The organism is Mycobacterium sp. (assembly GCF_049647605.1).
Classification (GTDB): domain Bacteria; phylum Actinomycetota; class Actinomycetes; order Mycobacteriales; family Mycobacteriaceae; genus Mycobacterium.
Map to the genome: position 1 here is coordinate 1 of NZ_JBARXZ010000039.1, position 41307 is coordinate 41307.

Below are 41307 nucleotides of genomic sequence, written 5' to 3' on the forward strand. Positions count from 1 at the left end.
AACGCCCACAACGCCGATCCCAAGCCCTACGTCTGGACGGCCACAGCCGAATCCATCCTCGCCAAAGTTCAACGCGCACGCACAAAACTCCAACAAGTAGTCAGCTAAAAATCAGACGGACCACTAGTGAAATCTCGCGGAACACCTTGCCGGAATCCCGGACCAGGCGCGGCAACAACAGATCCTGCTCGGAACGCGACAACGTGCTCAAGGGGACCGAGCGCAGGGTCGACTCCGACGGCAAGAAGGGGCGTCCCCGCAGGATCGAGGGCAGCAGCGGCGCCAGATGGTGCAACACCGACACCTGCGGAATCAACGGACCGGGCGGGATCGATGCCAACAACACCAGGGCGGCGGGCGAACGGGCGGCCGCCACCTTCTGTCCCAGCAGCCCGCCGAAGCTGTGCCCGATCACGATCGCCGGCTCGCCCAGGGCGTCGTAGGCCGACAGCGCGACGGCGTGACAATCTTCGATGCTGGTGCGCGCCAGCACGGTGTCGTCGGAGGGGTCACGGCCGGGCAAGGCAGGGGCGTGGCAGGTGTAGCCAGCAGCGGTGAAGTAGTCGAGCCACGGGCCGAACAGCGACGGGCGGCCGAAGAAGCTGTGCAGAAACAGGATCGGCGGGCTACCCATGAAAACCAGTATGCCCGCGACGAGCGAACCGGCTATCGGGAATCGGCCAGCGCCTGATGTGCGGCGTTGTATCCGGGGATGAAGGTGATGCCTGGGCCGCCATGGCATCCGGCGCCGCCGAGATACAGCCCTTCGATGGGCAGTGGATGGTCCACATAGCCACGGGTACCCGGCCGGTTGATACCGATCTGATCGGAGTGCAGCAGTCCATGGCAGTAGTCCCCGCCGGGGGCGCCGAACATGGTGCCCATGTGCTTGGGCGTGAAGGTGGTGTGTCGGCTGATCAGGCTCTCGAAGTTGGGCGCGATGCGGGTGATCTTGTCGATCACCGCCTGCCCCATGGCGGCCTTGGCGTCTCCGTAGTTGCCGGACAGCGGAAACCACAGCGCAAACGCCGACGCCGCGTGTTTGCCCTCGGGTGCCAGCGCCGGATCGTGGACCGAGGGAATCTGCAGGGCGATCGCCGGATCGGCGGGCACCACTCCGCGGCGGCTGGCCTCCCATTGCTCCTGCAGTTCCTCGGGAGTGCTGAACAGCCCGATCGCCGACTGCATGGCGGGGTCGTTGAGCAGTTCGTACGGTTCGACGAACTCCGGGATGCCGTCCAGGGCGAAGTGCATCTGCAGATAGCTGCCGCGGTGATCGATCCGGGCGAACCGGTCGCGCACCTCGCCGGGCAGCGCCCCGGCGTCGACGAGTCCGTTGACGGTCAGGTCGGGGGCCAGGCTGGAGATGACGATCGGTGCCGTCAGCGTCGACCCGTCCTCCAGTCGAACCCCGCGAGTCCGGCCGTCGGCGACCAGGATCTGGTCGACCCGGCTGCGCAACCGCACCTGTCCGCCTGCCGATTCCAATAATTCCCGCAGGTGGGTGGTGAGCGCGCCGATACCGCCACGCAGCTTTTTCATCAGCGTGGCGTTGGCGTCGGGAATTGCAAGTCCGTAGGCCAGTGCGGCGGCGCTGCCTGGGGTCTGCGGCCCCCGGTAGGTGGTGTTGACGGCCAGGAAGGCCAGCATGCCGCGGAGTGCGCCGTGCTTCTCCTTGTCCGGCAGGTAGCGGTCCAGGATGTCGGAGACGGAGGCGAACAGCAGATCGTTGATGCCGGCACGTTCAAAGTCGTTGGTGGCGCAGGCGTACATCTGGTCGAAGGTCTTGGGTGGCGCTCCGGCGTCGAAGCGGCCGAGCGCTCGGGTGGGAGCCAGGCTCCAGGCCATCAGGCCGGCCATGCCGTTGACGGCCTCGGCGCCGTGTACCTCGTTGAGGTGCGTCATCAGCTGCATCGGGTCGGTGTAGTAGATGACGGGCGGGTCGCCGATACCGCGCAGCGATACCGACATGACGTCGAGGTCGACGGTGGGCAGGGTGTCGAGTCCGAGTTCCTGGCTGACGGTCAGCGAGGTGGGGAATTGCAGGGAGCCGGCTATCTCGAACTGGTAGCCGCCGTCGTCTTCTCGGAACAGTTCGACCGTCGAGGCCATGCCGCCGGCATAGAGCTTGGCGTCCAGGCAGACCGTGTGCAGTCCGGCCTGCGTCAGGATGGCCGCTGCTGTCAGGCCGTTGTGTCCGGCGCCGACGACGATCGCGTCGAAGGTGTCGTCCGAATGGGACCTCGAATCGGGCATGGCAGCCCTCCTTCACTCGCAAGTTTTGTCAATTATGACGAAACTAGGTCGTGGACGATGCCGGTTTCGAGAGAAGACAGCGCGGTTTGGCACAGCCGGGAGAGTTCGGGGAGGGACCGGTCCTCACCGACCATCCAGAGCTCCATGGCGCTGAACACCGCCGCGGCGATGCACCTTGCGGCCACCGTGAGATGCAGCCGACGATCCCCGGAGGGCTCGGCGCCGTCGGGCTGGATGCGCGTCAGATGTGCCTCTACGGCAATCGCAAAATCTGCTTCTACCTGCCTGATGTTGCGAACGATGCGCTCGGTGTCCAGTTCGTCGGCGCGCAAGCCGGCGATCTTGGTGACCGCGTCGGCGTCGTACGGGAAGGCGTCGATGGCGGCGGTAACCGCTGCCAGCACCGGTTCCCCGGCCGGGCGTGCCGCCAGCGCCGCCCGGAACCACTGCAGTCCCGCGTCGAAGTCGGAGAACAGCAAATCGTGTTTGGAGGTGAAATGCCGATAGAACGTGCGCAGTGAGACGCCGGCGTCAGCCGCGATCTGTTCGGCCGATGTCGCCTCCACTCCCTGGGCGAGGAACCGCACCAGCGCAGCCTGTCGCAAAGCCTCGCGGGTGCGCTCGCTACGCACTGTTTGTGCAGGTCGGACCATTGGTCTCACGCTACCGGAGGTGGCTTCGATGGCACATTTGCCGGAACTCGGCAAAATTATGGGTCGCGTAAGTGGCCCTTTATCAGCTAGCGTCCACTATTGCGAGCTGGGTGTCCCCTGTAGGGTCCCCAGCAGGGGAGTGTCATGTGTGAACACGAAAACGTCTGAAGTTGAAGTCGCGGCGACCGCTGAGTCGTGAGCGCAAGGTCGTAAACACAGAGTCGTAAGCACAGATTGGCTGGAAAACAACTGATGAAATTCTTCTCGAAGATGCGTGGCAACTGGGCTCGTCGCCTCACCGTCGCGGCGGTGGCCTCGGCAGCCCTTCCCGGACTGCTCGGTGTCACCGGGCAGACCGCCACTGCGGGAGCCTTCTCCCGTCCCGGTCTTCCGGTGGAGTACCTGATGGTGCCCTCGCCGTCGATGGGCAGGGACATCAAGGTGCAGTTCCAGAGCGGCGGGCCGAACTCACCGGCCGTGTATCTGCTCGACGGTCTGCGCGCCCAGGAGGACTTCAACGGCTGGGACATCAACACCCAGGCTTTCGAGTGGTACCTCGATTCGGGTCTGTCGATCGTGATGCCGGTCGGCGGACAGTCGAGCTTCTACGCCGATTGGTACGCCCCGGCCCGCAACAAGGGGCCCACGCAGACGTACAAGTGGGAGACCTTCCTGACCTCGGAGCTGCCGAGCTGGCTGGCCGCCAACCGTGAGGTGCGTGCCACCAACAACGCTGCGATCGGTCTGTCGATGGCCGGCTCGGCCTCGCTGATCCTGGCGACGTACCACCCGAACCAGTTCACCTATGCCAGCTCGATGTCGGGCTTCCTGAACCCCTCCGAAGGCTGGTGGCCGTTCCTGATCAACATCTCCATGGGTGACGCCGGTGGCTTCAGTGCCGACGACATGTGGGGCCGGACCGAAGACCCGAACAGTGGCTGGAAGCGCAACGACCCGATGTTGCAGATCCCCACGCTCGTCGCCAACAACACCCGCATCTGGATCTACTGCGGTAACGGCCAGCCCAACGAGCTCGGCGGCGGCGACCTGCCCGCCACCTTCCTGGAGGGCCTGACCATCCGCACCAACGAGACCTTCCGCGACAACTACATCGCGGCCGGCGGCAACAACGGTGTCTTCAACTTCCCGAACAACGGCACGCACAACTGGGCGTACTGGGGCCGGGAGCTGCAGGCCATGAAGCCGGACCTGCAGGCACATCTGCTCGGCTGATTCACCCGAACTGATCGTGGAATCCCCCGACATCCAGAACATGGATGTCGGGGGATTTTGCATGTGCGGAGTCGGTACGCCGGTTACGTTCACTCAGACGCCAGGTGCGATCAACCGAGGTGTCACGATGCCGTCGGTTGCTCATCGGAAGGTACGTCCATGACATCTGCCTCGACCCCACGACGTTTGTTCAGAGCATGCGGTGCGCTCGGTGTCTCGACAGCGGTGGTGGTCGCGATGGCGGCGTGCTCACCGCCGGAGAAAGACAGCGGCGGTGAGCAGCGCACCGAATCCGGCGTCGACGCCGCAGCTGCCACGTCGGCGGCGGATTTCGGCGGAATGGAGGGCCTGATCGAGGCCGCCAAGGCCGAGGGCGAACTCAATGTCATTGCGCTGCCGCCGGATTGGGCCAACTATGGCGCCCTCATCAGCGCCTTCGGCGACAAATACGGCATCAAGGTCAACTCGGCGCAGCCCGACGCGTCCAGCCAGGACGAGATCAACGCCGCCAACCAGCAGAAGGGCCGCAGCACTGCGCCCGACGTGTTCGACCTCGGGCAGTCCGTGGCGCTGGCCAACACCGCGATGTTCGCGCCGTATCAGGTCGAGACCTTCGATTCGATCCCGGCGGAGCTCAAGGACAGCGACGGTCGGTGGGTCAACGATTACGGCGGCTACATGTCGATCGGTTTCGACTCCGCCAAGGTGCCCCCGATCGCAAGCGTCGACGACCTACTCAAGCCCGAGTACCAGGGCAAGGTGGCACTCAACGGTGACCCGACGCAGGCCGGAGCGGCGTTCTCGGGTGTGGTGATGGTGGCGATCTCGCAGGGCGGCTCCGCCGACGACGTCGCCCCCGGCGTGGAGTTCTTCCGCAAGCTCAACGAGGCGGGCAACTTCCTGCCCGTCGACCCGACCCCGGCCACCATCGAATCCGGGCAGACGCCGGTGGTGATCGACTGGAATTACCTCAATGCCAACGAGACCAAGAAGCTGCCGAGCTGGCAGACCGTGGTGCCCGACGATGCCGCCGTCGCCGGCTACTACTACCAGGCCATCAACAAGGACGCCCCGCACCCGGCGGCCGCACGGCTGTGGCAGGAGTTCCTCTACAGCGACGAAGGCCAGAACCTCTACGCCGAGGGTGGGGTGCGCCCGGTGCGCGCCGACGCCATGATCCAAGCCGGGACCATCGACGCCGAGGCCGCGCGGCAGCTGCCTGCCATCGATGGCCCGACCACCATCCTGACCCAGGAACAGACGGCCACGGCCTCGAAGTACCTGGCCGAGAACTGGGCCGCCGCGGTCGGCTGACATGTCGTCGCCTCACCGGCAGGTTCTGCGGCAGTTGGGTCACGGGCTGCCGCTGCTGCCGTTCTTCGCGTTTGTCGGGGTCTTTCTGATCGTCCCGACGGCGACGGTCATCGTCAGTGCTTTCATCGACGACGACGGCTTCACGACCGATCGGGTGGTTGCGCTGTTCTCGCCGACAGCGTTGTCCGCGTTGTGGCGCAGCCTGCTGTTGTCGGGCAGCACCGCGGTGATCGGAGCGGTGTTGGGGGCGCTGCTGGCGTGGCTGATCGTGGCCCGCCCGGCAACGTCGGCGTTCCGGAGGGCGGCGCTGTCGCTGTGCAGTGTGCTGGCCCAGTTCGGCGGGGTGGCATTGGCGTTTGCGTTCCTGGCGACCATCGGGCTCAACGGAGTGCTGACGGTGTGGCTGGTGGATCTCTTCGGCTGGAACCTCGCCGGTGGCGGTTGGTTGTACGGCCTGAGTGGACTCATCCTCGTCTACACCTACTTTCAGATTCCGCTGATGGTCATCGTGTTCCTTCCCGCGCTCGAGGGGTTGCGAGAGCAGTGGCGTGAGGCCGCAATCAGTTTGGGGGCCTCGACCTGGCAGTACTGGCGCGAGGTTGCGGTGCCGCTATTGGCGCCGGCGTTCTTGGGTGCGGTGCTGCTGTTGTTCGCCAACGCTTTTGCCGCCTATGCCACCGCCGCGGCGCTGGTCAGCCAGGGCAGCCCGATCCTGCCCCTGTTGATCCGGGCGTCACTGACCAGTGAGGTGGTGCTGGGGCAGTCCGGGTTCGCCTACGCCTTGGCGCTGGAGATGATCGTTGTGGTGGCCATCGTGATGACGGCTTACAACTTGCTGGTGCGACGTACCTCGCGGTGGTTGCGATGAATACCGGCAAGGCTTTTCGCGGTGGGCTCTGGGTGTTGTTCGGCTTGTTCTTTCTGTTCCCGCTGTACGCCATGGCGGACTTCTCCACCCGAAATCTCATGCAGGGTGGGCGAACACTGCAGGCGTGGCAGAACCTGATCTCCGACGACGCTCTTTTCGATTCGATCATCACCTCGCTGCTGTTGGCGGTGTTCACCGTGGCGGTGATGTTGGCGCTGCTGTTGCCGACGATGATCTGGGTGCGGCTGCGGGCGCCGTGGGCCAAGTGGCTGGTCGAGTTTCTGTGCCTGCTGCCGTTGACGATTCCGGCATTGGTGATCGTGGTGGGCCTGCGCAACGTCTACCTGTGGGTCACCTACTTCTTGGGAGAATCGGCGTTGACGTTGACGTTTGTCTACGTCGTTGTGGTGCTGCCGTTTGCCTACCGTGCGCTCGACGGGGCGCTGTCGTCGATCGATCTGCAGACTCTCTCCGAAGCGGCCCGCTCACTGGGGGCCGGCTGGTTCTCCACGATCACCCGGGTGATCGTGCCGAATGTGTGGTCGGGGGTGTTGTCGGCGTCGTTCATCTCGATCGCAGTGGTCCTCGGTGAATACACCATCGCATCGTTGACCGGCTACAACACCTTGCAGGTGCAGATCGTGGCGATCGGCAAGAGCGACGGCCCCACCTCGGTGGCGGCCTCGCTGGCGGTGTTGTTGTTCGGTTTTGTGCTGCTACTCGCGCTGTCCTTCGTCGGGAGACGTAAGCGCCGCGCGCCGTCAGGAGGAACATGAGATCGGGTCGAGAGCAAGGCGTGGCGGTCGACTTGTTCGACCTGACCCGCACGTACGGATCGGTGCAGGCGCTCGACGGGCTGACCCTGCATCTGGAGCCCGGTGAGATGGTGGCGCTGCTGGGGCCGTCGGGCTGCGGGAAGACCACCGCGCTGCGGATTCTGGCCGGCCTCGATGAGCCGACGACGGGAACGGTCGCCGTTGGTGGCCACGACATCACCAAGGCGCCGGCCAACAAACGTGACATGGGCATGGTGTTTCAGGCGTACAGCTTGTTCCCACACCTGACGGTCGTCGACAACATCGCTTTTGGCCTCAAGCTGCGTGGAAAAGCCAAGCAGCACAGAGTTTCTCGTGCCATGGAAATGCTGGAGCTGGTCGGGCTGACCGATCATGCCCATAAATTTGCCAACCAGCTCTCGGGCGGCCAGCAGCAGCGGGTGGCGTTGGCGCGGGCGCTGGCCATCGAACCCAGGGTGCTGCTGCTCGACGAGCCGCTGTCGGCGCTGGATGCCAAGGTCCGGGTGCAGCTGCGTGAGGAGATCCGGCGGGTCCAGCTCGAGGTCGGGACCACCACCTTGTTTGTCACCCATGATCAAGAGGAGGCCCTGGCGGTCGCGGACCGGGTCGGGGTGATGAGCCACGGCAAGCTCGAGCAGATCGCCGCGCCGGCACAGCTGTACACCAACCCGGCCACCCCGTTCGTCGCTGAATTCGTGGGCCTCAACAACAAGGTGACCGCACAGGTGGACGGCGGCACTGCCAGGGTGTTGGGCACGAGCATGCCCGCGCTGGCCGGTTCCGTCGGCGCCGGCAGAGGGATGGCGATGGTGCGGCCCGAATCGGTGACCGTGCGACCGGATTCCGAGGGTACGTCGGCGGTGACGGCGGTGGCTTTCCTGGGGCCGGTGTCACGGGTCAGCACCACGCTGGCCGACGGCGCGCTTGTTGTCGCCCAAATGCCCAGCTCGGCGGCCCAGCAGTTCAGTCCGGGTGACCGGGTGACGGTGGGCGTGGATGCGGTGCCGGTGCTGGTGGTGGCTGATTGAGCGAGGCCCTCTCTCGTCGACCGGGCTAGCCGAGTTTGAGCCCGGCCCTCTCCCCGGCTCGTCCCTCCCCGGCTCGTCGACCGGGCTAGCCGAGTCCCGAGCACTCGTAGAACTCGTGGATGTGCCGGGTGACGGCCAGGGTGGCCTCGTCGACCTCGGAGCGTTCGATGGCGTCGACCACCTGGTGGTGTTCCCGGCGCAGCTTGTCGATCAGTGTCGGCCAGTCCCGGATCTGGGGGACGGCGGCCAGTACGTAGCTTTCGATCGAGCCGCGCAGCGACGCCATCATCTGGGCCACCACCGCATTGCCGGACAGGGCGGCGATCGCGACGTGCAGATCCGCGTCCAGCCGGAGGAACTCGTGGACGTCGATATCCGGATCGTCCATCTGGGCGAGCAGTTGTCGTACGTCGTCCAGCGGCGCGTCGGGGATGGCTGCTGCGCGCGACACCGACCAGGATTCGAGCAGCACCCGGGTTTCGACCACCTGGGCGACGGGGAAGGCGCGGGTTGCCACGTGCAGGCGCAGTGCCGCGTCCAGCGGTGCCGCCGGCTCGGCGATCAGGATGGCGCCGGCGTCCTGGCCGGAGCCGACGGACCGGCGTACCACTCCCATGGCGGCCAGCACCTGTAGGGCTTCGCGGACCGAACCACGGGACACGTTGAGCTGCTCGGCCAATCCACGTTCGCCGGGCAGCCTCATACCGACCAGGAGTTCCCCGGTCTCGAGCTGCTGCTCGATGAACCGCAGGACGATCTCGGTGGCACGCACGTGGCGAACTGTACCGGCGCCGATTGAGCTTGCGCGGGTTCGGGTAATTGTTGCAACGATGTCTTCTGTGGATCTGCTCTTCGATGACTGGCTGCCGAAACAACGCTGGTATGCCGGCCGTAATCGCACCTTGATCTCGGCGCGGCCGGGGGCGGTGACATCGCTGCGGGATGACCTGGACCTGGTGCTGCTCGACGCGGTGTACGCCGACGGACCCGGTGAGCGCTACCAGGTGCTGGTGGTGTGGGATTCCGAGGTGCTGGCCGGTGTCGATGCCGTCACGATCGGAGTTGCCGGGGGCCGTACCGGGTACGACGGGCTGCACGACCCGGCGGCGGCGTCCTGGCTGCTGTCGCTGATCGATTCGTCGGCCCGATGCGGCGATGTCACCTTCGTGCGGGAACCGCAGGCGCAGTTGCCCGTCGAGGCCACCGCGAAGGTGTCCTCGGCCGAGCAGAGCAACACCAGCGTCATCTTCGGTGATCAGGCGATGTTCAAGGCGTTTCGGCGCGTCAGCCCCGGGATCAATCCTGATATCGAGATCAACCGGGTATTGGGCCGGGTGGGCAACCCGAATGTGGCTCGGCTGCTCGGGGCCTACGAGACGGTGTGGGATGGCCGGCCGTGCCCGCTGGGCATGGTCACCGATTTTGCGGCCGGCGCCGTCGAGGGCTGGGATATGGCGACGTCGAGTTCGCACGCGTTGTACGGCGGTGAGGCCGGGGCCGACCTGACCGACGAAACCTACCTGCTGGGTGCGGCGGTGGCCTCGGTGCATCGGGCATTGTCGGATGAACTCGGTTGCGCTACAGCTGAATTCCCGGTCGACATCGCGTTGGGCCGGTTGGCGGCCGCGGTAGCGCAAGTGCCGGATCTGGCGCCGTACACCGGGGCCGTTGAGAGCCGGTTCCGCGAGCTGGCCGGGGTGCCGATGACGGTGCAACGGATGCATGGAGATCTGCATCTGGGCCAGGTGCTGCGGACGCCGCAGGGCTGGCTACTGATCGACTTCGAAGGTGAGCCCGGTGCCCCGCTGGAGGAGCGGCGCCGGCCGGACTCACCGATCCGCGACGTCGCCGGCATGCTGCGGTCGTACGAATACGCGGCATATCAGCCGTTGGTGGGAACGGGGTTCGCCGAGGATGCGCTCGCGATGGCACAGGCCTGGATCGAGGGCAACCGCACCGCGTTCTGCCGCGGTTACGCGACCGGGACCGGCACCGATCCGGAAGAGCAGTCGGCCCTGCTGGCCGCCTATGAATTGGACAAGGCGGTGTACGAGGCGGCTTACGAGGCCCGCTACCGGCCGGACTGGCTGCCGATCCCACTGCGGTCGATCGCGACGCTGACATCTGGGTGATCTGAGGCCGCGCGCGCTTATGATCGCGCTATGCATGCTTCGGTGACTGTCCACATGAATGCCCCGGCCGATGAGGTGTGGAATCTTGTCTCCGATGTCCGCAATACCGGCCGGTTCTCGCCGGAGGTGTTCGAATCCGAATGGCTGGATGGCGCGTCCGGCCCGACCGTGGGGGCCAAGTTCCGCGGTCATGTCCGCCGCAACGAGATCGGGCCGGTGTACTGGACCACCTGTCGGGTGACTGCGTGTGAACCGGGCCGGGAGTTCGGGTTCGAAGTGCTCGTCGGTGACAGGTCGGTCAACAATTGGCATTACGCGTTTGCCCCGGCTCCCGGTGGGGGCACCGATGTCACGGAGTCGTTTCGGATGACGGAGTCGATACTGGCGACGGTGTTCGGCGTTCTCGGCGGCCAACTGCGGACCCGGCGCAACAAACGCGATATGACGACCACTCTCAACCGGATCAAGGCCGAAGTGGAGAAATCTTCCTAGAGAACGGTTTCCGTGCAGTAGGTGCGCTTGGGTGAGGGATACGGCCACACGTACTGATTGCCCAGATTGGGGCAGGCCTGCTGGTCGTGGACGTCGAGTCGTTGGTTGACCTGCACCAGTACTCCGCGCCCGGGATCTATCGCGGTGTTCTTGCAATCGGCGAGTTGCAGGGCGCCGACGGGCATCAGCATCAGATAGCAGTGTTCGGCAACAAGATTGGGCACCAGACACAGGGTTGCCGTCATCTCGTCGGCGACATCGACGGCGAAGCGCTGGTATTCCAGGCTCGGGCAGGCGCCGGCGGCCGTGGTGGTGGCGCCGATGGTGTAGCTCGGATCTTCGATGCAGGACGCGCGTTTCGCCCGCACCTCGTTGGGCTTCGATGAGGGCACCACCACGCAGTCGCCGACGGCGAAGTTGCGGGCGTGCTGGTCGTCGAATGCGACGCGGGCCCGGTGCAGTGCGCTGACCCCGACAACGGAGGCCGCGACGACCATGACGGTCACACCGAGTGCAACGAGGCTGCGCTCCTGGCGTCGCAGGCGGGGCGTCATGCGTTGAAGGTACTCAGACCGCGCCGCAATTGTCTCCCGATCCCACTACACGCGAGCGCGCGTGTTTGGTCGGTGACACGCCGACATTTGTGGACAAAAGTGCGCGCTCGCTGGTGTTACTGGTGTGGCGAAAGTGGGGTAGACGTGCACTCTAGACGTGCAGTAGTGACCAATGTCACACTTTCGGGCGAGGGGGTAGCCATGGCCACAACTGTTCTTCCGGGGATCGCACACCGCCGAAACGGGGTGGCACCGCCCGCGATGCCGCTGGCCGACATCGACCTCGGCTCGCTGAAGTTCTGGGCGCTCGATGATGACGTCCGCGATGGCGCGTTTGCCACCCTGCGCCGCGAATCCCCCATCACGTTCTTCGAGGTGCCCAAAATCGAGGGGTTTCCCGCCGGCCCCGGCCACTGGGCGCTGGCGTCGTACGACGACGTCCACCACGCGAGCCGGCACCCGGAGATCTTCAGCTCCGTTCCCACCAGCACGTCGCTCATCGACACCGCGGTGGAACTCGCCGAGTTCCTGGGCTCGATGATCAACCTCGACGACCCCCGGCATCAGCGGCTGCGGTCCATCGTCAACCGCGCTTTCACTCCCAAGGTGGTGGGCCGGATCGAACAGAGCGTGCACGACCGGGCGCGCGCGTTGGTCGGTGACATGATTCGCGACCATCCGGACGGACAGGCCGATTTTGTCACTGCGGTGGCCGGGCCGCTGCCGCTGCAGATCATCTGCGACATGATGGGCATCCCGGCACAAGACGAGCCGCAGATCTTTCACTGGACCTCGGTGCTGCTCGGCGTCGGCGATCCGGAAGTGGCCCACGACTTCGACGAAATCGTCTGTGTGGCGTCCGATCTCGCCGCGTACGGAGTCGCCTTGGCCGAGGACCGGCGGGCGCATCCGGCCGATGATCTGGCAACCAATCTGGTACAGGCGGAAGTCGACGGAGAACGGCTCACCTCAGCGGAGATCGCATCGTTTTTCATCCTGCTGTCGGCGGCCGGCAACGAGACCACCCGCAACGCCATCAGCCACGGCATGGTGGCGCTGTCGCGGTATCCCGAACAACGCCAGGCCTGGTGGGACGACTTCGACGGTGTCGCCGCCACCGCGGTGGAGGAGATCGTCCGGTGGGCCTCGCCGATCATCTTCATGCGACGCAACCTGACCCAGGATGTCGAGATGCGGGGCGTCTCGATGAAAGCCGGCGACAAGGTGTCCCTGTGGTACGCCTCGGCGAACCGGGACGAACACAAGTTCGTCGACCCTTGGATGTTCGACGTGCGGCGGGACCCGAACCCGCAGGTCGGGTTCGGCGGTGGCGGCGCCCACTTCTGCCTGGGCGCCAATCTGGCGCGCCGCGAGATCCGGGTCGCCTTCGAGGAACTGCACCGGATGGTCCCCGATATCGTTGCTGTTCAAGAGCCGGCGATTCTGCAGTCGGCGTTTGTGCACGGCATCAAACGGCTGCCGGTGGCGTGGAGCCCACCGGCCTGACAGGTGGCCAGACGCCCGGTTTTGTACGTTAGGGGGCGGTGTGTCGGGTATCGGCACTCGCGCTGAAAGGAACCAGTGGCGTTTCACATCCACCGTGCCGAGCGGACCGATCTGCTCGCCGATGGGCTCGGGGTACTGCTGTCCACACCGCTGCCCGACCCTTTTGCCGAGGATCTTGTGCTGGTCCCGGCGCGCGGTGTCGAGCGCTGGCTGAGCCAGCGGCTGTCGCACGTGCTGGGCCGCAGCACCGGCCAGGACGGGGTCTGCGCGGGTGTGGTGTTCAGGTCGCCGCGGACGTTGATAGCCGAGATCACCGGCACCGCCGACCAAGACCCGTGGGCACCCGACGTGCTGGTGTGGCCGTTGCTCGATGTGATCGACACCCAACTCGACGAACCCTGGTGCGCGACCCTGGCCGCCCACCTGGGGCACTTCGCCTCCGGCGAGGAAGCGACCCTGCGCAAGGGACGCCGCTACGCCACCGCCCGCCGGCTGGCCGGGTTGTTCGCCTCCTACGCCGCGCAACGGCCCCGAATGCTGGCGGACTGGGCCGACGGCGCCGATACCGACGGTGCCGGAGCCGTCCTGGACCCGGACTTGAGCTGGCAGCCGCAGCTGTGGCGGGCCGTGACACAGCGGGTGTCGGCCATCAGCCCTGCACTACGCCACGAACAGGCCCTGACCCGGCTGCGTACCGCCCCGGCCGAACTGCCCGAGCGGCTGTCACTGTTCGGCCATACCCGGCTCTCGGCCACCGACATCGACCTCCTCGAAGCCCTGTCGACCCATCACGATCTGCATCTGTGGCTACCCCACGCCAGCGATGCGCTGTGGCGAGACTTCACCGGCACCCGGGGGGCGATCCCACGGGCCGACGACAACTCTCACCTGAACGCGGCGCATCCGATCCTGACGACGCTGGGCCGCGACGTGCGCGAGCTGCGCCGCAGTCTGCCCGCCGCCACCCACGATGACCACATCGGTGGTGCCCGGCCGCGGCCGGACACCCTGCTGGGATGGTTGCAGTCCGACATCGCGGCCAATGCGGTCAGTGCCGACGGCCGGTCCCTGTCCGACGAGGATCGGTCGGTGCAGGTGCACAGCTGTCACAGCCCGGGCCGTCAGATCGACGTGCTGCGTGACGTCCTGCTCGGTCTGCTGGCCGACGACCCGTCGCTGGAGCCACGCGACATCCTGGTGATGTGCCCGGACATCGAGAACTACGCGCCGCTGATCGTCGCCGGGTTCGGCCTCGGCGAGGTGGTCGGTGACCGCCACCCGGCGCACCGGCTCCGGGTGAAGCTGGCCGACCGGGCACTGGTGCAGACCAACCCGCTGCTGGGGGTGGCGGCCCAGGTGCTGGCCCTGGCCGACGGGCGCGCCACCGCAAGCGCGGTGCTCAACCTCGCCGAAGCTGCGCCGGTACGCGCCCGATTCAGGTTCACCGACGATGACCTCGAATCGATCACCGCGTGGGTGCGTGATGCCGGGATCCGTTGGGGGATAGACAAGGAGCACCGCAAGCGGTTCGGGTTGGACAACTACGTCCAGAACACCTGGCGGTTCGGGATCGATCGGGTGCTGGCCGGGGTGGCGATGTCCGACGACGCGCAGGCCTGGCTGGACACCACCCTCCCCCTCGACGATGTGGGCAGCAACAAGGTGGAGTTGGCGGGCCGACTGGCGGAGTTCGTCGACCGGCTGGCCGCGGTGATCGACGCCTTGGCGGGTACCGGGCCGCTGCGTGACTGGATCGGCACTCTGCGTGACGGGGTGGGCCTGTTGACCCGCGCCGACGGCAGCGACGGCTGGCAGACCGGTCAGCTCGACCGTGAGTTCACCGAGATCATCGCCAACGCCGGCCGCTTCGAATCGACACCGTTGCAGCTCAGCGATATTCGGGCGCTACTGGATCGCCAGTTGGCCGGCCGGCCGACTCGGGCGAATTTCCGCACCGGCACCTTGACGGTCTGCACCATGGTTCCGATGCGCTCGATTCCGCACCGGGTGGTGTGCCTGGTCGGACTCGATGACGGCGTGTTCCCGAGGATCGACCTCGCCGACGGGGACGATGTGCTGGCGCGCCGCCCGATGACCGGCGAGCGCGACGTCCGGTCCGAGGATCGCCAGTTGTTTCTGGACGCGGTGATGTCGGCGACGGAGAAACTGGTGATCACCTACACCGGCGCCGACGAACACAGTGGGCATCGCCGTCCGCCGGCGGTGCCGCTGGCCGAGGTTCTCGACGTCCTCGACCAAACCACCGGGGCCGGCGTCCGGCACCGGGTTGTGGTGGAACATCCGTTGCAGCCCTTTGATATTCGTAATGTCACTCCGGGCGGGCTGGGTGTTCCGACACCCTTCACCTTCGATCCGACGGTGCTGACTGCCGCCCGGGCCGCCGCCGGGGAGCAGGTCGACACACCGCCGTTCCCCCAAGGCCCGCTGCTGGCTGCGCCGGACGGCGATGTGGCCCTGGGTGATCTCATCGCCTTCGTGAAGAACCCGGTGCGCGGGTTCTTCCGCACGCTGGAGATGGCACTGCCGCGTGAGGAGGAGGTGCTCTCCGACGCGATGCCGATCGAACTGGACGGCCTGCAGAAGTGGCAGGTGGGTGAGCAGATGCTGTCGGATCTGCGGCGCGGCAAGGATCGCAATTGGGTGCTCAACGCCGAATGGCGGCGCGGCACCCTCCCGCCGGGTCAGCTCGGCTGGCGGCTGGCCAAAGAGATTCGTGATCAGGCCGACGTACTCGCCCAGGCTGAGGCGCCGTACCGGGCGGTCACGCCGGTGGCGGTGGATGTTGATGTCGCACTCGGCGGTAACCGGCGGCTGGCCGGCACGGTGACCCCGGTGCATGGTGCCTCCGTGGTGACCACGACGTTCTCCCGTCTCGATGGGCGGCATCTGCTGGAGCCCTGGGTGCGGATCCTGGCGTTGGCCGTCGCGCAGCCCGCTGTCGATTGGTCCGCGGTCTGCATCGGCCGCAGTGGCGAGGGGGTGCTGACCCGCGTCCTCGGGCTCCCGCCGGATCCCGCCGAGGTTCTGAAAGATCTTGTGGCACTGTATGACGCCGGCTGTCGTGAGCCGCTGCCGCTGCCGATCAAGACGTCGTATGCGTGGGCGGAGAACCGGTCCCGTGGTCGTGATCCCTGGCAGGCGGCGGGCCGGACGTGGCGCAGCAAGTACGGTGGCGATCAGGATGAGGCGGCCAATGTGCGGGTATGGGGTGGCCCGCCCGCGCCGTTCGAATCATTGCTGACTCCGCCCCGCCCGGGTGAGGAGATGCCGGGTGAGGACACCCGGCTGGGCGCGTTCGCGGCCCGTCTCTGGCTACCGTTGTTGCAGGCCGAACGGAGGCGGGGCCGATGATCGGGCGTTTCGATCTGCTCGGAGAGTTGCCGTCTCCGGGTTCGACGACCGTGCTCGAGGCCAGCGCGGGCACCGGCAAGACATTTGTGCTTGCCGGACTGGTCACCCGCTACCTCGCAGAGGGGCACGCCACCCTCGATGACATGCTTCTCATCACGTTCAGTCGCGCCGCGACCGCCGAACTGCGCGAACGTGTCCGCGACCAGATCGTGGCGGCAGTAGGGGCGTTCGAGACGTGCGGGGAGGCGCCGACACCAGACAACGAGCTGATCGCTCACCTGCTGCGAGGCGCCGAGCCCGAACGGCAGCAGCGGCATATCAGACTGCGGGATGCGTTGGCGCAGTTCGATTCCGCTACCATCGCCACCACCCACGAGTTCTGCGCGCTGGTGTTGAAATCGCTGGGCGTCGCCGGTGACAGCGACGCCGGGGTGAGGTTGGTCGAGGATCTCGGAGACCTGGTCGGAGAGATTGTCGACGATGTCTACCTACGCCGGTTCGGCGGACAGGCAGCGGTGCCGGCGTTCGACCGGGCCGACGCACTGCGGCTGGCCACCGAGGTGGTGGACAAAGCGGGCACCGAATTACGGCCCACCACACCGAAGTCCGGATCGATCGCCGAGGTTCGGCTGGAATTTGCCCGGGAAGTGTTGGAAGAGCTGGAAATCCGGAAGCGTCGGCTGGGCATCCTGCACTTCGACGATCTGCTGTCGCGGCTGGCCGAGGCGCTGGAACCCGAGGATTCACCGGCGCGCGAGCGGATGCGGCGCCGCTGGCGGATCGTGATGATCGACGAATTCCAGGACACCGATCCGGTGCAATGGCAGGTGGTCGACCGGGCGTTCCGCGGGTATGCCACCTTGATCCTGATCGGTGATCCCAAGCAGGCCATCTATGCGTTCCGCGGTGGCGATATCGACGCCTACCTCGATGCGTCGCGCACCGCGGGAACAAAATTCACGTTGGCGACCAACTGGCGCAGCGACAGTCATCTGGTCGCCGGTGTGCAGACGGTGCTTTCCGGTGCGGAATTGGGCAGCCCGGAGATCGTCGTCCACGAGGTGGACGCGGCGAATCAGGGCAGCAGGTTGTCGGGAACGCCCAGTAGTGCGCCGTTCCGGCTGCGGGTGGTGAGTCGAGCCACGCTGGGATACTCACGTAACAAGGACATCCCGATCGACGAGGCGCGCAAGCATATTGTGGCCGACATGGCAGCCGATATTGCGGCGACGCTGGTCTCCGGCGCCACGTTCGACGGCCGGCCCCTGTGTGCCGGGGATATCGCGGTGATCGTGGAAAGCCACGCCGATGCCCGCCGCTGTCACGGTGCCCTCACCGAGATCGGGGTGCCCGCCGTGTACACCGGAGACTCCAACATCTTCTCCTCGGAAGCCGCCGGAGAATGGCTCACGCTGCTCACCGCGTTCGATCAGACCCACCGCAGCGGGTTGGTCCGCGCCGCCGCGGTCACGTCGTTCTTCGGTTGCGCGATCGAAGACCTGGCCCGTGGTGACGACGCGTTGACCGATGAGGTCGCCGATGTGTTGCGCCAGTGGGCAGATCATGCCCGGGAGCGCAGTGTGGCGGCGGTGTTCGAGGCCGCCAATGTCGCCGGGATGAGCAAGCGGGTACTCGCCCGCCGCGGCGGGCAACGCCTGATGACCGATCTGGCACATGTCTGTGAGCTGCTGCTCGATGTGGCCCACGAGCAGCGTCTCGGGGTTCCGGCGCTGCGCGATTGGCTGCGGGAGCGCTGCGTCGAAGCACAGTCCGGGGCCCGCGGCGCCGAACGGAACCGGCGTCTCGACAGCGACGCCGCCGGCGTACAGATCATGACTGTGTGGGCCAGCAAGGGGCTGCAGTTCCCGATCGTGTACCTGCCGTTCCACTTCAACCGTTATGTCGGCACTCCGGATGTGGTGGCCTACCACGACGAGCGGGGCCGGAGGTGTCTGCACATCGGCGGTCAGACCGCCGAGGATTTCTATGACGCGGCCGATGCCGCACGTGCCGAGGAGACGCAGGAACGGCTGCGGTTGGCCTATGTTGCCCTCACCCGGGCACAGTCGCAGGTCGTGGCGTGGTGGGCACCCACCCGCGATGAGGTCAATGCCGGGTTGTCCCGGCTGTTACGTGGGCGCCGACGCGGGGATGCCGACGTGCCGGATGCGTGTCGGCGGGGAATCTCCGATGACGACGCCCGGCAGTGTTTTGCCGAATGGTCTGCCGAAGGCGGTCCCGCCGTGGAGGATTCGGTGGTGGTGACGGCGCCTGCGATTCCGTCCACCGAGTTGCCCACCGGTCTGGCGGTACGGCACTTCCATCGTGGCATCGACACCGGCTGGCGGCGCACCTCGTATTCGGCGTTGATCCGGGCGGGCGCCGGTCCTGAGGTGCCCGGCGTCGGCAGTGAACCCGAGAACGGCCCGAAAGACGATGAGGTAGAGGATATCCCGGTGACGCCCGGAGCTGCCGGTGCCGGAGCCGACGTCATCTCACCCATGGATACCCTGCCCGGTGGCACCGCGTTCGGCTCCCTGGTGCACGCGGTGCTCGAGACCGCCGACCCGGCCGCTGCCGACCTCGCAGGTGAGTTCGTCGCCGAGGTCGGTGAACACAGTGCGTGGTGGCCGGTCGAGGCTGCGCCGGAAGATATTGCGGTGGCTCTGGTCGCCGTCCACGGCACCCCGCTGGGGCCGTTGGCGCCGGGTGCCACTCTGCGGGACGTGGCCATGACCGACCGGCTGTGTGAGTTGGACTTCGAGATCCCCTTGGCCGGTGGCGATTTTGGTGATGCGGCAGTGGAATCGACGCTGTCGGATGTCGGAGAGCTGTTGCGGCGGCATCTGCCCACCGATGACCCGCTGGTGACGTACTCCTCGAGGCTGCGGGAGTCCGGGCTGGGCGCGCAGACGCTGCGGGGCTATCTGACCGGATCGATCGATGCCGTGTTGCGGATCCGGGACGCCGACGGGCCCCGGTACCTGGTGGTCGACTACAAGACGAACCGGTTGGGTGAGCCCGGGCGGGTTCTGACCGCCGCCGACTATGCACCGAAGCAGTTGGCGCAGGCCATGCTGCATTCCGACTATCCGCTGCAGGCGTTGTTGTACTGCGTTGTGCTGCACAGGTTTTTGCGGTGGCGCCAGCCCGGCTACCGGCCCCAACAGCACCTCGGCGGGGTGCAGTATCTGTTTCTGCGCGGGATGTGCGGACCGCAGACCCCGCTGTTCGACGGACATCCGGCCGGGGTGTTCAGTTGGCAGCCCCCGGCCGACCTGGTGGTGGCGATATCGGATCTGCTGGACAGGGGACCGTCGTGACCATGCCGGAATTCGAGGATCCCTACGATTGGCGGCGTGTCCGAGACGCCGGCGGACTGTTGCGGGAGTTCAACGATGCCGGTGTGCTGGAGGCGGCCGACGTTCACGTCGCGAGCCGATTGGCCAAGCTGGCAGGCGAATCCGACGACACCGTGGTGCTGGCCGTTGCGCTGGTGGTGCGGGGACTGCGGGCGGGATCGGTGTGCGTCGATCTCACCACAGTGGCCGACGAGATCGGCACGGAGTTGCCCTGGCCTGAGCTTCGGGCGTGGTTGGCGGCGGTTCGAGCCAGCCCGCTGCTGGGGTCGCCGCCGGTGTTGCGGCTCTACAACGAGCAACTGCTGTACCTCGATCGTTACCACCGCGAGGAAGAACAGGTATGCGCTGATCTGCTGGCCACCCGTGAGCATCAGGTGCCGCTGGACGCTGCGGCGGTGACCGTCGGGCTGGATCGGGTGTTCCCGGAGCCGAAGTTCGTCGAGCAGCGAGCCGCCGCCCAGATTGCGTTGTCGCAGTGGACAACCGTCCTGACCGGAGGGCCCGGTACCGGCAAGACCACCACCATTGCGGGGCTGCTCGCGCTGCTGGCCGAGCAAGCCGAGTTGGCCGGCCGGACCCGCCCACGGATCGCGCTTGCCGCACCGACCGGGAAAGCCTCGGCGCGACTGCAGCACGCGGTGGCGACCGAGGTCGATCATCTCGGACCGCTGGATCGGGCTCGGTTGTCCGGTCTGCAGGCGGTCACCCTGCACCGGCTGTTGGGGGCGCGCCCGGACACGTCGGCGAGATTCAAACATCACCGCGGAAATCGGTTGCCCTTCGATGTGATCGTGGTCGACGAGACGTCCATGGTGCCGTTGACGATGATGGCGCGGCTGCTGGAATCGGTGCGTCCCGCAACCCGGCTCATCCTGGTCGGTGATCCGGACCAGCTGGCGTCGGTGGAGGCCGGAGCGGTGTTGGCGGATCTGGTCGACGGGCTCGGCGCCCGCAGCGATCTCGAGGTTGCCGGGCTACACACCTCGCACCGGTTCGGCGAGTCCATCGGATTGCTGGCCGAGGCGATTAGGCGCGGCGACGGCGACGCGGTACTGGAGGTGCTGCGAGCCGGTGGTGAGCACATCGAGTACATCGATGATGCCGACCCGACGCCACGGCTGCGGGATGTGCTGGTGCGCCACGCGGTGCGCATCAGGGACGCCGCGGCTCGCGGTGATGCGGCGGCTGCGCTGGCCGCGCTGGAGGATCATCGGCTGCTGTGCGCACATCGGGACGGCCCGCACGGCGTCCGGCAGTGGAATCGGCAGATCGAGCGCTGGCTCAGTGAGGCCACCGGTGAAACACTCTGGGCCAGCTGGTATGTCGGCCGCCCGGTGCTGGTGACGGCCAATGATTACGGGTTGAAGCTGTACAACGGGGACACCGGGGTGGCGGTCGCCGACGGCGACGGGCTACGTGCGGCGATCTCCGGGGCGACGGGGGTGCTCGATTTTGCCACCAGCCGGCTCGCGGAGGTCGAGACCATGCATGCCATGACGATCCACAAGAGTCAGGGCAGCCAGGCCGAAGAGGTGACTGTGCTGCTGCCGTCGGAGGATTCGCGGCTGCTGAGCCGGGAGTTGTTCTATACGGCGGTGACTCGGGCGAAGCACAAGATCCGGGTGGTCGGTACCGAGGCCGCGGTGCGTGCTGCGCTGGATCGACGGGTAGTGCGGGCGACGGGGCTGCGGCTGCGGTTGGCCAACTGAGTTCCCTCGCCGAGAACGACGAAATGGCGAGGACTGCTCGTTCTTTTGCGCCCAAACGTGAGAATGGGCGTACATGCCGCAGCGGCCCCTGTCGATGACAGGGGCCGCTTCGGTGGTGTGCTGGCTATCAGGCGGGGGGCTGAACTCCGTTGAGCACCCGCTGCATGTCCGGGATCATGGCCTGCAGCTGCTGTCCCCAGTATCCCCAGCTGTGCGTGCCGTTGGGCGGGAAGTTGAAGACGCCGTTGCGGCCGCCGGCGGCGATGTAGTTGTCGCGGAAGGTCAGGTTGGTGCGCAGGGTGAAGCCTTCCAGGAACTGCGCGGACATCAGGTTGACGCCGCCACCGGAGGAGTCGAGTTCCGACGGGGTTCCGGTACCGCAGTAGATCCAGATGCGGGTGTTGTTGGCGACGAGCCGGTTGATGTTGAGCATCGGGTCATTGCGCTTCCACGCCGGGTCCGACGACGGGCCCCACATGCTGTTGGCGTTGAAGCCGCCGGCATCGTTCATGGCCAGACCGATCAGCGTCGGCCACCAGCCCTCGGACGGGTTGAGGAAGCCGGACAGCGACGCCGCGTAGGTGAACTGCTGCGGGTGCCAGATGGCCAGGTTCAGCGATGCCGAGCCGGCCATGGAGAGGCCGACGGCGGCGTTGCCGAACGGGGAGATGCCGCGGTTGGCGGCCAGCCAGGTGGGCAGCTCCTGGGTCAGGAACGTCTCCCACTTGTAGGTGTAGTTCTGGCCGTTGCCCTGCGACGGCTGGTACCAGTCGGAGTAGAAGCTCGACTGTCCGCCGACCGGCATGATCGCCGACAGGCCGGAGCCCTCGAACCATTCGAAGGCAGGGGTGTTGATGTCCCAGCCGTTGAAATCGTCCTGGGCGCGCAGGCCGTCGAGCAGGTACACGGCCTTGGGGCCGCCGGGCTGGAACTGGACTTTGATCTCGCGGTTCATCGACGGCGACGGAACCATGAGGTACTCGACGGGCAGACCTGGCCGGGAGAAGGCGCCGGCGGTCGCCGATCCTCCGCCGAGCCCGATCAGACCGGGTAGGGCGGCGGCCGCGACGGCGGCGACCGTCATCCGGCGCAGCGATGTCTTCGCTACCCCGTGCAACTTCTCAACGAACTTCACGACTGCGCTCCTCCATGACTCAGTGACTTACATCGGTGTTACTCGTGTGATCAAAGTGAACCATGTGGTTTCGGGTGGAAACGCCCGTGAAACCCCGGCAGGCAGTCGCGGTTGGACAACGATTACGCCTCGGCCAGAAGCGGATTCGACACCGGGTCGTTACCTGCGCCGGGCGTGTCCGGTGGCTCGCCGGGTTCAGGTGCGTGCGAGGGCGGCCCGGGCGTTTTGATGCCCGACGAGTTCGTGACCGAGCACGGTGGCGGCCGGTGCCAGCGTGACAACCAGCAGGCAGACCGCCATATCGACACCTGCAGATGCCATTGCGACAGCGACGCCCAGCAGCGCTGCGGTCACGGTCAGCAGCAGCATGTGGAACCTGTCGAATGCGCCTACCAGCAACACATACAGCGCGCAGATCAAGCTGAGATAAACCCCTACCGGGATGGCGACCGACAACACGGTGTACATCGAGTTCAGCTTCGAATGGTGCTCGATGTAGTAGGCGGCGGTGTGTAGTCCGGCGCCGGTGGCCACGATCGACCCGAAGACGAGGATGTGGAGGTAGCCCCAGGGGAACGACCGAGAGGGCCGCTTGTGCAGCAACTCGGCGGTGGGCACCACGAAATACACCCACCACATCCCGAATGTCAGCCCGATCCCGGCGATCGTCACGAACACCGCGTCTGCCGTCCATCCCTGTTCGTGCACCACGGCCGACAGTGAGGCGACCGTACCGATCACGCCCTCGCCCAGGGTGATGATCACCAGCAAGCCGTAACGCTCGGCAATGTGATGCGGATGCCACGGGGTGCCGCCCATCCGCTTCTCGGCGAGCCACGGTCCGGTCATCTCGACCAGCGTCATCGCGGCGACCAGCATGAACGTCACCGGAACGGAGGTGTCGACGACGATCACGGCGATCCAACCCACCTGCGCGACGGTGATCGTCCACACGTAGGTCAGGCAGGTCCGGCGGCGGCTGGGGTCCTGGCGGGCCGCGCGCAGCCACTGCAGGATCATCGCCACCCGCATCACGACATAGCCGGCCACCATCACCCGGTTGTCGACGTGTCTGCCCTCGTAGATCGAGGCGAACACCGGCGGGATGCCCAGGGCCAGGATCACCACACCGGTCATCTGCAAGAAGGTGGTCAGCCGGTAGACCCAGTCGTCGGTGTCGTAGGCGGAGGCGAACCAGCTGAAGTTGATCCAGGCCCAGCTGACGGCAAACGTGGAGAAGGCAAAGCCGGCCAGTCCGGTGCCGACGTGGTTCTCGGCCAGCATGTGCGCCAGTTCGGAGGCCGACACGCCGAATGCGATGACAAAGGTCAGGTCGAACAACAGCTCCAGCGGCGTCGCGACGCGGTGGGCCTCATGCGGGTCGCGGCCCGCCATCACCTGGATCCGATGAGCCGGGCCGAACCGTCGTCGTGGCGGCTGCTGTGCGGTCACGACGACATGGTGACAGGCGACGCTGTCAGTTCCGGCGGATCAGGCCCCGTCCACCCCGATGAGGTTCGCCAGGTCGGCGCGGCTCATCCGGCGCTGCGCGCGTAACAGTACGCTGACTTCCCGACAAGCCACGACAGAGAGGTGCCTTGGTGGATGAGCTGTGCCGATAAGAGCTTGGTGACGTATCTGGCCGCATTCGGTGACCGTCCCGCCGTCGTCACCGCCACCGAGGAACTGAGCTACCGAGCGCTGGCCCACCGCGTCGACGAGGCTGCTGCGGCCTTCGGTGACCGCCGCCGGCTGGTGCTGTTGCCAACCCACAACGAGCTGGGCACTCTGATCCCGTATCTGGGAGCGTTGGCCGGTAATCATGTTGTCCTGCCGGTTCCGCCGGACCGTGATGTGGACAGTCTCCAGTCGATCTACGGCCCGGACTCGGTCGTCGAGCGCGACGGCAGCGTCGTCGAACTCGGGCCCCCGGTGGGGGAGTTGTTGCACGACGATCTGGCGCTGCTGCTGAGCACATCGGGTAGCACTGGTTCGCCGAAGCTGGTGCGGCTCTCCCGCGACAATCTGGTATCCAATGCCGAGTCCATCGCGCAGTATCTGTCGATCACCGAAGAAGACTGTGCCGCAACCACATTGCCGATGTCCTACTGCTATGGCCTCTCGGTGATCCACAGCCACCTCGCCCGCGGCGCCTCCTTGATGCTGACCGACCGGTCCGTGGTCGACGACAACTTCTGGGACCTGTTCCGGGCTTGTCGCGCAACGTCGTTCGCAGGGGTGCCGTACACGTTCGAACTACTCGACCGCGTCGGATTCGCGGACCTGGACCTACCGCACCTGCGCTACGTCACGCAGGCCGGCGGCCGGCTGCCGCCCGAGCGGGTCCGGCACTTCGCCGAACTCGGCGAACGGCAGGGCTGGGAACTGGTGGTGATGTACGGCGCGACCGAGGCCACCGCCCGGATGGCTTATCTGCCGGCGCATCTGGCGACCAGTCGACCCACCTCGATCGGGCAACCGATCCCGGGCGGCAGCTTCGACATCGAACCCGTCGACGGGTGGGAGCGCGGTACCGGCGAACTGGTGTACCGCGGCCGCAACGTGATGCTGGGCTACGCGCACCAACGTGACGACCTGGCACTCGGGCGGACGGTGCACGAGCTGCGAACCGGCGATATCGCCAGGCGCGGGCCCGACGGGCTCTACGAGGTGATCGGCCGCAGTCATCGATTCGTCAAACTGTTCGGGCTGCGGGTGGATCTGGGCCGTGTCGAGACATTGCTCAAAGAGCGGGGTGTCGCCGCCCTGTGTACCGACATCAGTGGGCACGACGGTGGCGGACAAGATGGTGGCGGCCAACTTGTTGTCGCCGTCAGCGAGACCGAGAGCGCCGCCCGAATACGGGGGGTCGCGGCCGTCGCCGCCGGTGTGCCTGCGGATGCGGTCACCGTCGTCGGATTCCCACAGCTGCCGGTGATGTCGTCGGGGAAGCCGGACTACGCGGCGGTGCGTGCAGCCGCGGTGCAGCAGCAGCCGCGCTCCGACACCGACCTGCGGCGGCTGTTCGCCGATGTCGTGGGGGTCGACATCAGTGTGGTCACCGCCCAGAGCACGTTCCTGGGGCTGGGCGGCACCTCGATGAACTACGTCGCGTTGTCGGTGCGGCTGGAGCGGCTGCTCGGCGGGCTGCCGCCGAACTGGCAGCAATTGCCGATTGCGGCGCTCGAGCGGTACACACCGTCGAGCTCACGGGCCTGGCTGCCGGCCTCGTTGGAAACCAGTGTGCTGCTGCGAGCCGTGGCCATCGTTTTGATCGTCGGGTCCCACGCCGGTCTGTTCGAGTTGTGGGGTGGCGCGCACATCCTGCTCGGGATCGCCGGCTACAACTTCGGGCGGTTCTGCCTGACGGCCGTGCCACGGGCGGAACGGATTCGGCATCTGCGCGCCACCATCGGGTGGATAGCGGTGCCGTCGATTGTGTGGATCGCGATCGCATTGCTCATCACCGACGACTATCACCTGTCGAACCTGTTGCTGGCCAACAAGATCCTGGGACCACACGACAGTATGACCGCAGGCCGGTTGTGGTTCATCGAAGTACTCGTCTACACCCTGATCGCGCTGACCCTGCTGTGTGCGGTACCGCTGATCGACCGGCTGGAACGCCGCGGCCCCTTCGGGTTCGCGATGATCTTCCTGGCTGTCGGCGTAGCGCTGCGCTACGACGTCCTGGGCCTGGATCTCGGTACCCAGGCAGGGTTCACCTATCTGGCGTTCTGGTTCTTCGCCGTGGGCTGGGCGGCGGCCAAAGCGCAGCAGAACTGGCAGCGCGCACTGGTGACGGTGATCCTGGGCATCTGCCTGGTCGACTACTTCGGAGAGCTCCTGCGGGTGGTGATGGTGTTCACCGGGCTGGCACTGGTGATCTGGCTTCCGTCGCTGCGGTGCCCGGTGTGGCTGCCGCCGCTGGCCGGTGCGCTCGCTGAAGCGTCGTTGTACACGTATTTGACGCATTTTCAGGTGTATCCGCTTTTTGGTGAGTACAAGTTGATCGGAGTGGTGGCCGCGCTGCTGGTCGGGTTGTTGGTGACCCGGTTGATCAACGTGCTGCGACGACGGTGGTCGCGACGGGCAGTGAAACGGGTGGACACCGACGCCGAACTCCATTGACGGTGCTGCCGGGTTCGGTTGAACTGGACCGGCAGTCCCGTCCCGAGGAGCCCGCATGGTCGAACCCATCGACGAGTACTTCACCGCTGCCGTCACCGCCATGCGGTGCGCCGCGGACACCGGAGGCGGTGACGAGTCGGCACCGGTGGTCCCCGGTTCGGCGCTGACCGTCGGGGAGGCGCTGCGGATCTTCGACGCTCAACTCGGCAGCCGGCACCTCGATCTGGCCGCCCGGGCGTTACGCGCTGACGGCCAGGGGTACTACACCATCGGCTCCTCGGGCCATGAGAGCAATGCGGCCGTCGCCGCCGCACTTCGGCCCACCGACCCGGCTCTACTGCACTATCGCTCCGGCGGCTTCTTCCTGCACCGTGGGCGGCAAGTGCCCTCGGACCGTGACCCGGTGCGCGATGTCCTGCTGGGGATCGTGGCCGCCGCGGAGGAGCCCATCGCGGGCGGTCGTCACAAGGTGTTCGGCCGGTACGACCTGAACATCATTCCCCAAACCTCCACCATCGCCTCCCATCTACCCCGTGCCTTCGGTGTCGCCTTCACCCTGCAACGGGCTCACAAGCTCACCGACAGCTGCCCTTGGCCCGCCGACGCCATCACCGTGTGCAGCTTCGGGGACGCCTCGGTGAACCACTCGACCGCCGTCGGTGCGATCAATGCCGCGCTCAACACCGCCTACCGGGAGCTGGACCTGCCGTTGCTGCTGGTCTGCGAAGACAACGGCATCGGCATCAGCACCAAGACCCCCGACGGCTGGATCGGCGCCACCTACGCCAACCGGCCCGGTCTGGCTTACTTCACCGCGGACGGCGCTGACCTGCCCGCCACCCATGCCGCGGCGGTCGCGGCCGCCGACTGGGTTCGCCGACACCGCCGCCCGGCGTTCCTGCACCTGAGGACGGTGCGGCTGATGGGGCACGCCGGGTCGGACTTCGAAGCCGGATACCGGACCCCGCGTGACATCACATCCGACTATGCGCGAGACCCGGTCCTGTCGACGGCGGCTCTGCTCGTCGAGCACGGCCATCGGACCCCGGCTCAGATCCTCGATCTCTACGAGCGCACCCGCGCCACAGTGATGGGCATCGCCGCCGAGGTGGCCGATCTGCCGGCGCTGGGATCGGCCGAAGCCGTCCTGGCGCCGATCACGACGGTGCTGGACGCGGCCCGTTTCGTGTCGGAGAAGCTGCCGGACCGAACCTGCCCGCCGGGGCAGACCCTGGCGCAGGCCATCAACTTCGCGTTGCGCGACATCTTCGAGACCTATCCGCAGGCCCTGCTCTTCGGTGAAGATGTGGCGCGCAAAGGCGGCGTCTACGGGGTCACCCGCGGGCTGCAGAAGCAGTTCGGGGCGAGCCGGGTCTTCGACACCATCCTCGACGAGCAGACCATTCTCGGTCTTGCGCTTGGAGCGGGTCTCAACGGGCTGTTGCCGATACCCGAGATCCAGTACCTGGCCTACCTGCACAACGCCCTCGACCAGATCCGCGGGGAGGGAGCGAGTCTGGGGTTCTTCTCCAACGGCCGGTACCGCAACCCTGCAGTGGTGCGCATCGCGGGCTACGGCTATCAGAAGGGTTTCGGTGGCCACTTCCACAACGACGACTCGGTGGCGGCGTTGCTGGACATTCCCGGCGTCATCGTCGCCTCGCCGTCGCACCCGGATGACGCCCACCTGATGCTGCGCGCCTGTGCGGGCGCGGCTGCGGCGGCCGGGGCGTTGTGTCTGTTCGTCGAGCCGATCGCGTTGTACCACACCCGAGATCTCCACGATGGTGGTGACGACGGCTGGCTGAGTACCTCCGGGGCCGATGCCACAGCGGTGCTGGGCACCGCCCGAACTCACGGTGACGGAACGGATCTCACGATCATCACCTTCGGCAACGGCGTCCCGATGAGCCTGCGGGTGGCGCAGCGGCTGCGCCGCAGCCAGGGTATCGATGCCCGGGTCACCGATCTGCGTTGGCTGGCGCCGCTGCCGGTCGCCGACATCGTCCGGGAAGCCGAGGCCACCGGCCGAGTCCTCATCGTCGATGAGACGCGACACAGCGGCGGCGTCGGGCAGCATGTGCTGGCAGCATTGGCCGACAACAACTTCCAGGGTGTTGTTCGTCGGGTCGCCAGTGCCGACAGCTTCATCCCGCTGGGCCCGGCGGCGCTGCGGGTGCTGCTCGACGAGGACACCATCGAAACTGCCGCGACAGCACTCAGTGTTCCAGGACGGTGACCGTCGGATCCTCCAAGAAGATGGGCCGGGTTCCGCTCTGGTGCGCCTTGCCGGTCATCCGCAGCTGTTGACCCGCCACGATGTCGTCACCGCGGCCGTTGTTGAACAACACGTTGAGTTCATCACCGCTGTCGTCCCCCAACACGACGATGCGCAGCGGTTCTCCGTCGCGCACCTTCTCCTCGACTCGCAACACCCGGCCCTCGACGGTGGCTCGCAGCCCGCTCACCAGATTGTCCAGCGCGATCACCCGTTGCGGCGCGGTGGCCTCCTCACGGGAATCGGTGCCCCCGTTCTTCAATCGCGACTGGACCCTCTCGAGTTCGCGGGTGACCCGCTCTTCGAAACGGTCGGGAAAGGTCTGGCGGATTTTGGAACGCACGTCATAGGGCACGATCGTGGCGACCGCGAACGGCAGCCGGCTGATCGCCCTGGCGATCCGGTCGGCGGTTCGGTCATGCAGGAAGAAGCCCATCATCGGGGCATAACTGCGTCGCGGCAGCAGTAGGGTGACGCTGGTGCCGGGTTGTTCGCTGGCCGCTGTGGTGACGAGTTCCTGTGCTGCCCTGACGATCCGACGATCAGGACAGTCGATTATGCGCAGCGGTGTGTCCAGCCCGTAGTGCTTCCAGTGGTTGCGCAACTCTTCGGTCTGGATATCGTCGATGTTGAAGTGCACGGCGCTGAATTCGTCGGCCTCCAGTCCGCGGCCGTACCGCAGCGCCTCCAGCGACGCGAGATCCAACGAGGCCACCAGCACGATGACCCGCAGCCGCGTGTAGTCAACTTCTTCGGAGCCGGCCCTGATGGACTCCAGAATGGCTGCCTCGGCACGGTATTCACGGTTGAGCCGGATCAGGGCAAACACCAGGATCGGGAAGATCACCACCACCAGCCAGGCGCCTTCGGTGAACTTGGCGATGGCGAAGATCAACACCACCACCGTCGAGACCACACCGGCGGAGAAACAGATCACCGCCTTGTGTCGCCAAGAGCCTGCTTCCCGCTGGGTGGCATGGTGTTTGGCCATGCCGAAGCCCGCCATCGCAAAGCCGGTGAACACGCCGATGGCGTAGAACGGCACCAGGTCGCTGACGGATCCGCCGGTGCCGAGCAGGAGCGCCACCGCCAGAACGGTGAGCACGATGATGCCGTTGGAGAACACCAGTCGGTGCCCGCGCTTGGCCAGCTGGCGTGGCAGGAACTGATCCTCGGCGACGTAGTTCGCCAGTGCCGGGAAGCCGTTGAAGCTGGTGTTGGCGCCGGTGAACAGGATTGCGGCGGTGGCGATCTGGATCAGCGCGTAGAGCACCTGCCCTGCGGGGCCGGGGCCGAACACGGCGCGGGAGATCTCCGAGAGCACCGACGGATAGCCGGCGGTGTAGGGGGTGGCATGGGTGGCGTAAGCCAGGTAGGCAACCCCGGCAAGAAGGAAGAACAGCACCGCGGCCATCGCGATCAGCACCTTGCGGGCGTTGCGGCCCGCGGGTTCCCGCAATGAACCCACGGTGTTGGAGATAGCCTCGACACCGGTCAGCGAGGCACCGCCATTGGCAAACGCGCGCAGCACCACCAACAGGGTTGCGCCCAGGATCAGGCCGTCACCGTGCTCCACCGCCACCGTCCCGGCGATGGTGCTCGGATCGTATTGCGGCAGACCCCAGATCAGGTGACGGACCACGCCGGTCACGATCATCACCGTCATCATCACGATGAAGAAATAGGTGGGGATGGCAAATGGCCGGCCCGCTTCGCGGAGCCCACGCAGGTTGACAAAACACATCGCCACCACAACGCCGATGGTGATCTCGAGGCTGTAGGGACCCAGTGTCCGCACCGCTGATACCACCGCGACGGTGCCCGCCGCGGCCTGCACGGCGACCGTCACCACGTAGTCGATCATCAGGGCCGCGGCAGCCACTTGGGCCACTCGGGGCCCGAAGTTGTCACGGGCCACCACATAGGATCCGCCGGCTTTGGTGTAGGTCATCACCACCTGGCAATAGGCCGCGGCGACCAGCACCAGAATGCACAGGATCGCGGCGGTGATCGGGAGCAGCAACGTGAATGCGGCCAGTGCGGCGTAGGGCAGCAGCTCCACCAGCACGACCTCGGTGCCGTAGGCGCTGGAGGAGATCGCGTCCGGTGACAGCACCCCCAGAGCGACCTTGTTGGAGAGTTTCTCGTCTTTGAGCTGCGTGGTGACCAGCGGCTTGCCGAGGAACAGTCGTTTCAGCGAGTACCCGAATGAGGGCGGTAGCGGGGGCGGAACGTGTGGGGGCAGTGCCGCCCCAGGTGAACTCACTTACACATTCTGGCGCTTCGGGTGGTTTGCTGCGTAGCTTTGTCGAACGTGATTCAACGCACCAGGCGGCGCAGCAGAGCCGAGGCGACGGTCACGCCGAGCACTGCGGCGCCGGCGAGTACGGCCAGGTCCAGCGCCATGTTCGACGGGGTGCCGATCAGCAAGCCGCGCAACGCGTTCACCTCGTAGCTGAGCGGGTTGACAGCGGAGAGCCAGCGTAGCCATTGCGGCATCATGTCCACCGGGTAAAGCGCGTTCGACGCGAAGAACAACGGCATGGTGATGGCCTGCCCGATGCCCATCAGCCGGTCACGGTTGCGGACCAGGCCGGCCAGCGAGATCGACAGACAGGTGAAGAACACCGAGCCGAGCATCACCACCGCCATCGCCGCCAGGATGCGCAGTGGGTTCCCGGTGAGGGAGACACCCATCAGATAGGCGATTGCCATCACGCCGACGACCTGGGCCACCGAGCGGATTCCCGAGGCGAACGACTTGCCTGCGACCAGAGCGGATGCCGGTGCGGGGGTGACCATGAGCTTGGCCAGGATGCCGGCGTCGCGATCCCACACGATCTGGATGCCGTAGAAGATCGAGATGAACAGTGCGGACTGCGCGATGATCCCCGGCGCCAGGAACGCCAGATACGACACCGATCCGGTGTCGATGATGTCGAGGTGGCTGAAGGTCTGGCCGAAGATGAGTAGCCACAGCGCCGGTTGCACCATCCGGGTTAGGAGTTCGGTGCGGTCGTGACGTAGCTTCTGCAGCTCCACCCGCGCGAAAGTGCCCATCTGGCGTGCCAACCCGCGGATCCGTCGCCACCCGCGTGGGGAGCGCAACAACGTCGGGGTCACCTGGTCAATTGCCACGGCGCGCTGTCCTCCTACTGGACCGGATCTCCTTCAGCCCCTGGGTGGTGGCCGTCTCGTCCAGATCCGAGCCGGCGTAGTGCCGGAAGACATCTTCGAGTGTCGCGCCCGGTCCGACGGTGCTCTTGAGTGCGGCGGGGCTGCCGACGGCCTGGAGAGCGCCGTGGTGCAACAGCGCCACCCGGTCACAGAGCGCGTCGGCTTCTTCCATGTAATGGGTGGTGAGCAGGACCGTCATGCCGAAGTCGTCCTGCATCCGCTGCACCTGGGTCCACACGCCGTCTCTGGCGATGGGATCCAGACCGACGGTGGGCTCGTCGAGGATCAGCAGCGAGGGCCGATTCACCAGTGCCTGAGCCAGTTCCAGGCGGCGGACCATCCCGCCGGAGTAGGTGCCGGCCGGGGAGTCGGCCACGTCGAGCAGGTTCATCGCGGCCAGCGCCTCGTCGACGCGACCGGCGCGCCGGCGGCGGGGCACATCGTAGAGGCGGGCGAACCAGTCGACGTTCTGCCGGCCGGTCAGTGCGGGTTCGACGGAGAGTTGTTGGGGGACATAGCCGATGTTGTAGCGGATGTCCATGGTGTGTCGTCGGGCGTCGAACCCGAAGATGGAGATCTCACCGTCCTGAACGGGTGTGAGCGTCGTCAGCACCCGCACGGCCGTCGTCTTACCTGCGCCGTTGGGGCCCAGCAGGCCCACCGTCTCACCCGCTGCGACCTGCAGCGTCAGGTCATCGACTGCGGTGAACGAACCGTAGTGGTGGGTGAGGTGCCGGCAGTCGATCGCCAGGTCGCTGTTCATTGCTGACGCTCTTGGAGCATCCGGGTCATTTTTGCCATTACGTCCAATCCGGCTTCCAGGGAATCGATCTCACCCTGATCCAACTCGTCGAGCACATCGGCGATGACGGCTCGCCGGGCCGCTCGTGACGCATCGGCGACACGCTGGGCAGTGGGGGTCAGGCGGAGCCGGCCGACGCGGCGATCGTCGGGATCGACCTCGCGGACCAGCAGCTCATCGGTGGCCAGCCTGGTGACCAGGGTGGACGCGGTGTTGGCGGCCAGCCTGAGTTCCGCGGCGGCCTGGCTCACCGAGATACCCGGCTGGCGGCCGACCAGTCGCAGCAGTTCAGCCTGTGATTCGGTGAGGCCCGCGGGGACTCCGGCGCCGTCGAAACTGCCGACTGCGGAGCGGCGGATCTGCCGCCGGAACCGTCCGACGGTGCTGAACAGCACGTTGATCAACTCGGTTGGCGCGGCCACGCCACCACAATACCTCTGTTGCAGAGGTATCTCAGGTGCGGGTGGGAAGTTTGTGCAGTACAACGTCGGACAGGGAGCCGTCGGCGACGGTGGCCGTCAGGTACGTACAGAACGGCTGACGGCGCCGGTCGGTCGGTGAGCCGGGGTTGAGCAGCCGTAACCCGGTCGTGGCCGTGGTGTCCCACGGAATGTGGCTGTGGCCGAAGACCAGAACATCGGTGTCGGGGTATTGGCGGGCCATCCGTGCGTCACGGCCCGGCGCGCCGCCGGTTTCGTGCACCACGGTGAACCGCACACCGGCCAGGGTGACGTCGGCGCGTTCGGGCAGTCGCGCCCGCAGATCGGGCCCGTCGTTGTTGCCCCAGCAGGCCACCAACCGCGATGCCCGCTGCTCGAGCTCGTCGAGCAGCGCGACGTCCACCCAGTCCCCGGCGTGCAGGACTACGTCTGCGGTGTCCACCGCATCCCAGATCTGGGCGGGTAGTTCCCGGGCGCGTTTGGGGACGTGGGTGTCGGCGATCAGCAACAGGTGCATGGTGTCGATGGTGCGCCAGGACTCCCGGCGGCCGAGGGCCGGGTCACTGCCGGGGGCGCCCGGGCTGGTTGACTGGCGGCACAGAAGTCCAGCGCACCAGGGGAGAGGCCATGACCGCCAGCCGTGACGTGACCACACCACCGATCGGCCGTGGCGGCGGAGTGGTTCGGTGAGTGCGCTGCTGGGCATTCTGGAGCTTGTTGCCGGCGACGGGAATCTGTGGGAAGCGCGGGGGCGCGGTCCGGAGGGCAAACGGGCCTTCGGCGGGCAGTTCCTGGCGCAGTCGCTGGCTGCGGCGGGCCGCACGGTCCCCGATGAGGCGCTGCCGACCAGCCTGCATCTGCAGTTCCTGCGCGGCGGGGACTCCGGAGCCCGCGTCGACTACAACGTCGAGCGGCTCTATGACGGGCGGACGGCGATGAGCCGCAGAGTCCTTGCCGCCCAAGGAAGTCGGATCATCACCTCGGCTTCGGTATCGTTTGCGCTGCCCTCACCGGGGCCCGAGCACGGGCAATACGGCGCCCTGCCCGACGATCCCGACAGACTGCCCGAGACCGGCCCGCCGGGACCCGCGCCCGGGCTTCCGCTCGACGAGCTCGACATCCGGATTGTCGATGTCGGCGAGGGGCCGGACTTCGTACGGCGACTCTACTGGCGGACAACGGTTTCCGTTCCTGCAGATCCATTTCTGCACAGCTGCCTGGCGTTGTTTGTCACCGATGTCTACATGATCGACCCCGCACTGCGGGTGCACGGTCATTCGATGCGTGATCGCACGCACCGCAGCGGCACCACCGATGCCTCGGTGTGGTTCCATCGGCCGATCCGGGTCGATCGCTGGAACCTGCTCGAATCCCGGTCGCCGGCGGGCGCCCGCGGACGTGGTGTGGTCACTGCTCAGATGGTCGCCGCCGACGGTGCGGTGTGCGCGACAGTGGTGCAGGAGGGGTTGATCGCCACGCGAGAGTAGTGGGTACGAGCGCTGACAGAACACATCGACAAGAAGTCATCAACGAAAGGAACACCGGTATGCGCACATTCGAATCGGTCCAGGCGCTGGTCGCCGCGAAGGGGGAGAGCCTGGGATCCAGCGACTGGGTCACCATCAGTCAGGACGAGGTGAATCTGTTCGCCGACGCGACCGGGGATCGCCAATGGATCCACATCGATCCGGAGCGGGCCGCCTCGGGTCCGTTCGGCACCACCATCGTTCACGGGTTCATGACGTTGTCGTTGTTGCCCCGGTTGATGCATCAGATCTACACCGTTGAAGGCATCAAGCTCGCAATCAACTATGGGCTCAACAAGGTTCGCTTCCCGTCGCCGGTGCCGGTGGGATCGAAGATCCGTGCGACGAGCGTGCTGACCGACACTGCGGACATCGGTCAGGGCACCGTGCAGGTGACGGTGACGACCACCATCGAGATCGAGGGTGCGGCCAAGCCGGCCTGTGTCGCGGAGAGTATCCTGCGGTACGTCGGCTGACATCGCAGCGTGATCACAACCCCAGATCGTCCAGACCGGGGTGGTGATCAGGCCGGGCGGCGCTGTTGTCCCAGTGGAAGAGACGGTCTGCCGCGGCGATCGACACGTCATTGATACTGGCGTGGCGTCGCCGCATCAGACCGTCGGCGTCGAACTCCCAGTTCTCGTTGCCGTAGGCGCGGAACCACCTGCCGTCGGTGTCGTGGTACTCGTAGGCGAACCGGACCGCGATTCGGTTGTCGCCGAAAGCCCAGAGTTCCTTGATCAGTCGGTAGTCGAGTTCCCGTGCCCATTTGTCGGTGAGGAACTCGATGATCTCGGCGCGGCCGTGCAGGAACGTCGACCGATTCCGCCACCAGCTGTCCGGGGTGTAGGCCAGTGCCACCCGGCCGGGATCGCGGGTGTTCCAAAGGTTCTCGCCGGCGCGGACCTTCTGCAGCGCGGTGTGGTGGGTGAATGGTGGTAGCAGGGGGAGCTGCCGCTGGACTTCCATGGCGCCTCCTTTGTCGTGGTGGCTGTGCCGGCGTTGTCACTGCCATTGTCCGGCACCATCGCGCCCGGGTGGTGCGGTCTCGCGGGATTCGGCGCAGCAGGTTGATCAGTAGGCGTCGAGGCCGAGCTTGATCGCCAGGGCCATACCCGCGGCGCCGATCAGCCAGCGCAGGGGTGCCGCTGGGGCGTGCCGCACCACGATCGGGCCCAGTCGTGACCCGGCGATGCACCCGATGGCCAGCGGGACCAGTGACGGCCAGTGCACCGGTGCCACCAGGACAAAGATGACGGCGGCGGTCCCGTTGGACGCGCCCAGAATCACGTTCTTGGAGGCATTGGCGTGCGGCAGGGTCGGCCCGCCGGCCCGCAGGAGCAACGCCAGCAACAGCACCCCGGCCGCCGCCCCGAAGTACCCGCCATAGACCGTGATCAGCAGGATCGCTGCAGCCTCGAGCAGCAGTATGCCGCGGTTGCGGCGCGGCTTGTCCGTCACAGATGTCGGACGATCTCGGCGCGGCCACATGATCGCGATCGCGGAGAACCCGATCAGCAGGGGCACCACTTTCTCGAAACCCTCTGCCGGAGTCGACAGCAGCAGTACCGCGCCGAGGGCGCCCCCGAGCGCGGCGATCGGAACGGTCCGCAGCAGGAACGGTCCCTGGCCACGGAGTTCGGGGCGCGATCCGACAATCGAGCCGACGGCGTTGCCGACGAGCGCGACGGTGTTGGTGATGTTTGCGGTGACCGGCGGCAATCCGACGGCCAGTAGGGCCGGATAGGTGGCCACCGACGCCAGTCCGGCGATGCTTCCGGTCAATCCGCCTGCGACTCCGGCGATCAGCAACAGTGCGATGTCGAGCCAGCTCACGGCGCCGCCGGGCTATTCATAGAAGATGTATGTATGGGCAGGATTCTGGCACACCCCAGTTGCGGGCGGGGCCCGGGCTGCGCACGATCGCGGCAGAGTTGGACTCTGGGCTTTCCTGGTTGTGACACTTCAGGTAGACCTGTCTCATGAAGACGCACCTGAACTGCCCCTGTGGCGAGGCCATCGCCGGCACCGACGAGGATGATCTGGTCGAGAAGACGCAGAAGCACCTGGCGGAGAATCATCCCGGGCACGACTACTCCCGCGACGAGATCCTCTTCATCGCTTACTGAGCGGGTCCGCTCAGTGGGAGTGGCGCTCCCGCAGCGTGAGCAGTGAGGCCTCGATGCCGGCGGTATTGGACCTGACAAAACCCAGCCGCTCGTAGTAGCGGGTCCGGTCTTTGAAGGTTCCGGTGTCCCGGTAGTCGAAGGTCTCCGTCACCCGGGTCGACGTCGGGGACAGTGGTTCGAATTCCCACCGCCAGTGATGGCCGAATGGGTGTCGCCACTCGACGAGCTCGCCCGGTTTGAGTGCGGTGATGGTGCTGGTGATCCGGTACGGGATGCCGAACATCCGCATCTTCGTCGAAAAGCGGTTCCCGACGGCCACTTCCGCAGGAACTTTGATGTTGGCGCCGACGGTTCCGGAACCGTCGAACTCGTGGTGGCGGCGCGGATCGGCCACCACTGCAAACAGTTCGGCCGCCGGTGCGTCGATCTCGATGGACCGGCTGACCTGGCACGGTCCGGCGGCCACCGTCGACACCAGGCTCATCGGTTGTCTCCTGCGCTCAGCATCGAGTCACCGCGACCGAGCGCCGATCTGTCGACGCAAGGAAGTCCTCGAGGATCTCGGTGACTTCCCAGGGGGCTTCGACGTGCGGGAAGTGTCCGACGCCGGGGAGCACTTCGAGCCGGCTGTCCGGGAGCGCCTCGTGGGCGGCGTAGCCGTGGCTGACCGGAATGATCCTGTCGGCGTCACCCCAGATGAACAGCACCGGGACCGTGACGTTGAGGTGTAGCCGGTTCAGTGCGCTGACGGCTTGGCCGCGGTGGTCGACAACCGAGCGCAGCGTACGCAGGAAAGCGTGCCGGGTCTCGCGGTCGGACAACGAGGAGTAGGCATTCCACATCTCGCCGCCGCGCGGGGAGTGAATTCCGGCCGCGGACAGCCAGGATTTGATGAAATTACCGATGTTGAGCACCGGCGCCGGCGCCACCGCCGGCAGCACGAACTCCGCACCCGGGGTGCTGAGCAGACGCAACATCCAATTCAACTCGGGTCCCAGGCCACCGCTGCCGATGAGCACCAATCGCTCACATTTGTCGCGGTGCTGGTAGGTGAACTGCATGGCGACACCGCCACCCAGCGACTGCCCGACGACGGTGGCGCGCAGGATCCCGAGCTCGTCGAGAAAGTCGCGCAGCCAGACGGCAAAAGCGCCCAGCGAATAGTCGCCCCGCGGTTTGTCCGAACCGCCATGGCCCAGCAGGTCCGGCGCAATCACCCGGTGGGTGCGGGCCAGTCGCGGCATCACCGATTGCCAGGTGGCCGAACTGCCCGCCATCCCGTGGATCAGCAGTAACGTCTCAGGGCTGTTGCGCGGGCCGAGATCGCGGTAGGCCACGCGATCGCCGTGCAGGTCGAGATACCTGAGCTCGTTCATCCGGGCCTCCTCTCGTGTCTTGGGGGACCGTGGCTGCGACGATAGCCGAGGCAGCTGAGATTGGGGTTACTCGTGGGTAACATCACGTTCGGAAGAGAAAGATCGGGTGTCGACCTGCGTTGATGACAAGGTGTCGGAGCAGCCGGCGGCTGGTTCGGGGTTTGTCCGGGAGCGATCCGGGTAACTGAGGGAGCAGGGTCGGGGACGGCCGAGGCAAAGGACACCCAATCGATGAAACTCACCGGTAACACCGTCTTTCGTGCTGCTGGCGGCGCACTGGCAGCAAGCCTGGGGGTGGCAGTGCTGGCAGCCCCCGTAGCCGGTGCGCAGCCCTGCCGTGCCGACCAGGCGATCGGCACCATCAGTGCGGTATCGGGTGCGGCGAGCCAATACCTGGCTGCCCACCCCGGCGCCAATGATGCGCTGTCCAACGCCATCACCCAGCCGCGCGAGCAGGGACGCGAGACGGTGCGGGCGTACTTCCTGGCCAACCCCGGGGAATACTTCGACCTGCGGAACATCACGGCGCCGTTGAACGGCCTTCGCGCGCAGTGCGGGACCTCGATGCTGGCACCAGATCTGATCTCGGCCTTCGACGAATTCCAGATGGGCTGATTCGCCACTCCGCGGCGTGCTGTCGGCGGCATGGGTCAGCTCAGCGGGTACGGCGGGGCGTCGGTACCGGTGACGGTGTAGGACCCCCAAGGGGTTCGTTCGGTGATGCGCGCCGCTGCCCGATGACCGGGGGTGGACAAGGTGACGGTCCGCGCTCCGGTGAGTAGGTCCAGCGGCAGTTCTCCGGAGATGGTTCCGCGCCAGTGGAAGCGGCCGTCGACGGCTTCGAGGTGCCCCGAGAGCCGGGCCCGCCCGGTGACGTCTCCACCGGGCAGACTGACCGTCACCGGCCCGTCGTAGACGTCCTCCTCGGATGGGGTGGCGCCGCTGAGGTGAAACCGGTGAGTCAGGGGGATGGGCGGCCAGCGCCGTGCCGTGACCCGCGAGCGGGCTTCGATGCGGGCGGCGCCGCTGCGTTCGAACATGTCCAGGCATCGCTGTACCAGCCGGGTCTGGCGTTCGATGTCGGGTCCAGGGATGCGAAAGTAGTTGGGGACACCGTGCACGGCAACGGTGTTGTCGTCGGACCGCCGGGCGTCGATCACCACCGCAGCGGTGTCGCACCGTCCGTCGGCGCTCGTCACCGTCCAGGTCTCGGTGGCGTGGTCAAATCGGGCCCGGTCCGCAGGGTCGTGAATGACGATGGCCGTCACAGGAATCCGGCCCGCCGCCACATCCGCCGGCCGATCCGTCCCATCAGGCCCACTTCTTCGAAGAAGGCGTGCAGTGAGGCGAACGAGGTTACGCACATCGCGTGGAAATGCGGGCTGTCTCGCGCGATTCGCCGCATCCGGGAGCCGTCGAGGCCGGCCCGGTAGTACTGGACAGGCAGGGTGAACAGCATCCGGTAGAACGGACCGCCGGCGCCGTGCAGGTTGGCCAGCAAGAACTTTCGGTACCGCGGCATCGTGGGGACGGCCTTGCGTAGCCCGTCGCGGGCGAACTGGATGTGGCGCGCCTCCTCGGTGACGTGAATGCGCATCAGCCGTTGCACGATCGGCTGCAGGTCGGGGTCTTCCATGATCTGGCGTTGCAGCGCGTCGAAGATCTCTTCGCCCACCAGCGCGGCGGTCCACAGCACGCTGCCACGAAACGTGAACGGCAGCGCGTTGATGAGGATGCGCTGGAACAGCTTGGGCCGCACCGGGACTCCGCCGATGCGGGCGATGGTTTTGCCGAACATCACCATGTGCCGGGTCTCGTCACCGAGTTCGGTCAGGGCGTAGTGGGTGCTACTGGCGGTCGGGTTCTTGTGCATCAGGTCGCGCAGCAATGCCTGGTTGAGGATGTTCTCGAACCAGATACCCGCCGACAGGATGTTCACCAGCTCCTGGCGGGACAGTTCGATCTGCTGCTCGCGGGTCATCGCCTCCCACTCCGGGGTGCCGTAGATCGTCACCACCGCCGGGGGCAGGAAAAACTTGTCCGGATCCAGCGGTGCGTCCCAGTCCATGTCGACGACAGGTGCGTACGACCTCTTGACCGAGCCCTTCAGGAGTCGCTCGGAGAACTCTTCACGGGTGGGTCCTGGGGTGGTTGGCGCGACCATGTTCCCACGGTAGGAACCTGACTGCTGGTTAGTCAATACCTCCGGTACCGGATACTTCGGGTGCAAACTCCCGGCCTTCCGGCCTGATGTCGTGCGGGATAGGGCAGACTCGTGCGCGTGGACGGTGACTACGACGATGAAGGGCCCGACAACACGCTGAGCCCCAGTGAATCGCTGGACTCCGACGAGGTGCGCAACGACGACGGCGATATCGTCGCCGATCCGCCGGAGCGCTGGATCGAAGTCGAAGAGGAACAGTCCCTCGACGAGAAACTGGCAGCTGAGGTTCCCGACGTGCTGACCGGCGGCGCACCACCGGAACGGTCGGCGCGGCGCACCAGCGGACAGATCGACGGCACCCCGGAGGACGGGGATTCGTTCTACGAGATCATCGACGATGACGACCCGACGGCCCGCTAGCCGCTGCTGAGATTCAGCATGCCGGCGGCCGACGGTCGGGAGATCCTCGTCCGGGTCAGACCGTCAGGGTCACTTTCACGCAATCCGCGGTCCGGGCTGCGACCTTGGCGTACGCCTGCGGTGCGGAGTCCAGCGATACCGAATCGGTGAAGATCCCGCCGGTGTCGAGACGTCCGGCGCGGATCAGTGGGATCAGCTGCGGCCAGGTCTGTTGAACCGGTGCGGTTGTCATCCGCAGGGTGACGCTGCGCACCAGGGCCATCAGCGCCGGAAACGGAAACGGGTTGAGGTCGTGGACTCCGATGACAGATACGGTGCCGCCGGCCCGTACACAGCCCAACGCCTCGGTCATGGTGGTGTCGTTACCCACGGCATCGATCGCCGCCGCGGCCCCGCGCCCGCCGGTCGCCGCGAAAACCTCTGCCAGGGCCGGTGGTTCCAGCGGCGTGGCAC

The 41307-nt window shown here is 66.4% G+C and carries 37 protein-coding genes; 18 read left to right on the forward strand and 19 right to left on the reverse strand.

Annotated elements, in window-relative coordinates:
* Nucleotides 1-100: 100 nt before the first annotated feature.
* Genes WBB07_RS05430 through WBB07_RS05440 form a run of 3 tightly spaced genes read right to left on the reverse strand, consistent with a single transcriptional unit; the run spans nucleotide 101 to nucleotide 2909 of the window.
* Nucleotides 101-634, reverse strand: a complete 534-nt coding sequence (locus tag WBB07_RS05430; protein ID WP_526305502.1) for an alpha/beta hydrolase — start codon at nucleotides 632-634, stop codon at nucleotides 101-103.
* Between the two features lie 32 nt (nucleotides 635-666).
* On the reverse strand, nucleotides 667-2256 hold the full coding sequence (locus tag WBB07_RS05435; protein WP_526305504.1) for a phytoene desaturase family protein: 1590 nt from the start codon (nucleotides 2254-2256) through the stop codon (nucleotides 667-669).
* A gap of 32 nt (nucleotides 2257-2288) precedes the next feature.
* The gene (locus tag WBB07_RS05440) at nucleotides 2289-2909 is read right to left on the reverse strand and encodes a TetR family transcriptional regulator (RefSeq protein ID WP_526305505.1); all 621 of its coding nucleotides are present in this window, start codon (nucleotides 2907-2909) and stop codon (nucleotides 2289-2291) included.
* Between the two features lie 252 nt (nucleotides 2910-3161).
* Here WBB07_RS05440 and WBB07_RS05445 point away from each other — a divergent pair, with 252 nt between their 5' ends.
* From WBB07_RS05445 to WBB07_RS05465, 5 genes are all read left to right on the forward strand, one after another.
* On the forward strand, nucleotides 3162-4142 hold the full coding sequence (locus WBB07_RS05445) for an alpha/beta hydrolase (protein ID WP_526305507.1): 981 nt from the start codon (nucleotides 3162-3164) through the stop codon (nucleotides 4140-4142).
* Between the two features lie 159 nt (nucleotides 4143-4301).
* Nucleotides 4302-5456 carry an ABC transporter substrate-binding protein gene (locus tag WBB07_RS05450; protein ID WP_526305509.1) on the forward strand — a complete coding sequence of 385 codons (1155 nt, stop codon included), beginning with the start codon at nucleotides 4302-4304 and terminating at the stop codon, nucleotides 5454-5456.
* A 1-nt stretch (nucleotide 5457) separates the two neighbouring features.
* Nucleotides 5458-6324 carry an ABC transporter permease gene (locus tag WBB07_RS05455; protein ID WP_526305511.1) on the forward strand — a complete coding sequence of 289 codons (867 nt, stop codon included), beginning with the start codon at nucleotides 5458-5460 and terminating at the stop codon, nucleotides 6322-6324.
* Nucleotides 6321-7100 (forward strand): ABC transporter permease, encoded by a 780-nt coding sequence (locus WBB07_RS05460; protein ID WP_526305513.1) that lies wholly within the window; start codon nucleotides 6321-6323, stop codon nucleotides 7098-7100. The genes WBB07_RS05455 and WBB07_RS05460 overlap by 4 nt, the downstream gene beginning before the upstream one ends.
* On the forward strand, nucleotides 7097-8149 hold the full coding sequence (locus WBB07_RS05465; protein WP_526305515.1) for an ABC transporter ATP-binding protein: 1053 nt from the start codon (nucleotides 7097-7099) through the stop codon (nucleotides 8147-8149). The genes WBB07_RS05460 and WBB07_RS05465 overlap by 4 nt, the downstream gene beginning before the upstream one ends.
* Nucleotides 8150-8234: 85 nt before the next feature.
* Here WBB07_RS05465 and WBB07_RS05470 read toward each other — a convergent pair whose 3' ends face one another.
* Nucleotides 8235-8921 (reverse strand): FadR/GntR family transcriptional regulator, encoded by a 687-nt coding sequence (locus WBB07_RS05470; RefSeq protein WP_526305517.1) that lies wholly within the window; start codon nucleotides 8919-8921, stop codon nucleotides 8235-8237.
* Nucleotides 8922-8988: 67 nt separating this feature from the next.
* Between WBB07_RS05470 and WBB07_RS05475 the strand changes: the two genes are divergently transcribed.
* Both WBB07_RS05475 and WBB07_RS05480 read left to right on the forward strand, forming a co-directional pair.
* Complete coding sequence (locus WBB07_RS05475) at nucleotides 8989-10281, forward strand: maltokinase N-terminal cap-like domain-containing protein (RefSeq protein ID WP_526305563.1); 1293 nt, start codon at nucleotides 8989-8991, stop codon at nucleotides 10279-10281.
* Nucleotides 10282-10311: 30 nt separating this feature from the next.
* A complete protein-coding gene (locus tag WBB07_RS05480; RefSeq protein WP_526305519.1) occupies nucleotides 10312-10773 on the forward strand; it encodes an SRPBCC family protein in 462 nt (153 codons plus the stop codon).
* Here the strand turns inward: WBB07_RS05480 and WBB07_RS05485 are convergent.
* Nucleotides 10770-11327 carry a hypothetical protein gene (locus WBB07_RS05485; RefSeq protein ID WP_526305521.1) on the reverse strand — a complete coding sequence of 186 codons (558 nt, stop codon included), beginning with the start codon at nucleotides 11325-11327 and terminating at the stop codon, nucleotides 10770-10772. The two genes, WBB07_RS05480 and WBB07_RS05485, sit on opposite strands and share 4 nt — an antisense overlap.
* A 201-nt stretch (nucleotides 11328-11528) precedes the next feature.
* Between WBB07_RS05485 and WBB07_RS05490 the strand changes: the two genes are divergently transcribed.
* The 4 genes from WBB07_RS05490 (at nucleotide 11529) to recD (ending at nucleotide 21276) form a co-directional block, all read left to right on the forward strand.
* Entirely contained in the window at nucleotides 11529-12833 is a 1305-nt protein-coding gene (locus WBB07_RS05490; RefSeq protein WP_526305523.1) for a cytochrome P450, read from the forward strand.
* A gap of 75 nt (nucleotides 12834-12908) precedes the next feature.
* Complete coding sequence (gene recC, locus WBB07_RS05495; RefSeq protein ID WP_526305525.1) at nucleotides 12909-16205, forward strand: exodeoxyribonuclease V subunit gamma; 3297 nt, start codon at nucleotides 12909-12911, stop codon at nucleotides 16203-16205.
* Complete coding sequence (locus WBB07_RS05500; protein ID WP_526305565.1) at nucleotides 16205-19528, forward strand: UvrD-helicase domain-containing protein; 3324 nt, start codon at nucleotides 16205-16207, stop codon at nucleotides 19526-19528. Before recC ends, WBB07_RS05500 begins: the two co-directional genes overlap by 1 nt.
* Nucleotides 19529-19530: 2 nt before the next feature.
* On the forward strand, nucleotides 19531-21276 hold the full coding sequence (gene recD, locus WBB07_RS05505) for an exodeoxyribonuclease V subunit alpha (protein WP_526305567.1): 1746 nt from the start codon (nucleotides 19531-19533) through the stop codon (nucleotides 21274-21276).
* A gap of 127 nt (nucleotides 21277-21403) precedes the next feature.
* On the opposite strand, the gene WBB07_RS05510 is transcribed toward recD, so the two are convergent.
* Together WBB07_RS05510 and WBB07_RS05515 are read right to left on the reverse strand one after the other, a co-directional pair.
* Nucleotides 21404-22360 (reverse strand): alpha/beta hydrolase, encoded by a 957-nt coding sequence (locus WBB07_RS05510; RefSeq protein ID WP_526305569.1) that lies wholly within the window; start codon nucleotides 22358-22360, stop codon nucleotides 21404-21406.
* 246 nt (nucleotides 22361-22606) lie between these two features.
* Nucleotides 22607-23806: a low temperature requirement protein A gene (locus WBB07_RS05515; protein WP_526305571.1), complete on the reverse strand. Its 1200-nt coding sequence runs from the start codon at nucleotides 23804-23806 to the stop codon at nucleotides 22607-22609.
* Between the two features lie 210 nt (nucleotides 23807-24016).
* On the opposite strand from WBB07_RS05515, the gene WBB07_RS05520 reads away from it, so the two are divergent.
* Both WBB07_RS05520 and WBB07_RS05525 read left to right on the forward strand, forming a co-directional pair.
* The gene (locus WBB07_RS05520) at nucleotides 24017-26542 is read left to right on the forward strand and encodes an AMP-binding protein (protein WP_526305527.1); all 2526 of its coding nucleotides are present in this window, start codon (nucleotides 24017-24019) and stop codon (nucleotides 26540-26542) included.
* Between the two features lie 55 nt (nucleotides 26543-26597).
* Nucleotides 26598-28781 (forward strand): thiamine pyrophosphate-dependent enzyme, encoded by a 2184-nt coding sequence (locus tag WBB07_RS05525; RefSeq protein ID WP_526305529.1) that lies wholly within the window; start codon nucleotides 26598-26600, stop codon nucleotides 28779-28781.
* Here WBB07_RS05525 and WBB07_RS05530 read toward each other — a convergent pair.
* The 5 genes from WBB07_RS05530 to WBB07_RS05550 all read right to left on the reverse strand — a co-directional run bounded on the left by WBB07_RS05530 (nucleotide 28762) and on the right by WBB07_RS05550 (nucleotide 33756).
* Complete coding sequence (locus WBB07_RS05530; protein ID WP_526305531.1) at nucleotides 28762-31086, reverse strand: amino acid permease; 2325 nt, start codon at nucleotides 31084-31086, stop codon at nucleotides 28762-28764. The two genes, WBB07_RS05525 and WBB07_RS05530, sit on opposite strands and share 20 nt — an antisense overlap.
* Before the next feature lie 53 nt (nucleotides 31087-31139).
* Nucleotides 31140-31880 (reverse strand): ABC transporter permease, encoded by a 741-nt coding sequence (locus WBB07_RS05535; RefSeq protein WP_526305573.1) that lies wholly within the window; start codon nucleotides 31878-31880, stop codon nucleotides 31140-31142.
* A 67-nt stretch (nucleotides 31881-31947) separates the two neighbouring features.
* Nucleotides 31948-32760, reverse strand: a complete 813-nt coding sequence (locus tag WBB07_RS05540; protein ID WP_526305533.1) for an ATP-binding cassette domain-containing protein — start codon at nucleotides 32758-32760, stop codon at nucleotides 31948-31950.
* Entirely contained in the window at nucleotides 32757-33221 is a 465-nt protein-coding gene (locus tag WBB07_RS05545) for a MarR family winged helix-turn-helix transcriptional regulator (RefSeq protein WP_526305535.1), read from the reverse strand. The genes WBB07_RS05540 and WBB07_RS05545 overlap by 4 nt, the downstream gene beginning before the upstream one ends.
* A 31-nt stretch (nucleotides 33222-33252) precedes the next feature.
* Entirely contained in the window at nucleotides 33253-33756 is a 504-nt protein-coding gene (locus tag WBB07_RS05550) for a metallophosphoesterase family protein (RefSeq protein WP_526305537.1), read from the reverse strand.
* Between the two features lie 169 nt (nucleotides 33757-33925).
* Between WBB07_RS05550 and WBB07_RS05555 the strand changes: the two genes are divergently transcribed.
* Nucleotides 33926-34726, forward strand: coding sequence for an acyl-CoA thioesterase (locus WBB07_RS05555; RefSeq protein ID WP_526305539.1), 801 nt, complete (start codon nucleotides 33926-33928; stop codon nucleotides 34724-34726).
* Nucleotides 34727-34785: 59 nt separating this feature from the next.
* Nucleotides 34786-35241 carry a MaoC family dehydratase gene (locus WBB07_RS05560; protein WP_526305541.1) on the forward strand — a complete coding sequence of 152 codons (456 nt, stop codon included), beginning with the start codon at nucleotides 34786-34788 and terminating at the stop codon, nucleotides 35239-35241.
* Between the two features lie 13 nt (nucleotides 35242-35254).
* Here WBB07_RS05560 and WBB07_RS05565 read toward each other — a convergent pair whose 3' ends face one another.
* Both WBB07_RS05565 and WBB07_RS05570 read right to left on the reverse strand, forming a co-directional pair.
* Complete coding sequence (locus WBB07_RS05565; RefSeq protein WP_526305543.1) at nucleotides 35255-35734, reverse strand: nuclear transport factor 2 family protein; 480 nt, start codon at nucleotides 35732-35734, stop codon at nucleotides 35255-35257.
* Nucleotides 35735-35839: 105 nt separating this feature from the next.
* The gene (locus WBB07_RS05570) at nucleotides 35840-36601 is read right to left on the reverse strand and encodes a sulfite exporter TauE/SafE family protein (RefSeq protein WP_526305545.1); all 762 of its coding nucleotides are present in this window, start codon (nucleotides 36599-36601) and stop codon (nucleotides 35840-35842) included.
* Between the two features lie 146 nt (nucleotides 36602-36747).
* Here WBB07_RS05570 and WBB07_RS05575 point away from each other — a divergent pair, with 146 nt between their 5' ends.
* Entirely contained in the window at nucleotides 36748-36894 is a 147-nt protein-coding gene (locus tag WBB07_RS05575) for a DUF1059 domain-containing protein (protein ID WP_526305547.1), read from the forward strand.
* Nucleotides 36895-36904: 10 nt separating this feature from the next.
* On the opposite strand, the gene WBB07_RS05580 is transcribed toward WBB07_RS05575, so the two are convergent.
* Nucleotides 36905-37378, reverse strand: coding sequence for an SRPBCC family protein (locus WBB07_RS05580; protein ID WP_526305549.1), 474 nt, complete (start codon nucleotides 37376-37378; stop codon nucleotides 36905-36907).
* A 16-nt stretch (nucleotides 37379-37394) separates the two neighbouring features.
* Entirely contained in the window at nucleotides 37395-38270 is an 876-nt protein-coding gene (locus WBB07_RS05585) for an alpha/beta fold hydrolase (RefSeq protein WP_526305551.1), read from the reverse strand.
* 231 nt (nucleotides 38271-38501) lie between these two features.
* On the opposite strand from WBB07_RS05585, the gene WBB07_RS05590 reads away from it, so the two are divergent.
* Nucleotides 38502-38885 (forward strand): hemophore-related protein, encoded by a 384-nt coding sequence (locus WBB07_RS05590; protein ID WP_526305553.1) that lies wholly within the window; start codon nucleotides 38502-38504, stop codon nucleotides 38883-38885.
* A 35-nt stretch (nucleotides 38886-38920) separates the two neighbouring features.
* On the opposite strand, the gene WBB07_RS05595 is transcribed toward WBB07_RS05590, so the two are convergent.
* The gene (locus tag WBB07_RS05595; RefSeq protein ID WP_526305555.1) at nucleotides 38921-39538 is read right to left on the reverse strand and encodes a DUF4873 domain-containing protein; all 618 of its coding nucleotides are present in this window, start codon (nucleotides 39536-39538) and stop codon (nucleotides 38921-38923) included.
* Complete coding sequence (locus WBB07_RS05600) at nucleotides 39535-40434, reverse strand: diiron oxygenase (protein WP_526305557.1); 900 nt, start codon at nucleotides 40432-40434, stop codon at nucleotides 39535-39537. Before WBB07_RS05600 ends, WBB07_RS05595 begins: the two co-directional genes overlap by 4 nt.
* A 117-nt stretch (nucleotides 40435-40551) precedes the next feature.
* Here WBB07_RS05600 and WBB07_RS05605 point away from each other — a divergent pair, with 117 nt between their 5' ends.
* A complete protein-coding gene (locus tag WBB07_RS05605) occupies nucleotides 40552-40854 on the forward strand; it encodes a hypothetical protein (protein WP_526305559.1) in 303 nt (100 codons plus the stop codon).
* A gap of 55 nt (nucleotides 40855-40909) precedes the next feature.
* Here the strand turns inward: WBB07_RS05605 and WBB07_RS05610 are convergent.
* Nucleotides 40910-41307 (reverse strand): zinc-binding dehydrogenase (locus WBB07_RS05610; RefSeq protein ID WP_526305561.1); only part of this gene is annotated, 398 nt, incomplete at its 5' end.

Coding starts and splice junctions, on each gene's coding strand:
- WBB07_RS05430 (WP_526305502.1), bottom strand. CDS start 634: ATGGGTAGCCCGCCGATCCTGTTTCTGCACAGCTTCTTCGGCCGCCCG.
- WBB07_RS05435 (WP_526305504.1), bottom strand. CDS start 2,256: ATGCCCGATTCGAGGTCCCATTCGGACGACACCTTCGACGCGATCGTC.
- WBB07_RS05440 (WP_526305505.1), bottom strand. CDS start 2,909: ATGGTCCGACCTGCACAAACAGTGCGTAGCGAGCGCACCCGCGAGGCT.
- WBB07_RS05445 (WP_526305507.1), top strand. CDS start 3,162: ATGAAATTCTTCTCGAAGATGCGTGGCAACTGGGCTCGTCGCCTCACC.
- WBB07_RS05450 (WP_526305509.1), top strand. CDS start 4,302: ATGACATCTGCCTCGACCCCACGACGTTTGTTCAGAGCATGCGGTGCG.
- WBB07_RS05455 (WP_526305511.1), top strand. CDS start 5,458: ATGTCGTCGCCTCACCGGCAGGTTCTGCGGCAGTTGGGTCACGGGCTG.
- WBB07_RS05460 (WP_526305513.1), top strand. CDS start 6,321: ATGAATACCGGCAAGGCTTTTCGCGGTGGGCTCTGGGTGTTGTTCGGC.
- WBB07_RS05465 (WP_526305515.1), top strand. CDS start 7,097: ATGAGATCGGGTCGAGAGCAAGGCGTGGCGGTCGACTTGTTCGACCTG.
- WBB07_RS05480 (WP_526305519.1), top strand. CDS start 10,312: ATGCATGCTTCGGTGACTGTCCACATGAATGCCCCGGCCGATGAGGTG.
- WBB07_RS05485 (WP_526305521.1), bottom strand. CDS start 11,327: ATGACGCCCCGCCTGCGACGCCAGGAGCGCAGCCTCGTTGCACTCGGT.
- WBB07_RS05490 (WP_526305523.1), top strand. CDS start 11,529: ATGGCCACAACTGTTCTTCCGGGGATCGCACACCGCCGAAACGGGGTG.
- recD (WP_526305567.1), top strand. CDS start 19,531: ATGCCGGAATTCGAGGATCCCTACGATTGGCGGCGTGTCCGAGACGCC.
- WBB07_RS05510 (WP_526305569.1), bottom strand. CDS start 22,360: ATGACGGTCGCCGCCGTCGCGGCCGCCGCCCTACCCGGTCTGATCGGG.
- WBB07_RS05515 (WP_526305571.1), bottom strand. CDS start 23,806: ATGGCGGGCCGCGACCCGCATGAGGCCCACCGCGTCGCGACGCCGCTG.
- WBB07_RS05520 (WP_526305527.1), top strand. CDS start 24,017: ATGAGCTGTGCCGATAAGAGCTTGGTGACGTATCTGGCCGCATTCGGT.
- WBB07_RS05525 (WP_526305529.1), top strand. CDS start 26,598: ATGGTCGAACCCATCGACGAGTACTTCACCGCTGCCGTCACCGCCATG.
- WBB07_RS05535 (WP_526305573.1), bottom strand. CDS start 31,880: ATGGGCACTTTCGCGCGGGTGGAGCTGCAGAAGCTACGTCACGACCGC.
- WBB07_RS05540 (WP_526305533.1), bottom strand. CDS start 32,760: ATGAACAGCGACCTGGCGATCGACTGCCGGCACCTCACCCACCACTAC.
- WBB07_RS05550 (WP_526305537.1), bottom strand. CDS start 33,756: ATGCACCTGTTGCTGATCGCCGACACCCACGTCCCCAAACGCGCCCGG.
- WBB07_RS05560 (WP_526305541.1), top strand. CDS start 34,786: ATGCGCACATTCGAATCGGTCCAGGCGCTGGTCGCCGCGAAGGGGGAG.
- WBB07_RS05565 (WP_526305543.1), bottom strand. CDS start 35,734: ATGGAAGTCCAGCGGCAGCTCCCCCTGCTACCACCATTCACCCACCAC.
- WBB07_RS05575 (WP_526305547.1), top strand. CDS start 36,748: ATGAAGACGCACCTGAACTGCCCCTGTGGCGAGGCCATCGCCGGCACC.
- WBB07_RS05580 (WP_526305549.1), bottom strand. CDS start 37,378: ATGAGCCTGGTGTCGACGGTGGCCGCCGGACCGTGCCAGGTCAGCCGG.
- WBB07_RS05585 (WP_526305551.1), bottom strand. CDS start 38,270: ATGAACGAGCTCAGGTATCTCGACCTGCACGGCGATCGCGTGGCCTAC.
- WBB07_RS05590 (WP_526305553.1), top strand. CDS start 38,502: ATGAAACTCACCGGTAACACCGTCTTTCGTGCTGCTGGCGGCGCACTG.
- WBB07_RS05600 (WP_526305557.1), bottom strand. CDS start 40,434: ATGGTCGCGCCAACCACCCCAGGACCCACCCGTGAAGAGTTCTCCGAG.